This is a genomic window from Klebsiella sp. GN_Kp190 (assembly GCF_040061795.1).
GTDB classification, from domain to species: Bacteria; Pseudomonadota; Gammaproteobacteria; order Enterobacterales; family Enterobacteriaceae; genus Klebsiella; species Klebsiella michiganensis.
Window position 1 is genome coordinate 1 of the sequence record NZ_JBEAFN010000018.1, and the last position, 48,576, is coordinate 48,576.

Annotated in this window: 43 protein-coding genes, 1 tRNA gene and 1 other RNA gene; 19 read left to right on the top strand and 26 right to left on the bottom strand. The window is 56.6% G+C overall.

What is annotated here, in order from left to right; genetic code table 11:
- Positions 1-215: 215 nt before the first annotated feature.
- From araD to yiaK, 8 genes are all read right to left on the bottom strand, one after another.
- A complete protein-coding gene (gene araD, locus ABLU67_RS13105; RefSeq protein ID WP_014839773.1) occupies positions 216-914 on the bottom strand; it encodes an L-ribulose-5-phosphate 4-epimerase in 699 nt (232 codons plus the stop codon).
- Positions 908-1,768, bottom strand: coding sequence for an L-ribulose-5-phosphate 3-epimerase (locus tag ABLU67_RS13110; protein WP_009653713.1), 861 nt, complete (start codon positions 1,766-1,768; stop codon positions 908-910). The genes araD and ABLU67_RS13110 overlap by 7 nt, the downstream gene beginning before the upstream one ends.
- On the bottom strand, positions 1,761-2,423 hold the full coding sequence (ulaD, locus tag ABLU67_RS13115) for a 3-keto-L-gulonate-6-phosphate decarboxylase UlaD (RefSeq protein WP_049082792.1): 663 nt from the start codon (positions 2,421-2,423) through the stop codon (positions 1,761-1,763). The genes ABLU67_RS13110 and ulaD overlap by 8 nt, the downstream gene beginning before the upstream one ends.
- Positions 2,420-3,925, bottom strand: coding sequence for an FGGY-family carbohydrate kinase (locus ABLU67_RS13120; RefSeq protein WP_348852325.1), 1,506 nt, complete (start codon positions 3,923-3,925; stop codon positions 2,420-2,422). Before ABLU67_RS13120 ends, ulaD begins: the two co-directional genes overlap by 4 nt.
- A 77-nt stretch (positions 3,926-4,002) precedes the next feature.
- Complete coding sequence (locus ABLU67_RS13125) at positions 4,003-5,322, bottom strand: MFS transporter (RefSeq protein WP_032692963.1); 1,320 nt, start codon at positions 5,320-5,322, stop codon at positions 4,003-4,005.
- 52 nt (positions 5,323-5,374) lie between these two features.
- Entirely contained in the window at positions 5,375-6,304 is a 930-nt protein-coding gene (locus tag ABLU67_RS13130; RefSeq protein WP_032718799.1) for a DUF4862 family protein, read from the bottom strand.
- 13 nt (positions 6,305-6,317) lie between these two features.
- The gene (locus tag ABLU67_RS13135; protein ID WP_032718798.1) at positions 6,318-6,782 is read right to left on the bottom strand and encodes a YhcH/YjgK/YiaL family protein; all 465 of its coding nucleotides are present in this window, start codon (positions 6,780-6,782) and stop codon (positions 6,318-6,320) included.
- 11 nt (positions 6,783-6,793) lie between these two features.
- On the bottom strand, positions 6,794-7,792 hold the full coding sequence (yiaK, locus tag ABLU67_RS13140) for a 3-dehydro-L-gulonate 2-dehydrogenase (protein WP_014839766.1): 999 nt from the start codon (positions 7,790-7,792) through the stop codon (positions 6,794-6,796).
- A gap of 218 nt (positions 7,793-8,010) precedes the next feature.
- On the opposite strand from yiaK, the gene yiaJ reads away from it, so the two are divergent.
- Entirely contained in the window at positions 8,011-8,829 is an 819-nt protein-coding gene (gene yiaJ, locus ABLU67_RS13145) for an IclR family transcriptional regulator YiaJ (RefSeq protein ID WP_014839765.1), read from the top strand.
- 118 nt (positions 8,830-8,947) lie between these two features.
- Complete coding sequence (locus ABLU67_RS13150) at positions 8,948-9,436, top strand: 4Fe-4S dicluster domain-containing protein (RefSeq protein ID WP_348852326.1); 489 nt, start codon at positions 8,948-8,950, stop codon at positions 9,434-9,436.
- Between the two features lie 150 nt (positions 9,437-9,586).
- Here ABLU67_RS13150 and avtA read toward each other — a convergent pair whose 3' ends face one another.
- Together avtA and ABLU67_RS13160 are read right to left on the bottom strand one after the other, a co-directional pair.
- Complete coding sequence (avtA, locus tag ABLU67_RS13155) at positions 9,587-10,843, bottom strand: valine--pyruvate transaminase (protein ID WP_025106780.1); 1,257 nt, start codon at positions 10,841-10,843, stop codon at positions 9,587-9,589.
- Positions 10,844-11,017: 174 nt separating this feature from the next.
- Positions 11,018-13,048 (bottom strand): alpha-amylase, encoded by a 2,031-nt coding sequence (locus ABLU67_RS13160; RefSeq protein ID WP_064374925.1) that lies wholly within the window; start codon positions 13,046-13,048, stop codon positions 11,018-11,020.
- A 315-nt stretch (positions 13,049-13,363) separates the two neighbouring features.
- On the opposite strand from ABLU67_RS13160, the gene ABLU67_RS13165 reads away from it, so the two are divergent.
- On the top strand, positions 13,364-14,191 hold the full coding sequence (locus ABLU67_RS13165; protein ID WP_071530269.1) for a protein bax: 828 nt from the start codon (positions 13,364-13,366) through the stop codon (positions 14,189-14,191).
- 60 nt (positions 14,192-14,251) lie between these two features.
- Here ABLU67_RS13165 and xylR read toward each other — a convergent pair whose 3' ends face one another.
- The 4 genes from xylR to xylF all read right to left on the bottom strand — a co-directional run bounded on the left by xylR (position 14,252) and on the right by xylF (position 19,310).
- Positions 14,252-15,430: a D-xylose utilization transcriptional activator XylR gene (gene xylR / locus ABLU67_RS13170; RefSeq protein ID WP_004126484.1), complete on the bottom strand. Its 1,179-nt coding sequence runs from the start codon at positions 15,428-15,430 to the stop codon at positions 14,252-14,254.
- A 122-nt stretch (positions 15,431-15,552) separates the two neighbouring features.
- Positions 15,553-16,734 (bottom strand): xylose ABC transporter permease XylH, encoded by a 1,182-nt coding sequence (gene xylH / locus ABLU67_RS13175; RefSeq protein WP_032751665.1) that lies wholly within the window; start codon positions 16,732-16,734, stop codon positions 15,553-15,555.
- Positions 16,712-18,253: a xylose ABC transporter ATP-binding protein gene (locus ABLU67_RS13180; RefSeq protein WP_122116956.1), complete on the bottom strand. Its 1,542-nt coding sequence runs from the start codon at positions 18,251-18,253 to the stop codon at positions 16,712-16,714. Before ABLU67_RS13180 ends, xylH begins: the two co-directional genes overlap by 23 nt.
- A gap of 64 nt (positions 18,254-18,317) precedes the next feature.
- Complete coding sequence (gene xylF / locus ABLU67_RS13185; protein ID WP_014227205.1) at positions 18,318-19,310, bottom strand: D-xylose ABC transporter substrate-binding protein; 993 nt, start codon at positions 19,308-19,310, stop codon at positions 18,318-18,320.
- A gap of 374 nt (positions 19,311-19,684) precedes the next feature.
- Here xylF and xylA point away from each other — a divergent pair, with 374 nt between their 5' ends.
- From xylA to yiaA, 4 genes are all read left to right on the top strand, one after another.
- On the top strand, positions 19,685-21,007 hold the full coding sequence (gene xylA, locus ABLU67_RS13190) for a xylose isomerase (RefSeq protein ID WP_025106783.1): 1,323 nt from the start codon (positions 19,685-19,687) through the stop codon (positions 21,005-21,007).
- A 96-nt stretch (positions 21,008-21,103) separates the two neighbouring features.
- Positions 21,104-22,558, top strand: coding sequence for a xylulokinase (gene xylB / locus ABLU67_RS13195; protein ID WP_257198305.1), 1,455 nt, complete (start codon positions 21,104-21,106; stop codon positions 22,556-22,558).
- A 168-nt stretch (positions 22,559-22,726) separates the two neighbouring features.
- Positions 22,727-23,101: an inner membrane protein YiaB gene (gene yiaB, locus ABLU67_RS13200; protein ID WP_025106785.1), complete on the top strand. Its 375-nt coding sequence runs from the start codon at positions 22,727-22,729 to the stop codon at positions 23,099-23,101.
- 34 nt (positions 23,102-23,135) lie between these two features.
- Positions 23,136-23,576, top strand: coding sequence for an inner membrane protein YiaA (yiaA, locus tag ABLU67_RS13205; RefSeq protein WP_348852327.1), 441 nt, complete (start codon positions 23,136-23,138; stop codon positions 23,574-23,576).
- Between the two features lie 36 nt (positions 23,577-23,612).
- Here the strand turns inward: yiaA and ABLU67_RS13210 are convergent, their stop codons facing one another.
- Positions 23,613-24,608: an acyltransferase gene (locus tag ABLU67_RS13210; protein ID WP_025106787.1), complete on the bottom strand. Its 996-nt coding sequence runs from the start codon at positions 24,606-24,608 to the stop codon at positions 23,613-23,615.
- Between the two features lie 180 nt (positions 24,609-24,788).
- Here ABLU67_RS13210 and ABLU67_RS13215 point away from each other — a divergent pair, with 180 nt between their 5' ends.
- The 5 genes from ABLU67_RS13215 (at position 24,789) to ABLU67_RS13235 (ending at position 30,614) form a co-directional block, all read left to right on the top strand.
- A complete protein-coding gene (locus ABLU67_RS13215) occupies positions 24,789-25,094 on the top strand; it encodes a YsaB family lipoprotein (RefSeq protein WP_014227200.1) in 306 nt (101 codons plus the stop codon).
- 127 nt (positions 25,095-25,221) lie between these two features.
- Positions 25,222-26,133: a glycine--tRNA ligase subunit alpha gene (glyQ, locus tag ABLU67_RS13220; RefSeq protein WP_004126458.1), complete on the top strand. Its 912-nt coding sequence runs from the start codon at positions 25,222-25,224 to the stop codon at positions 26,131-26,133.
- 9 nt (positions 26,134-26,142) lie between these two features.
- Positions 26,143-28,212, top strand: coding sequence for a glycine--tRNA ligase subunit beta (glyS, locus tag ABLU67_RS13225; protein WP_348852328.1), 2,070 nt, complete (start codon positions 26,143-26,145; stop codon positions 28,210-28,212).
- Positions 28,213-28,539: 327 nt separating this feature from the next.
- Positions 28,540-28,692, top strand: coding sequence for a type I toxin-antitoxin system toxin HokA (hokA, locus tag ABLU67_RS13230; protein ID WP_004106778.1), 153 nt, complete (start codon positions 28,540-28,542; stop codon positions 28,690-28,692).
- Positions 28,693-28,994: 302 nt separating this feature from the next.
- On the top strand, positions 28,995-30,614 hold the full coding sequence (locus ABLU67_RS13235; RefSeq protein WP_221687697.1) for an ATP-binding cassette domain-containing protein: 1,620 nt from the start codon (positions 28,995-28,997) through the stop codon (positions 30,612-30,614).
- 99 nt (positions 30,615-30,713) lie between these two features.
- Here ABLU67_RS13235 and cspA read toward each other — a convergent pair whose 3' ends face one another.
- From cspA to ABLU67_RS13250, 3 genes are all read right to left on the bottom strand, one after another.
- The gene (cspA, locus tag ABLU67_RS13240) at positions 30,714-30,926 is read right to left on the bottom strand and encodes an RNA chaperone/antiterminator CspA (protein WP_004126446.1); all 213 of its coding nucleotides are present in this window, start codon (positions 30,924-30,926) and stop codon (positions 30,714-30,716) included.
- Positions 30,927-31,186: 260 nt separating this feature from the next.
- Complete coding sequence (locus tag ABLU67_RS13245; protein WP_004106774.1) at positions 31,187-31,480, bottom strand: HTH-type transcriptional regulator; 294 nt, start codon at positions 31,478-31,480, stop codon at positions 31,187-31,189.
- 236 nt (positions 31,481-31,716) lie between these two features.
- On the bottom strand, positions 31,717-33,075 hold the full coding sequence (locus tag ABLU67_RS13250) for an MFS transporter (protein WP_004855352.1): 1,359 nt from the start codon (positions 33,073-33,075) through the stop codon (positions 31,717-31,719).
- A gap of 441 nt (positions 33,076-33,516) precedes the next feature.
- On the opposite strand from ABLU67_RS13250, the gene ABLU67_RS13255 reads away from it, so the two are divergent.
- Positions 33,517-34,227, top strand: a complete 711-nt coding sequence (locus ABLU67_RS13255) for a DUF3053 domain-containing protein (RefSeq protein ID WP_004126443.1) — start codon at positions 33,517-33,519, stop codon at positions 34,225-34,227.
- A gap of 57 nt (positions 34,228-34,284) precedes the next feature.
- Here the strand turns inward: ABLU67_RS13255 and ghrB are convergent, their stop codons facing one another.
- The 6 genes from ghrB to ABLU67_RS13285 all read right to left on the bottom strand — a co-directional run bounded on the left by ghrB (position 34,285) and on the right by ABLU67_RS13285 (position 40,235).
- Positions 34,285-35,256, bottom strand: a complete 972-nt coding sequence (gene ghrB, locus ABLU67_RS13260) for a glyoxylate/hydroxypyruvate reductase GhrB (protein WP_025106791.1) — start codon at positions 35,254-35,256, stop codon at positions 34,285-34,287.
- A gap of 24 nt (positions 35,257-35,280) precedes the next feature.
- Positions 35,281-36,561: an MFS transporter gene (locus tag ABLU67_RS13265; protein WP_004855346.1), complete on the bottom strand. Its 1,281-nt coding sequence runs from the start codon at positions 36,559-36,561 to the stop codon at positions 35,281-35,283.
- 101 nt (positions 36,562-36,662) lie between these two features.
- Positions 36,663-37,601 carry a sugar kinase gene (locus ABLU67_RS13270; protein ID WP_004855344.1) on the bottom strand — a complete coding sequence of 313 codons (939 nt, stop codon included), beginning with the start codon at positions 37,599-37,601 and terminating at the stop codon, positions 36,663-36,665.
- A gap of 3 nt (positions 37,602-37,604) precedes the next feature.
- Positions 37,605-38,354: a sugar phosphate isomerase/epimerase gene (locus ABLU67_RS13275; protein ID WP_348852329.1), complete on the bottom strand. Its 750-nt coding sequence runs from the start codon at positions 38,352-38,354 to the stop codon at positions 37,605-37,607.
- A 108-nt stretch (positions 38,355-38,462) separates the two neighbouring features.
- Complete coding sequence (locus tag ABLU67_RS13280) at positions 38,463-39,479, bottom strand: LacI family DNA-binding transcriptional regulator (RefSeq protein ID WP_004855337.1); 1,017 nt, start codon at positions 39,477-39,479, stop codon at positions 38,463-38,465.
- Positions 39,480-39,572: 93 nt separating this feature from the next.
- Positions 39,573-40,235: an OmpA family lipoprotein gene (locus ABLU67_RS13285; protein WP_004855336.1), complete on the bottom strand. Its 663-nt coding sequence runs from the start codon at positions 40,233-40,235 to the stop codon at positions 39,573-39,575.
- A gap of 167 nt (positions 40,236-40,402) precedes the next feature.
- Between ABLU67_RS13285 and ABLU67_RS13290 the strand changes: the two genes are divergently transcribed.
- The gene (locus ABLU67_RS13290) at positions 40,403-42,733 is read left to right on the top strand and encodes a molybdopterin guanine dinucleotide-containing S/N-oxide reductase (RefSeq protein ID WP_348852330.1); all 2,331 of its coding nucleotides are present in this window, start codon (positions 40,403-40,405) and stop codon (positions 42,731-42,733) included.
- Here ABLU67_RS13290 and ABLU67_RS13295 read toward each other — a convergent pair.
- Together ABLU67_RS13295 and tag are read right to left on the bottom strand one after the other, a co-directional pair.
- Positions 42,696-43,142 carry an N-acetyltransferase gene (locus ABLU67_RS13295; RefSeq protein WP_057173465.1) on the bottom strand — a complete coding sequence of 149 codons (447 nt, stop codon included), beginning with the start codon at positions 43,140-43,142 and terminating at the stop codon, positions 42,696-42,698. The two genes, ABLU67_RS13290 and ABLU67_RS13295, sit on opposite strands and share 38 nt — an antisense overlap.
- Entirely contained in the window at positions 43,132-43,701 is a 570-nt protein-coding gene (gene tag / locus ABLU67_RS13300; protein ID WP_025106795.1) for a DNA-3-methyladenine glycosylase I, read from the bottom strand. The genes ABLU67_RS13295 and tag overlap by 11 nt, the downstream gene beginning before the upstream one ends.
- A gap of 160 nt (positions 43,702-43,861) precedes the next feature.
- On the opposite strand from tag, the gene ABLU67_RS13305 reads away from it, so the two are divergent.
- From ABLU67_RS13305 to ABLU67_RS13325, 5 genes are all read left to right on the top strand, one after another.
- Positions 43,862-44,506 (top strand): lipase, encoded by a 645-nt coding sequence (locus ABLU67_RS13305; RefSeq protein WP_014227192.1) that lies wholly within the window; start codon positions 43,862-43,864, stop codon positions 44,504-44,506.
- A 342-nt stretch (positions 44,507-44,848) separates the two neighbouring features.
- Positions 44,849-46,051 (top strand): MFS transporter, encoded by a 1,203-nt coding sequence (locus tag ABLU67_RS13310; protein WP_014227191.1) that lies wholly within the window; start codon positions 44,849-44,851, stop codon positions 46,049-46,051.
- Positions 46,052-46,292: 241 nt separating this feature from the next.
- Positions 46,293-47,981 carry a kdo(2)-lipid A phosphoethanolamine 7''-transferase gene (gene eptB, locus ABLU67_RS13315; protein WP_032751647.1) on the top strand — a complete coding sequence of 563 codons (1,689 nt, stop codon included), beginning with the start codon at positions 46,293-46,295 and terminating at the stop codon, positions 47,979-47,981.
- Between the two features lie 89 nt (positions 47,982-48,070).
- Positions 48,071-48,147: transfer RNA gene (locus tag ABLU67_RS13320), tRNA-Pro, on the top strand.
- A gap of 34 nt (positions 48,148-48,181) precedes the next feature.
- Positions 48,182-48,313, top strand: a non-coding RNA gene (locus ABLU67_RS13325) — RtT sRNA.
- The last annotated feature ends 263 nt before the right edge of the window (positions 48,314-48,576 follow it).

Sequence of the window (48,576 nt, forward strand, 5' to 3'; positions counted from 1 at the left end):
CATCCTGCACGCTTCCCCCGGGGGCGGCGCAAAGCGCCTGCCCGGGCTACGGGACCGCAGACCGCCGGGGATGCGCAGCATCGCCCCCGGGAAAATTCTGCAACATCCTGCACGCTTCCCCCGAGGGCGGCGCAAAGCGCCTGCCCGGGCTACGGGACCGCAGACCGCCGGTAGCCCGGATAAGGCGTTAGCCGCCATCCGGGAGTCCCGCGGTGTTAGTTTTGCCCGTAATAGGCATTCGCGCCGTGTTTACGCAGGTAGTGTTTATCGAGCAGTTCAGACTGCATATCCGGCAGCTGTGGCGCCAGCTGGCGCGAGAACAGGCCCATATAGGCGCACTCTTCAAGTACCACGGCGTTATGTACGGCGTCGGCCGCATCTTTACCCCAGGCAAACGGGCCGTGCGAATGGACTAATACCGCCGGGATTTGCGCCGGATCCAGACCGCGCTGTTCAAAGGTTTTGATAATCACTTCGCCGGTCTGATACTCATACTCCCCGTTAATCTCCTCAACGGTCATCGGCCGGGTGCAGGGGATGGCGCCATAAAAATAGTCGGCGTGGGTGGTGCCCCAGGCGGGGAGATCGAGACCGGCCTGCGACCAGATCGTCGCATGGCGGGAGTGGGTATGCACGATCCCGCCGATCTGCGGATAGCGACGATAAAGGGCCAGATGCGTTGGCGTATCCGAAGAGGGTTTTTTAGCGCCTTCAACGATCTTACCGCTGGCGATCTCTACGACCACCATATCGTCGGCGGTCATCACCTCATATTCGACGCCGGAGGGCTTAATGACCATCAGACGGCGCGTTTCATCCACCGCGCTGACGTTGCCCCAGGTAAAGGTGACCAGCCGGTGCGCCGGGAGCGCCAGGTTTGCCGCCAGCACCTCGGCTTTCAGTTGCTCTAACATGTGAAACCTCCTTCCTGCATCCGTGATTCAATCCAGCGCCGGGCCTGGATAATCTCCAGCACCGGTTCGCTGGCCTTCTCCGTCCACATCTCAATCAGAAACGAACCGCGGTAGTTCAGCTCATGCAGCGTCTTAAAGATGCCGACAAAATCAACGCATCCTTCACCGAACGGCACGTCGCGGAACTGGCCCGGGCTATCGTCGGTGACGGGCAGCGTGTCCTTCAGGTGGATGGCGGCGATACGATCGATACCCAGTTTCAGCTCGGCGGTGACGTCGTTCCCCCAGGCGCTGAGGTTGCCGACGTCCGGATAGACGGTAAACCACGGTGACGAAAGCCTCTCGTCCCACTTTTTCCATTTGCTGATGGAGTTCATAAAGGCGGTGTCCATGATCTCCACCGCCAGCATCACCTGCGCGGCGGCGGCCTGTTCTACCGCCCAGGCCAGCCCTTCGGCAAAACGCTGCCGGGTGCCTTCATCGTGCTCTTCGTAATAGACGTCGTAACCCGCCAGCTGAATAGTACGAATCCCCAGATCGCGCGCCAGGCGGATGGCTTTAGTCATAATCTCCCGCGCCCGCTCGCGTACCGCCTCGTCGCGGCTGCCAAAGGGGAAACGGCGATGGGCGGACAGGCACATTGAGGGAATAGCGACGCCGGTTTCCAGCATCGCGCTCACCAGCGATGCCCGCTGGGCCGATGTCCACTCCAGGCGCGAAAGGCGTTCGTCGGTCTCGTCCACCGACATTTCGACAAAATCAAAACCGCAGCTTTTGGCCAGCACCAGCCGTTCAGGCCAGCTGAGATCCTTCGCCAGCGCTTTTTCATAAATACCTAACGGGTGGTTACGCATGCTGTTCTCCCCAGATAGCGTCGATTTGCGCGTGGAATTCGGCGGCAACCCGTGCCGGATGGGCAGCGCCTGCCAGCGCGCGCCCGGCAATAAACGCTTTGACGTTGATATCCTTGAACAGCGGCAGATCGGCCGGGGTAATCCCGCCGGTGATCGATAGCTCAAGGCCAATGTCGGAGAGCGCTTTCATGCGCGCCAGATCCGCCTCCCCCCACTGCTGCCCGCTGGCCTGGGCATCGCGTCCGCGATGGTAAATCGCCTGATGGACGCCGGTACGGTACCAGGCGCGGGCGTCATCCAGCGTCCAGTTGCCGAACAGCTCCATCTGAATTTCACCGCCGCAGGCCTGGGCCACGGCGTGGCCTTTCTCGACCGTGGCGAGCGGCGCGGCGCAGATGATGGTCATCCAGTTGGCGCCAGCGCCAAAGGCCTGCTGCGCCAGGGTTTCACCGGCGTCGGCGACTTTCCAGTCGGCGACGATGATCTTCTGCGGACACTGGGTGCGCAGGGCTGTAACTGCGTTAAGCCCCTCGGTCAAACAGAGGATGGTCCCCGCCTCCACGATATCAACGTGATCCTGTAGCAGGGCGACATCGCGCTGCGCAGCCTGAAGGCTGGTGTGGTCCAGCGCCAGCTGCAGTAATGGTCGGCTCATAATGCGTGCTCCTTAATACGGGCGTGATAGCCCTGTAGTGCCTCAATCAAATCCTGGTAGTGGCGGTATTTGCGCTGATAGCGTGCGTGGGCGGTCATATCGGGCAGCAGCGTGCGTACCGGGTGCTGCCGGGCGCGCCGGGCTTCGCTAAAGCTGCGGTATACGTCGGTGCCGACGCGCGCCGCGAGGGCAGCGCCAAAGCAGCCGGTCTCTTCCACCTGCGGCAGTTCAACGCGTAAGCCGCTGACGTCCGCCAGCATTTGCATCCAGACGTCGGAGTGCGCCGGGCCGCCGGTGACGCGCAGGGCCTGAACGCTTGTAAAGCGTTCGCGCATACGGTTGAGATGGGTCATATGGCTGAATACCACGCCTTCATAAACCGCCTGCAGCAGGTGCGCGCGGGTATGCAGCGCCTGCATGCCGTAAAAGCCGCAGGTCATCTCCAGCCCGGCGTTGCTGCCGTAGAGAAACGGCAGAAAAAACAGCTCGCTCCCGGCTTTCGGCAAACTGGCTACGGCCTGATTGATCTCATCAAACGAGAGATCGCCCCACTGGGCGGTAAACCACTCGAGGTTGCCGGATGAGGTCGGGCTGGCTTCGTGAACGATATACTGGCCGTCATTGACGTAGCGGCCATAGACGTAAGGGTGGGCCTCATGTTCGCGCAGACCGTGAGCGATACCGCTGGTGACGGCCCAGGTCCCCATCACCGCATTGAGGGTCGACTCATCCTCAATCCCGGCGCAAAGGGCGGTGGAGACCACGTCAAACAGGCCGCCAACGACGGGAGTACCCGCCGCCAGACCGGTTAAAGCGGCTGCCTGAGCGGTGATCTCCCCGCATATTTCGGCTGACCCTACAACGGGGGGCAGCGCGCTATCCACTTCGCCGATCCCCAGCCATTGGGTCAGACACGGGTCGTACTGGCCCGTGGACATGTTGTAGAGGTTGGACTCGGAGATGTTGCTCTCCTCGCAGCCTTTCACGCCGGTTAAGCACCAGCGCAGATAGTCATGCCCCATCATCACGCAGCCAATTTGCGCGTAGCGCTGGGGGTCATTCTCTTTGACCCAGCGCAGCAGAGAAGCCGGATGCCCGGTCCATAGCGTCTGGCGGGTAACGGGATAGAGCCGTTCGGGAATACGGTCCCGCTGCCAGCGCTGAACGATATTCAGCGCCCGACGATCGGACGAGAGGATGGCGTTACCCAGCGGCCGATTCTGCTTATCGAGGAGGAAGAGGCCCTTACCCTGAGCGGAGATGCCCACGCCTTTAATCTGTTCGCCGGATACCCCTGCCTGTTGTAATAGTCCGGCAATGGTTGCCGCGCAGTGTTGCCAGAGCTGATGCATGTCGCGTTCGGCGTAACCCGGCAGGGGCGACATCGTCTGTAGCGCTTGCCGCACAATGCCATGTTCATGACCTTCGGCATCATATAAACCGGCTTTCAGATACGTGCCGCCACAATCAATACCCAGCCAGAAGGCCTGTTTCTTGCTCATCTTTCGCATCTCATTCTTGCCGGGAGGACCCGGCATATTTCGCAGGCCCGGCAGGCGCAGCGCCGCCGGGCTCGATTTTACGCAGTGCGTTTATGTGGGTTTATCGTCTTTACCGGCGCAGCACCGGCATCGCATTTCGCCGGCAGCAGCAGCGCCATCAGCGCGGCCAGCGCCAGGGAGATCGCCAGGCAATAAACGCCGGCGTCTTTGCTGTACAGCGTGATCAGAACCCCGACCGCATAAGGGCCACAAAATCCGCCGAGGTTGCCAAGCGCGTTGATAACCCCGCGCGCGCCGCCCGCCATTTCAGCGCTGAACAGACGTGCCGGGATGGTCCAGAACACGCCAGCCGCCGATTGCAGGAAGAATCCGCAGCCGACCAGCGCGGCATAGGAGAGCCATATTTGATTTTTCAGCGCCACCGACAGGAACATGCACAGAGCGAAGCCAATCAGCGGCAGGCAGACGAACAGCTTGCGTTTACCGGTTCGGTCTGAAAGAGAAGAGAACAGGAACATCCCGGCAATGGCGCCGACGTACGGCAGAATGGCGAGCATCCCGACCTGCCCCATGCTGCTGTGGGTTAATTCTTTCAGAATGGTGGGCAGCCACAGGGTGTAGCCGTAAATGCCGGTCTGGTAGAAGAAGTTCAGGGCGATAAGCTGCCACATGGTTTTGTCGGAGAGAACGGCGCTCAGAGAGGCGTTTTTCACCTCGGTGCCGGCAATGGCCCTTTGCTCTGCGGCCAGCGTCTCGACCAGATAGTTCTGCTCTGCTTTAGAGATCCAGCGCGCTTCCTGCGGCCGGTCATAGATGGTGTAGGCCCACAGAACCAAAACAACCAGCGAGAGCAAACCTTCGATAATAAACAGCCAGCGCCAGTCAAGAACCGTGATAATCCAGCCTGAGAGCGGGGCGGTGATAATCCCGGCAATCGGCACGAACATAATGACAATCGCGTTGGCGCGACCGCGTTCCGCATCAGGGAACCAGTTACTGATCATGGTGAGAACGACCGGCAGCATGCCGCCTTCCGCCACGCCTAGTAAGAAGCGCAGGGCCAGAAGCTGGTACTGATTGGTAATTAACCCCGTCAGCACGGAGATAACCGCCCAGGCGACCAGCGACCAGCCGATAAATTTCTTACCGCTGCCGTGAACGGCAATTTTCCCGCCGGGAACCTGTAAAAATAGATAACCGATAAAGAAAATACCGCCCGCCAGCCCCGCCATGGTGGCGGAAATACCTAAGTCGGCATCCATGCCGCCGGGCATGGCAAAGGCAATATTGACCCGGTCCATATAAGAAATAATACAGGTGATCAGTATTGGGGGAATAATTCTTAACCAGCGCTGGCGCGGTATATCTTTGGGTGTAGAGTTAGAGGTTATATTCATCTTTATAGTCTCGTAATATTAAAAAATATTCTGGCGATGAAGGTGGTTATTATTATTGTGCTTGTTTTAGCGCTGAGATGCCGTCGCGTAATATCGCGATGCGATGGTCAACGTTTGCGCTGGCAGTGATTTCCAGTAATTTGATACCTGAGAATTGCAGGGGATCGGCTCCTGCGCAGGCAAATAATTCACGAGCGTGGTCGGTGGTCATCAGGCTCTGCGGGCAGAAAGGCGCGAACGGCGCGTGTAAATCCTGCCATTCGCCGTACTCGCCGGTTTGCGTCGTGCCGGAAAACATCAGCGCGCCGAGCTTCCCTGCCCGTTTTGCCTGCTGCGTATGTGTGAGCGGTAGAACGGTATTCCGCCCTTCAATGGCAGAGCGCGCCCAGTTGATACAGATGCTGATGTCGTAGTCGGCAATGGCTTCCAGCACGTTTTCTAACGGCAAAAATCCTTTGCGCGGCGCGGTGCCGGTCATCGCGTCGCAGTGCTCCAGCACCAGCTCGCAGGACCAGTCCCAGCGGGTAATCTCTTTTAATGAACGGGCAAAGGCGTCGGTCGCCTGAGCCACGTTGGCATTGCCCGCCAGCGGGGCGGCGTGAAGCTCAAGGGCAATGACCTTTCCGGCGGTCTTACCATTGATTTTAGCGATCTTCTGCTGCAGGTGACGATAGTACTCCACGCAGGCTTTGCGCTGCTCTTCGTTGCTGGATGCCAGCCCAAAGCCGCCGTTTTCACCGCGGCGGCGCATGGTTTCCATGATGGCGGTAACGACAATCTGCCAGTGTCCCGGGGTATGGCGCAATAACCACTCGTCGCCGAGCGGATGAAGATGTTCAAGGCAGGGTTGCTCCAGCCCGCGAATATCCGGGGTGTCGGAGAGCTGCCGCCAGAATTCCGTCTCTTCCTCTTCACTCTTTTGGTGAAATGAGGGTGCACAGGGGTACGCACCGATAATGTAACCGGTATTATTCGAATTCATTTTGTGCTCCTTATTATAAAACTGAAATAGCGACCTTAACGACTATTTTGCGGATCGGGGTGGCTACAGTTTTATTACATCCAGGACGATGCACATCTTGCGGGAAAAATATCGCATAGTTGCCTGGCGTCATTTCAAAGAACGATTCATGTTCGCTGTCGTGATAGAAAATAATATCGCGCTGTTCTAACAACGATTCGCTGATTTGATTATTGCCGGTATCAATGGCGATACCGATTTTTTCTTCACCCCACGCCAGAAACTGGATATCCAGATAGCGACGGTGAACCTCCGGACGATTGTCAGCGGCATCGCGGGTGGTTAAGTCAATAACCTGCGCGAAGATGTTCTTGCCGTCGATTTCCACGACGCCGGGTTCCAGCGCGTGAAAATCCGTCGTGCGCAGGAAATCAAGCGCCTGTTCAATGGCCGCGGGCAGACGACACGGATTCGGTTGAGCAATATGGCCAAAAATCATGGGTGAGCTCCTTACAGCGCCTGAATTTTGGCCCATACGCTGTCATCGACGGTAATACCGTTGCGGCGGTTTTCATCCAGCAGTCGGGTAAATTCATGGCCGGGCAGGCGGACCGCCACATTTTCATCGGCGCGTTCGGCGGTGGTGATGAAATCCATAATTCGCTGCAGTTTGGCGTCGCGGGTTGCGCCATCGATCAGCTTATCCACTTCTATGGCGATGAAGATCTGCGAAACGCCATATTCATCGCTGTTTTCCTGAGTCACTTCGGCAACGGAAGAGCCGTTGGAAAGCAGGGTGGCAATCATATCCAGCACAATCGACAGGCCGGAACCTTTCCAGTAGCCCATCGGCAAAATACGGCGGTTTTTCTCGATAACCCCCGGTTCTTTGGTCAAATGACCTTCATCGTCGAATCCGCCGTCCACGGGCAGCTCGCGGCCGGCAAGGCGGTTAACTTCCAGCATGCCGTAGGAGAACATCGACATCGACATATCCACCATGGTGATCGGCGTCGACGGAATGGCGACGATCAGCGGATTGGTGCCGATACGGCACTCCTTAGCGCCCCACGGCGGCATAACGGCGATAGAGTTGGTCCAGCAGATGCCGATGTAGCCTTTTTCCGCCGCCTGCCAGCCATAGCTGCCGCCGCGCATCCAGTGGTTGGCGTTACGTAACGCCACCAGGCCGATACCGTGATCGGAAGCCAGTTCGATGGCCCGGTCCATCATCTTTTTCGCCGTCAGGTTGCCGATGGAGCGCTGGGCATCCCACTGTTCGATAGCGCCTAGGCTGGTTACCCGCTGCGGTTTAGCCTCGGGGATGATGTCGCCGTTGTCCAGCTGCTGGATGAAGCGAGGAAAGCGGTTCACGCCGTGAGAATAGACGCCGGATTCGGTGGTGCGGGCAAACATTTCTGCGCAGGCATCGGCGGTTTCTGCGGCGATACCCCGCGCCAGCAGTACTCGATTGAATGCCTCTTTTAACTGCTCAAACGTTACTTTCATTCCTGTTTTCCTGGTCAGAGTTGATCGCTTTTTTATCTCTAAATTTCACTATGCGAAATCTGATTTCAAATATAGCGATCAATTTTTATCAGATCAACGGGCAGCGTTATTTTTAAAAATCATAAAAATCATAAAGTTGTGTTTTTTCGGTTCAGATCGTGAACTGAAACACACTTTGCGCTACCATCTGAACGCGACAAAAACGGGGAGCGGAAACGATGGGCACAAAAGAGAGCGATGTAACGCAAGACAAAGAGAGGCCTGCCGGAAGCCAGAGCCTTTTTCGTGGGTTGATGCTGATTGAGATCCTGAGTAATTACCCAAACGGATGCCCGCTGGCGCATCTGTCGGAACTGGCGGGCCTGAACAAAAGCACCGTTCATCGCTTATTGCAGGGGCTGCAATCCTGTGGCTACGTGACGCCAGCCCCGGCGGCGGGGAGCTATCGTCTGACGACAAAGTTTATCGCCGTTGGCCAAAAGGCTTTGTCGTCGCTCAATATCATCCACGTCGCGGCGCCGCATCTTGAGGCGCTCAACCTGGCCACCGGCGAGACGGTGAACTTCTCCAGCCGTGAAGATGACCACGCTATCCTGATTTATAAGCTGGAGCCGACCACCGGCATGCTGCGTACGCGCGCCTATATTGGCCAGCATATGCCGCTGTACTGCTCGGCAATGGGCAAGATTTATATGGCGTTTGGCCATCCTGACTACGTTGAGAGCTACTGGAATTCACACCAGGATATTATTCAGCCGCTGACCCGGAATACCATTACCGGCTTACCTGCGATGCATGATGAGCTAGCGCAGATCCGCGAGCGTAATATGGCGATGGACAGGGAAGAGAACGAGTTGGGCGTGTCCTGCCTGGCGGTCCCGGTTTTCGATATTCATGGACGCGTGCCTTATGCCATTTCTATCTCCTTATCAACATCGCGCCTCAAGCAGGTAGGGGAGAAGAATTTACTCAAGCCGCTGCGCGATACGGCAGAGGCGATTTCCCGCGAACTGGGCTTTTCCGTGCGGGAAGGGTAAGGCAGATGACCAAATTGTCCCGGGCATCTGAGAGAAAACGCCGCTGACTCCATTCAGGATCAAGGCGCGGAAGCGGTTTTTTCTGGCACTCTGCGTTTTTATCCCCAGTGGAGCAAGGATGAACCGGTTTATTATCGCGGATGCGCAAAAGTGCATCGGCTGCCGTACCTGTGAAGTCGCCTGCGTGGTATCCCATCAGCGGGACCAGGACTGTTCTGGCGTTTCCGCCATGCGCTTTGCGCCGCGGATCCGCGTGGTGAAAAATGGCGAACTCTCGACGGCGACGCTTTGCCGCCAGTGTGAAGATGCGCCCTGCGCCAACGTCTGCCCCGAGGGCGCTATCCGCCGGGAAAATTCGGTCTGGCGCGTTGATCAGCGCCGCTGCATCGGCTGCAAAAGCTGCATGGTGGCGTGCCCCTATGGCGCGATGACGGTGATGCGGGTGGAGGAGGGCGTACAGGCGCTGAAGTGCGATTTGTGCAGCCATCGGGAAGAAGGCCCGGCCTGCGTGGCGGCATGCCCGACGCAGGCGCTGCGCTGCATCGAACCGATGGAACTGGAGAGAATAGCCGCTGAACGTCGCCAGCGGATGGCGCTGGCGATGTAGCGATGATGCCTTCTTACGGCGTGTTCCCGGAGGCGGCGCTGGCGCGCCTTGTCCGGGCTGCCTGTCCGCAGAACGCTGGAAGCCTGTAGCCCGGCTGAGCGCAGCGCGAGCCGGGAATATATCTGGATTATTCAGGATTCTGGCGCTCGTTTACGCGCCCTGTTCACCCCATGCGCGTTCAACTTCTTCGGCGAGAATCTTCACGCCTGCTTCAATCTTCTCCGGGTCCGGTACATAGTTCATGCGCATGCACTGATGCGTGTGCGGCCACGGTTTATCCAGGCCAGGGAAGAAATAGTCGCCCGGCACCATCAGGACGCCGCGCTTTTTCAGGCGCTGGTACAGCAGCTCGGTAGAAATCGGCAGATCCTTAAACCATAGCCAGAGAAAAATCGCGCCTTCCGGTTTATGAATCAGGCAGCGATCTTCCGGCAAATAGCGGCGAATAATGGCGATAGTCTCCTGAACGCGCTGGTAGTAGAACGGCTTAATCACCGTTTCCGACAGGCGCAGAAGATCGTTGCGTTTAATCATCTCGCACATCATGGCCGGCCCCATTCCGCCGGGGGCGAGGCTGATAATGCCGTTCATATTGCTGATGGCGGTGATGATTTTTTCGTTAGCGATGATAATCCCGCAGCGGCTACCCGGCAGGCCCAGCTTGGAGAGGCTCATGCACAGCACGATATTCGGATTCCACAGCGGCCTGGCGTCGCTGAAAATAATCCCGGGGAACGGAACGCCGTAGGCGTTATCAATCACCAACGGGATGCCGTGCTGGTTGGCCAGCGCATCCAGCTTGATCAGCTCATCGTCGGTGATCACGTTGCCCGTTGGGTTGGTGGGGCGGGAAACGCAGATCATTCCCGTCTCGTCCGTGACCTGCAAATGTTCGAAATCCACGTGGTATTTAAACTGGCCTTCCGGCAGTAGTTCAATGTTCGGGCGGGTGGCGACAAACAGATCTTCTTCGAGGCCGGCATCGGCGTAGCCGATGTACTCGGGCGTCAACGGAAACAGCACTTTACGGGTGGTTCCATCCGCGCGACGGCCTGCGAAGAGGTTAAACAAGTAGAAAAACGCGCTCTGACTGCCGTTTGTCAGTGCAATATTCTGTGGTTCGATCTCCCAACCCAGTTCATCACGCAGCATCTGCGCCAGCAGGGCCAGCAGCTCGCTTTTACCCTGCGGACCGTCATAATTACAAAGCGCATCAAGGGCTTTGCCGCTGTTCAGCATGTCGGCCAGCAGGCTATGGAAGTAATCATTCATTTCCGGAATCTGCGCGGGATTGCCGCCGCCCAGCATGATGGCGCCCGGGGTACGCAGGCCGTCATTGAGGTCTTCCATCAAGCGGGTGATGCCCGAATGACGGGTAAATTTGTCGCCAAAAAGTGAAAATGTCATCGCGATTAGTCTGTCGGTATTCCAGGAAAGTGGGTAACCATAACGCCAGCGCAGACAGGGTGCAAATCGAGGTATCAGTGAGATATTTTGTTTTTATGCTGCTAAATGAATATATTTTGGATTTTTGTTCTGAAGAGGCTCCCCCGAGTGTCAGGGGAGCCTTGGGTCAGAAGGCTACTGCTGGCCTGCCCATACCACCATCACTTTGTCATCGCCGGTCTCGCGAATAAAGCCGTAGCCTTTCGCCATCGATAGGGTGGTTTGTTTACCCATGCCAATCGCCGGATGACGGGCGCGGAACTGGCCCAGTTTCTCCCAGTGGGTCACGCTGCGCGCGGCTTTGCCGCTGACGTCCTGCCAGTTCATATCTGAGCGCGTCCCCTGAAGCGGATCGGAGCCGGTCGGGCCGAACGGTCGCGAGGATTCATCGCCGTAGAAGATCTGCACTGCGCCAGGCGCGAGCAGCAGCAATTCCGCCGCCGTGCTGCCGCCTTCGCGGAACAGGCTGGTATCGTGCGAGGAGAGATAGCTTAACACATTGAAATCCTGAAGCTTCTCTGCCATATGTTGCCAGGTCAGGTCGATATTCGCCAGGCAGCTTGTCGCTTTCGCCGCCTGATCCTGATAATCAAAATTCAGCATTGCGTCAAAACCGTGGCGATAGTAGTCGCTCTGCATCACGCCGTGGCCCCAGGCCTCGCCGGTCATCCAGAACGGCGCGTTATCCAGCGCTTTATCCGGATTGGCTTTTTTCCATTCCGCCAGCGCTTCAGTGGCCTGGGTTTTTAACTGCAGCCAGGCGGCCTGCTCGACGTGCTTGGCGGTATCGACGCGGAAGCCGTCGATGCCGTAGTCGCGCACCCATTGGCTCAGCCAGTGGGTCAGATAATCGCGCGGCGTATAGCCGGGGATCGCTTTGGCCGCGGTATCCGGCTTATGGCGATAGAAGTTTGGCAGGCCGGATGGCGCCGTGGATTCGGTTTTCAGATCCGGCAGGAAGGCCAGCGACATCGTCAGGTCATCAAATCCGGGGTTGTCGTAATCGCCAATATCGGTGCGGATCCACTTTTTACCCCACCATTTTTCCCAACCGGCTTTGTCGCTGAAGTTAATGTAGTCGTTAAAGCTGTGCCAGCTTTGTCCCGCGCGGGGCTTCCAGTCGGTCCAGCGCTCTCCGAGGGTCTTTTTCAGCTCATCGCCCTGGATGTACAGCGAGCCAAACTGAAACTCCTGCATATCGGCCAGGGTCGCGTAGCCGGTATGGTTCATCACCACGTCGAACAGAATGCGGATCCCGCGCTTGTGGGCCTCATCGACGAGGCGGCGCAGATCGTCTTCCGTTCCCATATTGGCATCCAGCTTCGTCCAGTCCTGGGTGTAATAGCCGTGATAGGCGTAGTGCGGGAAATCGCCTTTCGTACCGCCGCCGACCCAGCCGTGGATTTGTTCCAGCGGCGAACTGATCCAGAGCGCGTTAACGCCGAGCTGCTGGATGTAATCCAGTTTGCTGGTCAGGCCCTGCAGGTCGCCGCCGTGGAAGGTGCCAATTTCCTGCATGCCGTCTTTGTGGCGGCCATAGCTATTGTCGTTGGCCGGGTTGCCGTTGACAAAGCGATCGGTCAGCACGAAATAGACGGTGGCGTTATGCCAGTTGAACGGCGCGGCGGCTTCCGTTTCCGCGCGTTCAAGCAGCAGCAGACCATTGCTGTTAAACGCCGGCTGGAGGGTAACTTTACCGCCGCTGACGGTCGCGATATTACCGCTGTAGAAATCGCGAACTTTACTGCCTTCGGCGAAGGACTTGCTGACGTCAATGGTGAGCGGCTTGCCATCCCATTTCGGACACTGCTTCATCTGCGGCGCGGCGGCGGCGGTCTGTTTCTCCTCCAGAGAGACCATCATGGTTGGCGTACCTGAACGGGTATCGACTTCCAGGGTATAGCGGCCATCGCGGAATACGCGCCACTGCGGCGCCGGATCGCGGCAAGGTTCCATAGACAGCATCTGGTTGAGCTTGATCGCGCCGGCAGGCTGCCAGCACTGTTGGTCAAAATTAATCCGCAGAGGGCGCGTACCCTTTGCTACCTCGTTTTGACTGATAAATCTGCCGGTGCCTTCTTCGGTAAAGGCGGGGAAATCTGCGGTAGTCCAGGCGGCGAAGGCCATCCCAGGCAACAGCAGCGACGCAAGCGCAGCGAGTTTCATTCCGGAGTCCTGTGTACGGTTTTTTGTTCAGTTTGCGCGTCTGGCTGTCTAATGAACTCATCCCACCGGCGCTTTTCCAGGGAGGATGAAAAAGGGTGAGTGATCGCGTTCAAAAAACAAGCAAAAAATGCGAGGGCTGTCGCATTTTTGTACTGTTGTCATGGGGCAGAAACCGATTTCAGATGACAGCTTTTCGGAATTGGACTATTTCTGTGGGTGCGTCATCTGGGTATTTTTGATACTATTCGCGATTCAACTATCGATTTTTTGTGAAAAACAAGGCGTTGGAATGATTGCATCCGACCAGGAGACCTAATGATATCGACTCCCATTCGACGATATGGGGCCGCGATACTCATGTTACTTACCTGCATATTTTCAGGTAGTGTGCTGGCAACAACACACACAGCAACAACGAGTCATAAAGCCCCAATAGTTAAGAAGAAAAGCACCGTTAAAGTAAGCAAGGTAAGCAGTAAACAAGAGTATTCTCGCAATAGTGTAAAGAGCAGTTCACTTCCTGATTTGCGAAAATACCCTTCCGGGACACCAAGGAAAAAAGCGTTTCTCCGGACGGTAATGCCTTACATTACGAAACAGAATCAGGTGATTACCGCCGATCGTAACTGGCTTGTTTCCAAGCAGTACGATGCGCGCTGGTCGCCGAGCGAGCGTACGCGGCTGAAAGAGATCGCCTCTCGCTATAAAGTGAAGTGGTCCGGCAATACTCGCCATATTCCATGGAACTCGCTGCTTGAGCGCGTCGACATTATCCCGAATAGCATGGTCGCTACCATGGCAGCGGCGGAAAGCGGCTGGGGAACGTCAAAGCTGGCGCGGGTGAACAACAATTTATTTGGTATGAAGTGTGGCGGTGGAAACTGCCGCGGTGCGGTGAAGGGCTACTCCCAGTTTGATTCGGTGGAAGAGTCCGTTCAGGCCTATGTCCGAAATCTGAATACGCATCCGGCCTACTCGTCGTTCCGTAAATCGCGTGCGCAGCTGCGTAAAGCCGATCAGGAAGTGACCGCCAGCACGATGATTCATAAGCTGAAGGGCTATTCGACCAAAGGGTCGAGCTATAACAACTATCTCTTCGCGATGTATCAGGATAACCAGCGGTTGATAGCCGCGCACATGTAATTGCTCTTACATGTCATCATTGATGCCCGGTGCGTAAGCCCGGGCATTTTTCTTTGCGCGCTACATCATGACTTCGCTGTGCCGGTCGCGATACTCCTTCGGCGTCACGTCGTACTCTTTCTTAAACACCGAATAGAAATACTGCAGCGACGGATAGCCGCACATCTGGGAGATTTCGTTAATCGATAGGGTGGTTGATACCAGCAGACTGCGCGCTTTTTCCAGCTTCTCGCTGTGGATCACCGTATGAATGGTTTCGCCGACTTCCTCTTTGAAGCGCTTTTCCAGATTCGAGCGGGAAATCCCCACGGCGTCCAGCACCTGCTCAACTTTAATCCCTTTACAGGCGTGGTTACGGATATAGTGCATCGCCTGAATGACCGAAGGGTCGGTGAGCGAGCGGTAGTCGGTGGAGCGGCGTTCTACCACGCGCATCGGCGGGATAAGCTGACGCTGAAGCGGCAGCTCTTCATTCTCCAGCAGGCGATGCAGCAGCTTTGCCGCCTGGTAGCCCATCTGACGGGTGCCCTGCGCAACGGAGGAGAGCGCCACGCGCGACAGGTAGCGGGTAAGCTCTTCGTTATCTATGCCGATAACGCACAGCTTTTCCGGGACGGGGATATGCAGCCGCTCGCAGGCCTGTAATACGTGGCGCGCGCGGGCGTCGGTAACGGCGATGATGCCGGTTTGCGGCGGTAGGGTTTGCAGCCAGTCGGCGAGGCGGTTTTGCGCATGCTGCCAGTTTTCCGGCGCCGTCTCGAGCCCCTGATAGACCACGCCGCGATATTTCTCTCTGGCGACCAGCTGGCAAAACGCGTGCTCGCGCTCGGCGGCCCAGCCTTTACAGCTGGAAGCGGGCAGGCCGTAAAAGGCAAAGCGGTTAATGCCCTTTTCCTTCAGATGCAGGAAGGCGCTCTCGACCAGCGCGGCGTTGTCGGTGGCGATATAGTGAACCGGCGGATAGCACTCCGGGCGGTGGAAGGAGCCGCCGACGCCGACAATCGGAACATTCACGTCGATCAGCAGGTTTTCAATTTCCGGATCGTCGTAATCGGCAATAACGCCGTCGCCTAACCACTCTTTGATGTTTTCAATTCGTGCCCGAAAATCTTCCTCAATGAAGATATCCCATTCCAGTTGCGATGCTTGTAAATATTCGCCGACGCCCTCAACGACCTGGCGATCGTAGGCTTTGTTGGCATTGAATAACAGCGTAATACGGTGACGCTTTTCAAACATAGTGTTGTTCCCGGTCTCTCTTGCAGGCCATACAATACCGGCCAATGCCCGGATTTTTTCAAGCTACTTGTGCCTAAGTTTGGCGGTAGCGCAAATAATTCGGGCATTTTTTTTCACAGCCCTCAGCTTCGGCGTTTCGTGGCGGAATCCATCCATACCGCGAGCAATAAAATGACCCCTTTAACGATGTACTGCCAGAAGGTGGCGACGTCCATCATGCTCATGCCGTTGTCCAGCGCGGACATGATAAAAGCGCCCATGACCGCGCCCGCGACGCTGCCGACGCCGCCGGCGAGGCTGGTACCGCCGATTACGCAGGCGGCGATGGCGTCCAGTTCGGCGATGTTGCCGGCGGAAGGGGAACCGGCGCCAAGACGCGAGCTGAGAATCAACCCGGCAATCGCCACCATCAGGCCATTAATGGCGAACACCGCCAGCTTGGTGCGTTCCACGCTAATGCCGGATAGACGCGCGGCCTCCAGGTTGCCGCCGATGGCGTAGATGCGGCGCCCAAACGCGGTACGGGTGGCCATAAACATGCCCGCCAGCAGCAGCGCGGCGAGAATCAGTACCGGCGTCGGGACGCCGCGATAGTCGTTTAACAGCCAGATGGCGCCCAGTACAATAACGGCGGTAATCGTCTGGCGGCCAACGGCTGAAGCGGAGGCGGGCGTGGAGAGGCCGAGAGCCTGACGTCGCATACGGCCGCGCCACTGCCAGATGATAAAGGCCGCCATGCCCGCCACGCCGATACCAAAGCCAATGCCATCAGGCAGATAGCTCTGGCCGATTTGCGACATCGCCGGGCTGGTGGGAGAGACGGTGGTCCCGTTGGTAATGCCTATCAAAATACCGCGAAATGCCAGCATGCCGGCGAGCGTCACGATAAACGAGGGGACTTTACGATAGGCAACCCACCAACCGTTCCAGGCCCCCAGCAGCAGGCCAAGCGCCAGGGTGACCACAATGGTCAGCGGTAGCGGCCAGCCCAGCCAGACATCAAATATTGCCGCTGCGCCGCCGAGCAGCCCCATCATTGAGCCGACGGAGAGATCGATCTCGGCGGAAATAATCACAAACACCATGCCGACCGCGAGAATGCCGGTAATGGCGGTCTGGCGCAGCAGGTTGGAGATATTACGCGCGCTCAGATAAGCGCCTTCGGTGGTCCAGGTGAAAAACAGCATAATGGCCACGATAGCGGCGATCATCACGAATACCTGGAGGTTCATCCCCTTCAGCCCCGATAGCGCGCCAGCGGCAGGTGGGGTGAGTTTCATTTCAGACGACGTGTTCTTCGACATGGCGTTCGCTCCTCAGTGCGGCTTCCATCACCTGTTCCTGGGTCAGACCCTGGTTGATCAAATTAGCCTTCAATTTACCTTCATGCATCACCAGCACCCGGTCGCTTAGCCCCAGCACTTCGGGCAGTTCGGATGAAATGACAATGACGGCGATCCCCTGCTGCACCAGCTGATTAATCAGCTTGTAGATTTCGTACTTGGCGCCGATGTCGATGCCGCGGGTGGGCTCATCGAGTATCAGAATGCGCGGGTTCAGCAGCAGGCAGCGGGCGAGGATCGCCTTTTGCTGATTGCCGCCGCTCAGGCGACCGATCGCCAGCTCCGGCGATGAGGTTTTGATCTTCAAACGCTGGATGGATTGCTGAATACAGTGCTGCTCTCCGGCATCGTCAAGGCTGCTCAGCAGACCGGTAAACTGGTTTAACGCGGCGAGGGTGATGTTTTTACCCACCGCCATGACCGGCACAATACCGTCTTTCTTTCTGTCTTCCGGTACCATGGCGATGCCCTGCGCAATAGCCTGCTGACAGCTGTGAATCGTCACCTGCTGGCCATCAATAAAGATTTTTCCCTGCCAGCGGCCCGGCCAGACGCCGAACAGGCACTGGACCGCTTCGGTACGGCCCGCGCCGACCAGCCCGGCAATCCCCAGTATTTCACCGCGCCGCAGCGAAAAGGAGACGTCATTGACCCGCTTAATATGGCGATTCACCGGGTGCCAGGCCGTCAGGTTTTCCACCCGCAGGATTTCCTCGCCGCAGCTGTGGGCTTCGCTTGGATAGAGGGCGGTAAGCTCGCGGCCGACCATCATGGTGATAATGTCATCTTCGTTCATGCCGTCAGCGTTACGGGTACCGATATGCTGCCCATCGCGGATCACGCAGATGGTGTCGGAGATGGCTTTGACTTCATTGAGCTTGTGGGAAATGTAAATACAGGCAATACCGTGATTTTGCAGATCGCGAATAATATTCAGCAGAATTGCCGTCTCCTGCTCCGTTAACGAGGCGGTGGGTTCGTCGAGAATTAACAACCGTACCTGTTTATTCAGCGCTTTTGCTATTTCGACCAGCTGCTGCTGGCCAAGGCCCAAATCGCCGACGCGGGTATCGGGTGATATGGCTAAATTGACCTGGGCCAGCAGCTTTTCGCAGCGTAAGGTCATGGTTTCGTAATCCAGCAGACCGTGGCGGGAGATCTCCGCGCCGAGAAAAATATTCTCCAGAACGGTCAGATGTTTTACCAGCGCCAGCTCCTGATGAATGATGGCAATCCCTTTGCGCTCGGTATCGCGTATATGGCCCGGCCGCAACGTTTCCCCGGAAAAAATAATCTCTCCCTCATAGCTACCGTGCGGATATATTCCGCAAAGGACCTTCATGAGCGTGGATTTACCGGAGCCGTTTTCGCCGCACAGCGAGACCACTTCTCCGGCGTTAAGCCGCAGACTGACATTATCAATCGCCTTCACCGTACCGAAGGTTTTAGTAATGTTTTTCATTTCGAGTAACCAGGACATAGAGACTCCACATAAGCGATATCCGGCTGGATGGGGCAACGCCCCCGGGAGAGGGCGTCAGAGATTACAGCTCGCTTTTTTTGTGGAAACCGTCTTTGATCACCGTCTGGTCAATGTTGTCTTTATTGACCTCAATGGGCGTCAGCAGCCGGGACGGTACATCTTTGAGGCCGTTGTTGAGCGTGGCGTCGGCCTTCGGCTGCTTATCGTTGCCCAGTTCGACGGCGATCTCTGCTGCGGTGGTGGCAAGGTCAGCGATCGGTTTGTAAACGGTCATCGTCTGAGTGCCAGCGATAATGCGCTTCACGCCGGCGAGGTCGGCATCCTGGCCGGAAATCGCCACTTTGCCTGCGAGCCCCTGGGCGCTTAACGCCTGAATGGCGCCGCCGGCGGTGGCATCGTTAGAGGCGACGACCGCATCAATTTTGTTATTGTTGGCGGTCAGGGCGTTTTCCATAATCTTCAACGCATTTTCTGGCAGCCATCCGTCGACCCACTGATCGCCGACGACCTTAATTTTTCCTTCATCAATATAGGGCTTAAGAACTTTCATTTGGCCGGCGCGGAAAAGCTTGGCGTTATTGTCTACCGGCGAGCCGCCCATTAAGAAATAGTTGCCCTGAGGCACTTTATTGACCAGGCTTTGCGCCTGCATTTCGCCAACTTTCTCATTATTAAACGAAATATAGAAATCAATGTCGGCGTTATTGATGAGACGATCGTAGGCGAGAACTTTAATTCCCTCCTGTTTAGCCTCTTTTATCACATTACTCAGCACCTGACCGTTATAGGGAATAATAACCAGAACGTCGACGCCGCGATTAATCATATTTTCGATTTGCGACATTTGCGTTTCTTCGTTGCCATTGGCTGACTGGACGAATACTTTTGCACCTAATGATTCAGCTTTATTGACAAAAATATCGCGATCTTTTTGCCAGCGCTCAAGGCGCAGGTCGTCAATCGCCATGCCAATTTTGACTTCTTTCGCAATGCCCGACAGGCTGGTGAGGAGGAGTGAAGCACAGAGCGTTAGGCAAAGGTTCTTTATCTTCATAATAATAACACCTTTTTTGTAAAGTGCAGGATAAGACGAACGATAAAAATAAACGGCCTGATACGTAGCAGATTTTTAACGCGGAAAGGAGCGCTGGCAATTATCTATGCTTATTTTGCCGTTATGAAATTTTGTTTATTTGTTAATTTATGACCGCGATCGTACTTTAATAATTAGTTCTCATCGTATTTCATTGATCTCTCGTGGCGTAAGCAGCGAAGTGAGGGCGTTGTTCTATTGTTTTTGCGACCTGGCGCACGTTTGTGGATTCTCTCAATCACAGTGTGAAATAACGTAATTGAGGAAACTAAAAAGAGAATTCTATATTGGCTTATGACTTATTACTCGCCGCATCCCTGAATATGGAGTTCATTATGCAGACCTATTTTGATCAGCTCGATCGCGTTCGTTATGAAGGCCCGAAATCCGCTAACCCACTGGCTTTCCGTCATTACAATCCGGATGAGCTGGTCCTGGGCAAACGGATGGAAGAGCACCTGCGCTTTGCGGCCTGCTACTGGCACACCTTCTGCTGGAACGGCGCTGATATGTTCGGCGTGGGCTCCTTTAACCGCCCGTGGCAGCAGCCGGGCGAAGCGCTGGAAATGGCGAAACGCAAAGCCGATGTCGCGTTTGAGTTTTTCCACAAACTGAACGTACCGTACTACTGCTTCCACGACGTTGACGTTTCTCCGGAAGGGGCGTCGTTGAAAGAGTATGCCAATAACTTCGCGCAGATGGTGGATGTGCTGGCGGAAAAACAGCAGCAGAGCGGCGTCAAGCTGCTGTGGGGTACGGCAAACTGCTTTACGAACCCGCGTTACGGTGCCGGTGCGGCAACCAACCCGGATCCGGAAGTGTTCAGCTGGGCGGCCACTCAGGTGGTGACCGCGATGGATGCGACCCACAAACTGGGCGGGGAAAACTACGTCCTGTGGGGCGGCCGCGAAGGCTATGAAACTCTGCTCAATACCGACCTGCGCCAGGAGCGCGAGCAGATTGGCCGCTTTATGCAGCTGGTCGTGGAGCATAAACATAAAATCGGCTTCCAGGGCACGCTGCTGATTGAACCTAAACCGCAGGAGCCAACCAAGCATCAGTACGATTACGACGCGTCTACCGTCTATGGCTTCCTGAAACAGTTCGGCCTGGAAAAAGAGATCAAACTGAACATCGAAGCGAACCACGCGACGCTGGCCGGCCACACTTTCCACCACGAAATTGCGACCGCCATTGCTCTGGGTCTGTTTGGCTCCGTCGATGCTAACCGCGGCGACCCGCAGCTGGGCTGGGATACCGACCAGTTCCCGAACAGCGTTGAAGAGAATGCGCTGGTGATGTACGAAATCCTGAAAGCGGGAGGCTTCACCACCGGCGGCCTGAACTTTGATGCTAAAGTGCGTCGTCAGAGCACCGACAAATACGACCTGTTCTACGGCCACATTGGCGCGATGGACACCATGGCGCTGGCGTTAAAAGTCGCTGCTCGTATGATTGAAGACGGCGAGCTGGATAAACGCGTCGCCAGGCGCTATGCCGGCTGGAACGGTGAGCTGGGTCAGCAGATCCTGAAAGGCCAGATGAACCTTGCGGACATTGCCCAGTATGCCACTCAGCATAACCTGGCGCCGGAGCACCAGAGCGGCCATCAGGAACTGCTGGAAAACGTGGTTAACCGTTACCTCTTTGATCGCTAATGAGGGCGATGATGCCCGGCGGGCCCGGGCATTGGCGATAACCGATGCTTTTTTCGCGCCACGCTTAGCCGTGGCGCGTCAGTAAGGAGAGGCTGTATGTATATCGGGATTGATCTGGGCACCTCGGGCGTCAAGGCTATTCTGCTCAACGAGCAGGGCGAGGTCGTGGCTTCGCATACCGAAAAGCTCAACGTGTCGCGTCCGCACCCTTTATGGTCTGAACAAGATCCTGAGCACTGGTGGCTGGCGACGGACCGCGCGATGAAAGCGCTGGGCGCGCAGCACTCGCTGCGCGAAGTCAAAGCGTTAGGTATTGCGGGCCAGATGCACGGCGCGACGCTGCTGGATAAGCAACAGCGCGTCCTGCGCCCGGCAATTTTATGGAATGATGGCCGCTGCGGTGAAGAGTGCGCGCTGCTGGAAGCGAACGTCAGTCGTTCGCAGCAGATAACCGGCAACCTGATGATGCCGGGATTTACCGCGCCGAAGCTGCTGTGGGTACAACGTCACGAGCCTGAGATCTTCAAACAGGTCGATAAGGTCCTGCTGCCAAAAGATTATTTACGTTTGCGCATGACCGGTGAGTTTGCCAGCGATATGTCCGATGCCGCCGGAACGATGTGGATGGACGTGGCGCGCCGCGACTGGAGCGATGAGATGCTCGCCGCCTGCGGTCTGAGCCGCGATAACATGCCGGCGCTGTTCGAAGGATGTGAAGTGACGGGTTCGCTGCGCCCGGCCGTCGCGCAGTCGTGGAATATGCCGGAAGCGCTGGTGGTAGCCGGCGGCGGCGACAACGCGGCGGGGGCGGTGGGTGTTGGCATGGCGGATGCGGGCCAGGCGATGCTGTCGCTGGGGACCTCCGGCGTCTACTTTGCCGTCAGCGACGGCTTTCTTAGCAAGCCGGAAAGCGCCGTACACAGTTTCTGCCACGCGCTGCCCGGGCGCTGGCATCTGATGTCGGTCATGCTGAGCGCAGCTTCCTGCCTCGATTGGGCGGCGACATTAACCGGCCTCGGCACGGTTCCGGCGCTGATTGCGGCGGCGGAAGCGGCGAACGACGATGCCGATCCGGTCTGGTTCCTGCCCTACCTCTCCGGTGAACGTACGCCGCACAATAATCCGCAGGCCAAAGGCGTCTTTTTCGGCCTGACTCATCAACATGGTCCGGCGGAACTGGCGCGGGCGGTGCTGGAGGGCGTCGGTTATGCGCTGGCGGACGGTATGGATGTGGTTCACGCCTGCGGCGTGAAGCCCGAGAGCGTCACGCTTATCGGCGGCGGCGCGCGCAGCGCCTACTGGCGGCAAATGCTGGCGGATATTAGCGGCCAGCAGCTGGATTTCCGCACCGGCGGTGACGTCGGCCCGGCGCTTGGCGCGGCGCGGCTGGCCCAGCTGGCGTTGCATCAAAATATCGCGTTTTCCGATCTACTTCCTCAGCTCCCGCTGGAACAGGCTCATCGTCCTGATGCCGAGCGCTTTGCTCGTTACGCCCCTCGCCGGGAAACCTTCCGCCAGATTTATCAGCAGCTTTTACCGCTGATGTCCTGATTCTTTCGCCCCTGTCGATGGGGCGAATTCATCTCTTGAATGTTTTTAGATTCATGTAGTTATCGAGTGTATTTATATATTCCGAATTTGTCGTTTCAGGGACGAAAAGTACGGATAAACGCATCCTGCCAGTCCACAATGGGGCCTGTCTTATGCCAGGGAGGCACCATGAAAAACAATCTTATTGCAAGGCTGTTGATGTCTATTGGCGCACTGGTTTATCTGGTGGGAATCTGGCGAACCTGCCCATTATTTAGCGGTAAAGGCTATTTTCTGGGCGTTCTGGTCATGGGGATGTTTGCTGTGCTCACGCATCAGCGAACGGCGCAGGAAGCACAGCGAGACGGCGATTTTATCTCGCTGTGCCGGCTGGTGGTGCTGCTGTCGGCGGGATTGCTGCTGGTCGGCGCCTGGTTTGTCCCGGCTCCGTGGCGTGAAAAAAGTATTTACGTGATGGCGTGGTTTGTCTGTATGTACGGTGCGTCGGCAACGCCTTATCCCGCTAAAGTCACGGATAAAGCTCGCAATAACTCAGTGGAATAAGCTGTCAGCGGACAGCGAAGAGAGGTAGTTACAAATGGAAACGAAAGCGACGACATATTCACCCGCATTTCATCTGATCTCATTGATTGCGCTGGTTGGCGGCATCCTGACGTATCTGATTGGCCTGTGGAACGCGCAGATGGAGCTCAATGAAAAGGGCTACTATTTTGCCGTACTGGTTCTGGGGCTTTTTTCCGCCGCCTCTTATCAAAAGACGGTGCGTGATAAATACGAAAAGATCCCAACCACTACGATGTATTACTTGTCCTGCCTGATCGCCTTTGCGATTGCTGTGGGTCTGCTGGCGGTGGGATTGTGGAACGCAACGCTGATGCTCAGTGAGAAAGGCTTTTATGGCCTGGCGTTCTTTTTAAGCCTTTTCGGCGCCGTGGCGGTGCAGAAGAATATACGTGATGTCTGGGATCGTTCTTCTCTAAGCGAGGTCGGCGCAGTCACGGAAGAGCCCGCTGAGTAAACGACGGCGCCGGCGTTGAACCGCAGGCGCCGTTTTTCAGCTCACCAGCCGGCGGCTGTCAATGCGCTGTACCAACATTGATAGCGCCAGGCTACCCAGCAGCGCAGCGCTGAATATCCAGGCAATATCCAACATTGGCCAGCGGGTCAGCTCCAGTCCGCTGGCGCGCAGCGCGTGAATAATCAGCGCATGAAATCCGTAAATGCCTAACGAATGGCGCGCAATAAGCGCAATAAACGGCAGCTGACGCGTATTGAGCGTATTTTTTACCAGCGTCAGCAGGGCGAGCGCGCAGACAAAAACCGCGGGGCCGCAGTATAAATACCAGGTATCACCAAAATCGCCGCGCCAGCGCAGTTCGTGCAGCGTGCCGCGTGATATTACCCATACTCCCGTGATGAATAGCCCAGCGCAGAGCGCAGTCAGCCATTTTTTATCGGTATCCAGCGTGCCGATTGCCCGCCCTAATACGCCGTACATCACGTAGTAGAACGTATCGCCGTTGATATAGAGATTGAGCGGCAGCCATTCAACGCCTGCGGCTTTCACCGGGACCATATTGGGGTTTGCCAGAATACCCAGCACCAGCATCAGCGCCAGCAGCATCCTGCCGCTCACCTGCTTAACCTGCACCAGCGGAGAAAGCAGGTAAATGACCACGATAGCGAAGAAGAACCACAGATGGTAGAACACCGGTTTCTGCAGCAAATTTCTCAGCGACAGTTCAACGTTGATGTGGGTAAACAAGGTGATATAGAGCAGCGACAGCGCACTATAAAAGAGAATGCATAGTGCGATACGCCGAAAATGGCGGGGCTGGGCGCTGCGCTCGCCGAAAAACAGATAGCCTGAAATCATGAAAAACAGGGGGACGCTGACGCGAGATGCCGAGTTGAGGATATTGGCGAGATCCCACTCCAGCAGGCTGATGGTGTGCGGATGCGTGATATACCAGGTGGTACTATGAATCATGACCACCATCATGCAGGCAATGCCGCGCAAATGGGTAATCCAGTGAATTTTTTCCTGCATCAGTGCCTCTGTTTCTCCTTCTCAGAAAGGGTCTGACCGCCCTTATACGCTGGTATCGCAGTGGAATAATCCGAGTTTTTCGGCATAGACTTGTCGAGGTGTGGCCCAATTCGCACAATGTGCCGATTATTTAACGTAACCTGCACGATAACAATTTACTAACAAGGCGGTCGAGAAAAAATGGTGATGAAATATGTGTTTTCTGGACTACTGCTGTGCCTGCTGGCGGGCTGTAGCGCGACGCCGTCTCCGCCAGTGCAGAAGGCGCAGAAAGCACGGATAACGCCGCAGGCTACCCTCAATATGGCGCAGCTTTGCAAGGATAATGCCGCCGTTCGTTATAGTACAGGCGTGCGCCAGGTTGACATCAGCCATTTCGAGCAGTTTCAGGGGAGCTACGAGCTTTCGGGCAAGACTGCGCGGAATGAACGTTTTATCTGTTCTTTTGACCCGGACGGACAGTTTTTGCATCTTTCCATGCGCTAAACGCGCCCACGGTGGCGCTTATTTCCGCAATTTTCCCTAAACAATCCCGTTTCATACTGTATATCTCGCAGCCAGCGGGTATACTGGCTCCTTCCTTTAAATCCACACGTATCCAGCACGAAATCATATGCAAAAGTTTGATACCAGGACCTTCCAGGGCCTGATCCTGACCTTACAGGATTACTGGGCTCGCCAGGGCTGCACCATTGTTCAACCACTGGACATGGAAGTTGGCGCAGGCACCTCTCACCCGATGACCTGCTTACGCGCATTGGGTCCCGAGCCGATGGCGACCGCCTACGTGCAGCCTTCCCGCCGTCCGACCGATGGTCGCTACGGTGAAAACCCGAACCGTTTACAGCACTACTATCAGTTCCAGGTGGTGATAAAACCCTCTCCGGATAATATCCAGGAGCTGTACCTTGGGTCTCTGAAAGAGCTGGGTATGGATCCGACCATCCACGACATTCGCTTCGTCGAAGACAACTGGGAAAACCCGACGCTGGGCGCCTGGGGTCTGGGTTGGGAAGTGTGGCTGAACGGTATGGAAGTCACGCAGTTCACCTACTTCCAGCAGGTTGGCGGTCTGGAGTGTAAGCCGGTCACCGGCGAGATCACCTACGGTCTGGAACGTCTGGCGATGTATATCCAGGGTGTCGACAGCGTTTACGATCTGGTCTGGAGCGATGGCCCGCTGGGTAAAACAACCTACGGCGACGTGTTCCATCAGAACGAAGTGGAGCAATCCACCTATAACTTCGAATATGCCGACGTGGACTTCCTGTTCTCCTGCTTCGAGCAGTATGAGAAAGAAGCCCAGCAGCTGCTGGCGCTGGAAAACCCGCTGCCGCTGCCTGCCTACGAGCGCATTCTGAAAGCCGCCCATAGCTTTAACCTGCTGGACGCGCGTAAAGCCATCTCCGTCACCGAGCGTCAGCGCTATATCCTGCGCATTCGCACCCTGACCAAAGCAGTGGCTGAAGCTTACTATGCTTCCCGTGAAGCCCTGGGCTTCCCGATGTGCAACAAGAATAAATAAGAGGCGGCCATGTCTGAGAAAACTTTCCTGGTGGAAATCGGCACTGAAGAGCTGCCACCAAAAGCACTGCGCAGCCTGGCTGAATCCTTTGCTGCGAACGTGACCGCAGAGCTGGATAACGCTGGCCTCGCGCACGGTAAAGTTGAATGGTTTGCCGCACCGCGCCGTCTGGCGCTGAAAGTGGCGAATCTGGCGGCTGCGCAGGCAGACCGTGAAGTTGAAAAACGCGGCCCGGCGATTGCCCAGGCGTTTGACGCCAGCGGCCACCCGAGCAAAGCGGCCGAAGGCTGGGCGCGCGGCTGCGGTATCACCGTCGATCAGGCTGAACGTCTGACGACCGATAAAGGCGAATGGCTGCTGTATCGTGCCCACGTGAAAGGCGAGAGCACCGAAGCGCTGCTGCCGAACATGATCGCGACCTCGCTGGCGAAGCTGCCGATCCCGAAACTGATGCGCTGGGGCGCGTCCGACGTCCACTTCGTGCGTCCGGTTCATACCGTGACCCTGCTGCTGGGCGACAAAGTGATCCCGGCCACCATTCTGGGCGTGCAGTCCGATCGCGTTATTCGCGGCCACCGCTTTATGGGTGAGGCGGAGTTCACTATCGACAATGCCGATCAGTATCCGCAGATCCTGCTGGAGCGCGGTAAAGTCATCGCCGATTACGAACAGCGTAAAGCCAAAATTAAAGCCGATGCGGAAGAAGCGGCGCGTAAAATTGGCGGCAACGCCGATCTGAGCGAAAGCCTGCTGGAAGAGGTGACTTCACTGGTTGAATGGCCGGTGGTCCTCACCGCGAAGTTCGAAGAAAAATTCCTTGCGGTGCCTGCCGAAGCGCTGGTTTACACCATGAAAGGGGACCAGAAGTACTTCCCGGTTTACGACAACGCGGGCAAGCTGCTGCCGAATTTTATCTTCGTCGCCAACATCGAATCGAAAGATCCGACCCAGATTATTTCCGGTAACGAAAAAGTGGTGCGTCCGCGTCTGGCGGACGCTGAGTTCTTCTTCAATACCGACCGTAAAAAACGTCTGGAAGATAACCTTCCGCGTCTGCAAACCGTGCTGTTCCAGCAGCAGCTGGGTACGCTGCGCGATAAGACCGATCGTATTCAGGCGCTGGCCGGCTGGATCGCTGAGCAGATTGGCGCGGACGTCAATCACGCTACCCGCGCGGGCCTGCTCTCCAAGTGCGATCTGATGACCAACATGGTCTTCGAGTTCACCGACACGCAGGGCGTGATGGGGATGCACTACGCGCGCCATGATGGCGAAGCGGAAGACGTTGCCGTTGCCCTGAACGAGCAGTATCAGCCGCGCTTTGCCGGCGATGACCTGCCGTCTAACCCGGTGGCCTGCGCCGTGGCGATTGCCGATAAGATGGACACCCTGGCGGGTATCTTCGGTATCGGCCAGCACCCGAAAGGCGATAAAGACCCGTTTGCGCTGCGTCGTGCCGCACTGGGCGTGCTGCGTATCATCGTTGAGAAGAACCTGAATCTGGATCTGCAAACGCTGACTGAAGAAGCGGTGCGTCTGTACGGCGACAAGCTGACGAATGGCAACGTGGTCGACGATGTTATCGACTTCATGCTGGGACGCTTCCGCGCCTGGTATCAGGATGAAGGCTATACCGTCGACACGATTCAGGCGGTACTGGCGCGTCGTCCAACCCGTCCGGCAGACTTCGATGCGCGTATGAAGGCGGTTTCCCACTTCCGTACCCTCGAAGAGTCCTCCGCCCTGGCGGCGGCGAACAAGCGTGTATCCAACATTCTGGCGAAATCAGACGTGACGCTGAACGATATCGTTCACGCCTCCGTACTGAAAGAAGCGGCTGAAATCAAGCTGGCAGGCAATTTAGTCGTGCTGCGCGATAAGCTGCAGCCGTACTTCGCCGAAGGGCGTTACCAGGATGCGCTGATTGAGCTGGCGTCCCTGCGCGAGCCGGTGGATGAGTTCTTCGAGAACGTGATGGTGAACGCAGAAGACCGGGATGTGCGCGTAAACCGACTGACGCTGCTGTCCAAGCTGCGCGATCTGTTCCTGCAGGTAGCGGATATTTCCCTGCTGCAGTAAGTGAATGGGTAATAATAAAAAACCTGCCTGCGGGCAGGTTTTTTTATACTAAAAATATAAGTAAGCGAACCATTAATAATTCGCTGATTGATATTTTCGTTATTTTCATTGATTGCCGGGAATTATTTTAGGAATATGCCAACGTAGTCTGGTCAGATATTTACGGTAGAATGCTGACGGGTGCTTGAGACTGTTTGTCTCAGGCGTTCAGCGGGAGATAAACAGAGAAAAGCCCCACCTGATGATAAATCAAAGTGAGGCTCCCCTATGCATGAACACCATAAGAGTAGCCTCTTACCTGTTGAAAATCAACACGGGAGGCGAGGAATGCCGCAAAAGTATCTGTTGTTTAGCTTAATAGTGATTTGCTTCACTATTTTATTATTTACCTGGATGGTGCGTGATTCGCTGTGTGAATTACAGCTCAGGCAGGGGAATATTGAGCTGGTGGCGTTCTTAGCCTGTGGGATTAAAACGTAAGAGACGGTGGCGGAGAGCGATCTCCGCCATTCTTACGGCGTTAAGCATTCTTATAGCACCCTGTTTTTTTCATGAAATCATTATTTCGCCTCCTGAAACCAGGAGGCTTTTTTTCCGGATTCACGGCCTGTCGAAAAAACAGGCTTGAAATGTATACCGGGGTATGTCTATCCTATGGCCCGACGAATCCCTCGTCTCACCGGAGAGCACGCGCCAAATGAACAAACACGACTGATGAATTTCACGCCTTGCTTCGCGCTATTTGCGAGCAGGGGAGGTATTGATTTCATTCAGGAGTGCTTATGGCTCATTGTGCCCGGTCCCCCTCTTTTCTTTTGCATCAGGTCACCTGTCAGTTAGCGACGGGAGATACGCTTTTTGGTCCGCTGAATTTATCGCTGGAAGGCACCCTCTGCGGGCTTGTCGGGCGCAATGGCGTCGGTAAAACCCGATTATTGCGTTTGCTGGCGGGCCTGGACTCGCCGTCGAGCGGCCATATCGAACGTGTGGCTTCGGTGAGTTACGTTGCTCAGCAGCATGTCATGTTTCCTGATACGACGCTGGCGGAATGGCTTGGCGTCGAATTCGTTTTTTCTGCTCTGGCTCGTCTTGAACGGGGCGAAGGGCGAGCCGACGATCTTGAACGTCTTGATGGCTTTTGGGATCTCCCGGAGCGCCTGAATGCAGGATTCCAGGCCGCTGGCTTAGGAGAATTTTCCCCCGGACGGCTCGCCTCTTCGCTGAGCGGCGGGGAAAGGGTGAAGGCGCAGCTGTGCGGAGCGTTCCTGTCCGACGCGGATTTCCTCCTGCTTGACGAACCCACCAACCATCTCGACCGACAAGGCCGCGCGTGGCTATATCAGCAGCTTGAGCAATGGTGCGGAGGGGCGTTGATCGCCAGCCACGATCGGGAGCTACTGACCCAAATGCCGCGCATCCTCGAGCTGGCATCCGCGGCTTTGCGCAGCTACGGCGGCAATTATGTGGATTATCAGCAGCAGCGTGAGCTGGAGCAGCAGGCGGCTCGCGCCGCGCTGGAGCATGCGGTTACTGAAAGGCGACGAACCCGGGCGCGGATGCAAAAAGAGCACGATGCCTGCCGGCGCCGCTCGGCGCAGACATTGCGCACTATCGACACGCTCAATATCGCTTCATTTGAGCGTGTTGCCTGGAAAGGGGCGGCAAAAGAGCGTCCCGGCACCCTTAAGCGCCAGCATCGTGAACAAAGCAGCATCCTCAACGATGCGATAGAGCAGGCGCGTGAGCGGGTAGAGGAAGACAACCCGGTGATGTTTACTCTGCCCGGTAGCCAGGTCGCTGCGGGAAAGCAGGTGCTGGAGCTGGACGCGTTGCGGCTGACCCATTCACCGATGGCAGCGCTGGACTGGCGTATAGATGGGCCGATGCGCGTGGCGCTGCGCGGCCCTAACGGCTGCGGTAAAACAACGTTGCTTAAAACGCTGCTGGGCCTGCAGCCGCCGCTCTCAGGAAGCTGCCGCTTATCGGTTAACGCGGCGTATCTGGATCAGCATCTGAGCCAGCTGGACCTGTCATTGTCCATCATGGCGCACCTGAATCTCGGTGATACGCCCTTAGAAGAAGGTGTGCTGCGCAGCCAGCTGGCGCAGCTACAGCTGGGGGCGGACAAAGTCCATCTACCGCTATCGGTTCTGAGCGGAGGCGAAAGATTAAAAGCGGCGCTGGCCTGCGTGCTCTGGCGACGGGAGGCTACGCAGCTGCTGCTGTTGGATGAGCCCACTAACCATCTGGACCTGGCGTCCACTCTGGCGATTGAAAAAGCGCTGGCACAGTTTCCCGGCGCGATGCTGGTGGTGTCGCATGATGAAGCTTTTTTACGGGCGCTGAAGCTGACCCATTGCCTGGCATGGCGGGAAGAGGGCTGGAGCGTTGAGAGGCTATAAATGCAAAAAACCGCCATCGATGGATGGCGGTGACTTAAGGCGCAAATAAAAAAATCCCCGCCGTTTGGCAGGGACTTAATAATTTTGAGCTTTTTAAGCTTACAGGCTGGTTACGTTGCCAGCTGCCGGGCCTTTAGCGCCGCTTTCGATGGTGAAGGAAACTTTCTGACCTTCGTCCAGAGATTTGTAGCCTTCGTTCTGGATAGCAGAGAAGTGTACGAACACGTCTTTAGAACCATCGTCAGGAGTGATGAAGCCAAAGCCTTTGTCAGCGTTGAACCATTTTACGATACCAGTCATTTTACCGGACATAGTGAATTACCTTTAAAAAAATAAATGAGCCTTGCGGCGTTACGGTCTGGACTACAGATTTAAAGCGATAAAGGGAAAGTTCACTACCGGGGTATCAACGGATAACCTTTGAAGGACTGCTCTATTCGAATGCTCTGTGGTCTTTACTTCAAACCTGCGAGCATTAACGCATGTTCACGTTGTGATAGCAAACTTTTTTTTCGTTGGCATGAAAACGGTCCTTTGGCAGGACCGCTAGCCGAAACCCATAAACGCTAAAATTATGAATCAATAAGCTGTCTTGAAAGCTGCGGATTCGCCTGGATCAGGCGCATCAGCTTAAGCTCTGTGGGAGAAGGCCTTACGCGTCTCGATTCCCACTCTTGTACCATTGCTACGCTGACGCCCATGGCGTTGGCAAAATCATCTATTTTCAGCCCGGTACCTTTGCGTAGCTGGTCAAATTCAATGCATGCGGCGGGCTTACGCGTCAGCGAGGCCGCCTGAGCCTGATCTTTAAAAATAATTTGTTCAAGGTTGCTCAGCAGTTCAAATGCAGGATCTTTATATTCCATTGAGAACTCCTCTCTTTCATACGGCGGAGGGTGAATTATGTAGAGCCTCTTAAGAATAGTCGGAAAAAAAGGCCAGGAATGCTTACCCTGGTAATTATTTATCACCCGAGGTTCTTTCGCGCCGCGTCGGGCGATATAACATGCTGAAAAGTAATAGAGAGAGCCGATAAGCAAATTATTGTAAACAGATAAGAAGAAAAGCGGAAAAGGCCAGCGCGCGCCCGCTGGCCGGTGAGTTACGCCTTTTGGAGCTTCTCCACTTCACCCTGGGCCGCCGGAGGTTGCCGTTGGCCAAGCTTATATTTGACCAGCAGCGCGGTGGCCGACAGGAAGGCCGGGATTGCCAGCAAGGAGAAAATCGTTTCGAAAGAGAGCTGGGCCTGCATCAGGAACGCGCCGCTAAAGGCGCCGAGAATGCCGCCAAAGCGGCCAATCCCTAACATCCAGGCCACGCCGGTCGCGCGTCCCTGGGTGGGATAGAAACCGGCGGCCAGCGCAGGCATTGATGATTGCGCGCCGTTCATAATGCTGCCGGCGATAAATACCATTATCCCCATCAGCAGCAGGTTATGGGTCGAGAAACCAACCAGACAAACGAACACGCCGGTCAGCAGCCAGCCCACGGCCACCACTTTGTTTGGGTTGAGCTTATCCATCAGCGCGCCGAGGATAAGCACACCAATCCCGCCACCCAGCGGGAACAGCGCGGTGATAATAGAGGCCTGGCTCATCGTCGCACCGGTTTCGCGGATGAGCAGCGGCAGCCAGCTGGTCAGCAAATAGAAGATCAGCAGGCCCATAAAGTAGGTCAGGCACAGCATGACGGTGCCGACGGCGTAGCGCGGTGAGAAAATCACGCCGATGGACGATTTCTCCTTTACCTGGCCCGCTTCGCGTAGTTCAAATTCCGCCTGCTCGGGAACAGGCGCGATGCGGCGCAGGATCGCGGCGATACGCTGGGCAGGCTGGCGTTTGACCACCATATAGCGCGCGGATTCCGGCAGAAGAAAGATCAGCACTACCGCCAGCAGCAGCGGCATCACGCCGCCAAGCACCAGCACGCTTTGCCAGCCATAATGGGGGATCATCCAGGCGGAGAGGAAGCCGCCCAGCGAGGAACCCATCGGAAAGCCGACGAACATCAGGTTAACCATCAGAGCCCTACGCCGCTCTGGGGCGTATTCGCTCATCAGCGTCGCGGCGTTCGGCATGGCGGCGCCCAGGCCAAGGCCGGTAAGAAAACGCAGCAACGTCAGCTGGTTAAGGCTGGTAGCAAAGGCGGTCAGCAGGCTGAAGCCACCGAAAACCACGATGGACATAATCAGAACTTTTTTCCGCCCAACGCGGTCGGCGAGCGGTCCGGCGGTCAGCGCACCGACCGCGAGCCCGACTAAGGCGGCGCTCATAACCGGGCCTAACGCCGATTTTTCGACGCCCCATTCCTGCACCAGGTCAGAGGCGATAAAGCCGATTATCGCGGTATCGAATCCGTCCATCGCGACGGTGATAAAACATAAGGCCAGAATCATCCACTGGTATTTCGTGAAGGGATGTTCATTGATAAAAGCCTGAATATCGATGGTTGTTTTCTTCATGCGGCATTCCTGGCAGGCAGAGCGGGGGACAGAGATAGATTATTGTTATCTCCCTCGCGGTCGTTGATGTTGTTTGTGCGATTATCGAACAAAAAGCCGTTAATCGCTCATTTAATAAAATCATCGAACGGCGGTTCAGGCAATGCAGGCGAAAAGGGAAGCGTGCGATTATCGTCCACTTTGCGACCCGTGCAGAAGAGAGAATAAATTAATAATAACAAAATCAATTTGTTAAGCGTTTCAGCCGAATGCCGGATGATAGCGGTAATTGTGATGAACTTAACAGCCGACGCGACTGGTCGCTAAAACGCTAAAAAACCGGCTTGCAGGGAGGAAGATTGTCAGGAAAAGGTATCCTGCAAGGCCGACCTGGACTATCCTTGTCAGCGTCTGGCACGTGTGTGTCTGTTTGCGCTTTTTTTGGCTGAAAGGAGTAAAAAAATGGCGACAGGAAAGTCCTGCTCTCGCTGGTTTGCGGCTATTGCGGCCCTGTTAATGGTGGTTAGCCTGAGTGGGTGTTTTGATAAAGAAGGCGATCAGCGCAAAGCGTTTATCGACTTCCTGCAAAATACGGCAATGCGTAGCGGCGAACGTCTGCCGACGCTGACCGCCGATCAGAAAAAACAGTTCGGGCCTTTCGTTTCCGATTACGCGGTGATTTACGGCTATTCACAGCAGGTAAGCCAGGCGATGGATGCGGGTTTACGTCCGGTGGTTGATAGCGTGAACGCGATCCGCGTACCGCAGGATTATGTTACCCAACGCGAGCCGCTGCGTCAGGCAAACGGCGCTTTGGGCGTACTGAGCCAGCAGCTGGAGAACGCAAAAATACAGGCGGATGCCGCCCACGGCGCGCTGAAACAGGGCGACGATCTCAAGCCGGTCTTCGACCAGGTCTATAACAAAGTCGTGACGGCGCCGGCGAATGCGCTACAGCCGTTAATTCCGGCAGCGCAGGTATTTACCCAACAGCTGGTGCAGGTGGGTGATTTTATCGCTCAGCAAGAAACCCAGGTCAGCTTTGTGGCGAACGGTATTCAGTTCCCGACTTCGCAGCAGGCCAGTCAGTACAATACGCTGATTGGGCCGCTGGCCGCTCAGCACCAGGCCTTTAATCAGGCGTGGACCGCGGCAGTTAACGCGACGCGTTAACGGCTCTGACAGCCCGGGCAAGGCTTCACCTTAGCCCGGGTTTTCTTTTTTCACTTCTCACTTCACCTGCGGATTCACGCAGTTCTTCTCAACGTTGCCGTTCAGGGCATCAATCAGATTATCCACCGCGCAGGCCGCCATGTTATAGCGGGTTTCATGCGTGGCTGAGCCAATATGCGGCACGGCGACCACGTTTGGCATATTTAGCAGCGGGGAGTCTTTCGCCAGCGGCTCTTGTTCGAAAACGTCGAGGCCGGCGGCATGAATTTCACCTTCCTGCAGTGCGGCAATCAGCGCTTTCTCATCCACCACCGGGCCGCGCCCGGCGTTAATAAAGATGGCGGAGGACTTCATTTTGGCAAACTGCGCTTTGCCGAACAGATGATGAGTCTCGTCGGTCAGCGGCAGGATCAGACAGACAAAATCCGCTTCCTCCAGCAGGGTATCGAGATCGCAGTAGCGGGCGTTAAAGCGCTCCTCTGCCTGAGGGTGCTGGCGGCGGGCGTTGTAGAGGATCGGCATACCAAAGCCCGCGTGGGCGCGCTGGGCAAGCGCCATTCCGATACGCCCCATCCCGACGATACCGAGGGTTTTATGGTGCACATCGTTGCCAAACCAGTCCGGACCGATGCTTTTGGTCCACTCGCCGGCCTTCACGCGGTTAGCCACCTCAACCACCCGACGCGCGGTGCTTAATACCAGCGCCATCACGGTATCGGCGACGGTCTCGGTCAGTACCGTCGGGGTGTGCATCAGCAGCACTTTGCGCGCATTCAGCGCATCGACGTCGAAGTTGTCATAGCCGACGGAGATGGTCGAGGTCGCACGAAGCTTGGGCATTTTCTCCAGTAACGCGGTATCGACTTTTTCGCTGGAACCCAGCAGACCTACCGCTTCAGCGAACGCGTCGGCGTGCTGTGAAACGGTCTCCGGACGCAGGTTTTTCACCTGGGTGACGGTAAAGTGTTGTTCCAGACGCTGTTGCAGGTCGTCGGGAAGCGTTTTGTAGAGAATGACTGACGGCTTCATGCGGTTCTCCGTTGCGTTAAGGTTTCAGGCGTGACGTGCGCCGAGCGGAAGTTTTTGATTATTAGCAGGCTTAACAATCAAAGTAAGCCATACCGAGACGAAAAGCGCCACTCCCATGAAAATGTACGAGGCTGCGGGGCTGCCGGTGGTGCCGTTCAGGTAACCGACAAACCATGAGCCGAAGAACGAACCCAGCGCGCCCATGCTGTTAATCAGGGCCATGGCGCCTCCGGCGACGTTGCGCGGCAGCATCTCAGGAATGATGGCGAAGAACGGTCCGTAGGGGGCGTACATCGCCGCGCCGGCAATCACCAGCAGGGTATAAGAGACCCAGAAATGGTTGGCGCCAACGGCCCAGGAACCAATAAAGGCGAAGGCGGCAATCAGCAGCAGCGGCCAGACAAACAGCTTGCGGTTCTGCATTTTATCGGAGGCCCAGGAGACCACGATCATCGCGATGGTCGCCGCCAGATAGGGAACGGATGAGAGCCAGCCGACCTCGACCATGCCCATATTCTCGCCGCCGCTGCGGATAATTGACGGCAGCCACAGAACGAAACCGTAAACCCCGATGCTCCAGGCGAAATACTGCATGCACAGCAGGACAACGTTGCGCGAGCGGAAGGCTTCGCCGTAGTTGCGCACCGGTTTGATTCCCTGCTGTTCACGCTCCAGTTGCTCCTGCAACGCGGCTTTTTCGCTTTCCGCCAGCCAGTTGACCTGCGAAGGTTTGTCTTTTACCAGCACCCACCAGCAGAAGGCCCAAATCACCGCCGGAACGCCTTCGATAATAAACATTTCCCGCCAGCCGAAGGCCTGAATCAGGTAACCGGACACCACCGACATCCACAGCACCGTCACCGGGTTGCCGAGGATCAGGAAGGTATTGGCGCGAGAGCGTTCAGATTTAGTAAACCAGTTGCTGATGTAAATCAGCATCGCCGGCATGACCGCGGCCTCGACGACGCCGAGAATAAAGCGAATCGCCGCCAGCGCGGGAATATTGTGCACCATCCCGGTCAGCGAGGCGCAGGCGCCCCACAGGATCAGGCAGATAAAAATGAGTTTGCGTACGCTGCGGCGTTCGGCGTAAATCGCGCCGGGGATCTGAAAGAAGAAGTAGCCGAGGAAGAACAGCGCCCCCAGCAGGGAGGAGATACCTTTGGTGATCCCCAGATCTTCAGTAATACCGGCCGCCGAAGCGAAGCTGAAGTTAGCGCGGTCAAGATATGCCAGGCTATACGTGATAAACACGATAGGCATGATGTACCACCAGCGTTTTGTTGCATTCGTCGAACTATTCATAGGTTTGCCTCTGTGAGTGAGGTGACGCTCATCATAGAAAAGATCCGTTACGCCGCGCTGCATGTAGGGTACAGAACGGCCTGACGTTGTGCTGAATCTGCTTACTCGCCCAGCGCCTCACGCGTGGGTAAGCCTTCGCTATCGCCCTGGACCTGAATGGCCAGTGAGCCGATTTTGTTTCCGCGTTTCACCGCCTGCGGCAGCGGTTTTCCTTCCAGCAGGGCGCTAATCACCCCGACGGCAAAGCCATCGCCGGCGCCAACGGTATCGACGACGTTATCCACTTTTATCGCCGCAACGGCCCCCTGTTCGCCATCGGCGGTTTTATACCAGGCGCCGTCGGAGCCGGTTTTTATGATGACCGCGCGAACGCCGTGGCTGAGATAAAAGTCCGCAATGGCTTCCGGCGTTTGCTGGCCGGTCAGAATCATGCCTTCTTTCAACCCCGGCAGAACCCAGTCGGCCTGAAACGCAAGGCGGTTAAGCTTCTCGACCATCTCGGCTTCGCTTTTCCACAGCGTGGGCCGCAGGTTGGGGTCGAACGAAATCGTTTTTCCCTGCGCTTTCATGGTGCGCGCCGCGCGGTCCAGCAGGGCGTATGAGCTTTCCGACAGCGCGGCGGCCACGCCGCTTAAGTGCAGGTGACGGGCGCTGGCGAAGTATGATTCGTTAAAATCATCCGGCGACAGATGGCTGGCAGCAGAGCCTTTGCGAAAATATTCCACGATGGGATCGGTTCCATTTTCGACTTTAGATTTCAGCTGAAAGCCGGTAGCGTAGCGGCCATCGGTGCTCACGCCGCGGGCGTCGATCCCCTCTTTCGCCAGCGCGGTGAGGACGAAGCGGCCAAAGCTGTCCGCGCCGACGCGGCTTACCCAGCCGACGCTTAAGCCGAGGCGGGCCAGCCCGGTCGCGACGTTCAGTTCCGCGCCCGCCACGCGCTTCATAAAATGTTCTACTTCAGCCAGTTCGCCGGTTTCGGTGGCGACAAACATCGCCATGGCTTCGCCTATCGTGATGACATCTAACGCTTTTTGCATAACTTAATCCTCGCGTAACAGGTTGACGTAGCGGCGGGTCACGGCCGTCAGGTCATGGCCAGTCAGCGGAAATTCGATCCCGCGCGGGGCGTCTGCGGGCAGATTGTCGAGCAGCGCCAGCCAGCGCCCGGACGCTTCATCCGGCGGTACGGCGCGAAACTGCGAATGGTGCGGCTCAGCCGCCTTTACATGAATATAGCTGACGGCAGGCGCCAGGTGGCGCGCGGCCTCTTCCGGCGAGTCGCCAACCCACAGCCAGTTGCCCATATCAAAGGTGAGGGTGATCGGCAGCTGGTTAACCCGACAGGCGGCCTTGAAGCGCTGCATCGGCGCCAGCTGGCCGCAGTCGGTTTGATCGTTTTCCACCACCAGCGCCATGCCGCTCTCGCGCAGGATATCGCGCAGGGTGTCCAGATCGTTTTGGTGGGTAAAGCGGCCCAGTGAGAGCTTCAGCCACAGCGCGTTAAGGGTTTGCGCTTCCTGCAAAAAGTCGGCGAGGGGCGGGTTGAGCGAGCCGTCAGCGGTAAACAGGGCTTCCGGCGCGGAATAGCAAACCAGCAGGCCGCGGCGCTCAATATCGGCGGCCAGTTCCGGCAGGTGGTTCAGCTCATCCGCGCTGAACAGTTCCCGGCGGATCTCTACGCCGTCGGCGCCGGAGCCGGCGATAAATGGCAGGACGGCGGACTGCCCGCCCAGCGCTTTAACACGGTCATTCCCGTACGCGGCGGTAACGACAATAATCTTTCTGGCCATCCCAATACTCCCGACGATAATCTGATGCGTTGTTTATTACGCTAGATGGTATCGGTTCCAAAGCAAAGGCCAGGATGTCTAATTTATGATCGCCATCACGAAGGATCGTTAGCGGGAGGTGGAGCCTCTGACGATCAGCTCGCCGGAAAACACCCGTTCGCAGACCGGGTCGTTGCTGCCTTCAATCCGACGCACCACCTGCTCGACGGCGGCGAAGCCAATCTGCCAGGTCGGCTGTTTGAGCGTGGTGATCCCCACGCCCGCCAGCTCGGCCCACTCCAGTTCATCGAAGCCCAGCAGGCCGATATCGCTGCCCCAAATCAGGCCAACGCGTTTAAGGGAGCGTGCCACTTGCAGGGTCAGCGCGCCGTTGGCGGAAATCACCGCCTTGCGCATGCCGCGATGGTGGGAGTGGAAGTGACGCAGGACGTTATCCAGCATCGCGCCATCGTTCAACGGTACTTCGGCGTTTTCCGCGACAATACCGGTATGGCGCAGGAGGGTCTGGCGAAACGCGCTCAGGCGCTCGCGGCGGGTATTGACCGAGCCGAGGGGTTCGCTAAGGAACAGCAGGGCTTCGAAGCCCTTTTCCACCAGGTGTTCGGTGGCGGTGGTGGCGGCCTGGGTATTATCGAGGCCGACGACATCGCAGGCGAATTCCGGAATTTTGCGGTCGATAAGCACCATCGGCAGCGCCGACTGCTGCAGGCGGTTGAGGCCGTCCTCGCGCATCCCGACCGCGTTGACCACGATCCCCTCCACCTGATAGCTGCGCAGCAGGTCGAGATAGTGCAGCTCCTGGTCCAGCTCATTGTTGGTATTACATACCAGCAGGGTAAATCCTTTTTCGCGACAGGCGGCTTCAATGCCGCTGAGCACGTTGACGGAGTAGGGGTTGGTGATATCGGCGATGATCAGGCCGATCAGCCGGGTGCGGCCATGCTTCAGGCCGCGGGCCATCAGGCTGGGACGATAGTCGAGCTCGGCAATGGCTTTTTCAATGCGCCCCAGCAGATCGTCGGAAAGCAGATGCTTCTCGCCGTTCAGATAGCGTGAAATGCTGGTTTTGCCGGTCTTTGCGGCTTTCGCCACATCGCTAATGGTTGCTCGCGCCGCTTTCGCCATGGTGGCTTCCTTTGCTGAAATCTGCACACACCTTAGCGCGAAAATTCGCTATATCAAGCATTTTGCCCGGCGAGTCGCCGGGCAAAGAGGGCATTACTGCAGCGGACTGAGGGTAATTTCAACGCGGCGGTTCTGCGCTTTGCCTTCCGCCGTGCTGTTGCTGGCGATCGGGTTCGCCGGGCCCATACCGGTTGTGCGGATGCGATTAGCCGCCACGCCCTGGGTAATAAGCGCGCTGGCGACGCTCTCCGCGCGCTGCTGAGAGAGGCGCATGTTCAGATCCTGGCTGCCGGTGCTGTCGGTATAACCCACTACGTTAACGGCGGTTTTCTCATACTCTTTCAGCACCATCGCCACGCCGGTGAGGGTATTGGCGCCCGCGGGTTTCAGGTTGGCGCTGCTGCTGTCGAAGGTCACATTGTTCGGCATGTTCAGCACGATATTGTCGCCGTTTCGCGTCACGCTTACGCCGGTTCCCTGCATTTTCTCGCGCAGCTTCGCTTCCTGCACGTCCATATAGTAACCGATGCCGCCGCCCAGCGCCGCGCCGGCCGCTGCGCCGATCAGCGCGCCTTTGCCGCGGTCATGTTTGGAAGAGGAGAGCGCCCCAACGCCTGCGCCGACTAACGAACCAATGCCCGCGCCGATCCCGGATTTACCCGCTTCGCGCTCCCCGGTATAGGGATTGGTGGTACAGCCAGAAATGGCCAGTGCGCCGCTAACGACAGCCGCAATCATGAGTACGCGTTTTTTCATCTTATTTCCTTAATCCTTTTTATTCTTTGCCACAGCGACCGTGACGGTTGATTATGACGCCCGAAACCGGAGAAAATTCCGCAGAGAGCATCTCAATTTGTAAATAACATTGAACGGCTGAATAACGTGCCGTCACCACACCTGCTATCGCTGACCAGGAGCCCGCATTGCCAACCTCATCTGCTACCAAAACTATCCTGACCGCAGCCCATTGGGGGCCAATGCTGGTCGAAACCGATGGCGAGAACGTCATCTCTTCGCGCGGGGCGCTTGATACCCCTTTCCCCAACTCGCTGCAAACCGCAGTGCGCGATCAGGTGCATAGCAAAACCCGCGTACGTTATCCGATGGTGCGTAAGGGATTTCTCGCCTCGCCAGAAAGCCCACAAGGCGTGCGCGGGCAGGATGAGTTTGTGCGGGTGAGCTGGGAGCAGGCGCTGGATCTGATTCACGCCCAGCACCGGCGCATTCGCGAAAGCTACGGCCCGGCGTCGATTTTTGCGGGCTCCTACGGCTGGCGCTCAAATGGCGTGTTGCACAAAGCGGCGACGCTGCTCCAGCGCTATATGAGCCTGGCGGGCGGCTATACCGGGCATCTGGGCGATTATTCTACCGGCGCGGCCCAGGCGATCATGCCGTACGTGGTTGGCGGTAATGAGGTTTATCAGCAGCAGACCAGCTGGCCAATGGTGTTGGAACATAGCGATGTCGTGGTGCTGTGGAGCGCTAACCCATTAAATACGCTAAAAATTGCCTGGAACGCTTCCGATGAGCAGGGCATCCCGTGGTTCGATCGTCTGCGTCAGAGTGGGAAGCGGGTGATCTGCATCGATCCCATGCGATCGGAAACGGCGGAATTCTTTGGCGACGCGGCGGAGTGGATCGCCCCGCATATGGGCACCGACGTGGCGCTGATGCTCGGTATCGCCCATACGCTGGTGGAAAACGGCTGGCAGGATGACGCGTTTTTGGCCCGCTGCACCAGCGGCTATGACGTTTTCGCCCGCTATCTGACCGGGGAGAGCGACGGAACGGCAAAAACGGCGGAATGGGCGGCGGCGATCTGCGGCATTAGCGCGGAGAAAATTCGCGAACTGGCACAACTTTTCCACGAAAACATCACCATGTTGATGTCCGGCTGGGGAATGCAGCGCCAGCAGTTTGGCGAACAAAAACACTGGATGCTGGTGACCCTCGCCGCCATGCTCGGCCAGATAGGCACCCAGGGCGGGGGCTTTGGCCTTTCCTATCACTTTGCCAACGGCGGCAACCCTACGCGCCGCGCGGCGGTGCTGGCCTCAATGCAGGGCAGCGTGGCGGGCGGGACCGATGCAGTGGAAAAAATCCCGGTCGCGCGTATCGTTGAAGCGCTGGAAAACCCCGGGGCGTCTTATCAACATAACGGTATGGAACGCCGCTTCCCGGATATCCGCTTTATCTGGTGGGCGGGCGGCGCCAACTTTACCCACCATCAGGATACCAACCGGCTGATCCGCGCCTGGCAAAAACCGGAGCTTATCGTCATTTCCGAATGCTTCTGGACCGCCGCGGCGCGCCATGCCGATATCGTGCTGCCCGCGACGACCTCATTTGAACGCAACGATATGACCATGACCGGCGACTACAGCAACCAGCATCTGGTGCCGATGAAGCGGGTGGTCGCGCCGCGCGATGAAGCGCGCGATGATTTCGAGGTCTTCGCCGACCTCAGCGAGCGCTGGGAAGCGGGCGGGCGGGAGCGCTTCACCGAGGGTAAAAACGATCTGCAGTGGCTGGAGACGTTTTACCAGATTGCCGCCCAGCGCGGGGCGGCGCAGCAGGTTACGCTGCCGCCGTTCGCCCAGTTCTGGCAGGATAATCAGCTGATTGAAATGCCGGAGAACCCCGAAAACGCGCGCTTCGCCCGCTTTGCCGCCTTCAGGGCCGATCCGCAGGCGAATCCGCTGAAAACCGCCAGCGGTAAAATTGAGATTCACTCGCCGACCATCGCCGGGTTTGCTTATCCGGATTGCCCGCCGCACCCGATGTGGCTGGAGCCGGACGAATGGCACGGCAATGCGCAGGAAGGCCAGCTCCAGGTGCTGTCAGCGCATCCGGCTCACCGCCTCCACAGCCAGCTCAACCATACGTCGCTGCGCGAACAGTACGCGGTGGCGGGTCGTGAACCGTTAACCCTTCATCCGCGCGATGCGCAGGCGCGCAATATCGCCGATGGCGATCTGGTGCGGGTATGGAATTCACGCGGCCAGGTGCTGGCCGGCGCGGTAGTGACCGACGGCATTCGTCCCGGGGTTATCTGCTTGCACGAAGGAGCATGGCCCGATCTCGACTCTCAGGCGGGAATTTGCAAAAACGGTGCGGTGAACGTGCTGACCAAAGATATTCCGACATCGCGGCTGGGTAACGGCTGCGCCGGAAATACGGCGCTGGCCTGGCTGGAAAAGTATACCGGGCCCGAGCTTACGCTGACGGCATTTGATCCGCCGACCAATGCATAATCCAGGTCGGATGCTGGGTTTCATCCTGCCATGCGCAGTCTTCAATGCGGAAGCCCTGCGCATGGTAGAAATTCACCGCCTGAACGTTTTTCTGGTATACCTCAAGGGTTAGCCAACCGTAGTGTTTTTTGACTTCGCCGATCAGCGCGCTGCCGATACCCTGCCTGGCGGCATCCGGCGCGACGAACAGCGCGCCGATGAAGCGTGACTCCATCACGCTGATAAAACCCTTCAGCACGCCGTCCTGCTCCCATACCCAGGTTTGCGCGGAGGGCAGGTAAACGTCGCGCACTACCGCCAGGCTGTCATGCCAGTAGCTTTCGGCGATAAACGGATGCGCGTGGATCGTACTCTCAAGCCACAGCTCGAGCAGCGGGCCGGTTTCGTTAGCGTCCCAGTTACGAATCATCCTGGCCTCCTGAGCGACAGAAACAGTCGATGACGTGGTCGTTGACCAGACCGCAGGCCTGCATAAAGGAGTAGCAGATAGTGGAGCCGACAAACTTAAAGCCCCGTTTTTTCAGCGCTTTCGACAATGCGTCAGAAGCCGGGGTGGTTGTCGGGATCTCCGCCAGCGTGGCGGCGGCCGTCACCTGGGGGTGATTATCGACGAATGACCAGACGAAATCTGCGAAAGGTTCGCCATTTTTTTCCATCGCCAGGAAGGCGCGGGCGTTGCCGATGATGGCCTGAATTTTACCGCGATGGCGAATAATACCGGCGTCGAGAACCAGACGTTCAATGTCTTCTTCGTCCATTGCCGCGACGCGAACCGGATCAAACTGGTGAAAAGCGCGGCGGTAGTTTTCACGCTTTTTCAGCACGGTGATCCACGACAGTCCGGCCTGCTGGCCTTCGAGACAAATCATCTCAAACAGCTTGCGGGGATTCTTTTCAGCAACGCCCCACTCCTTATCGTGGTACTCAATGTATAAAGGATCCTGACTGACCCATCCGCAACGTTGCATCTGTCTCTCCCTTTTGTGATAAAAACTCAGTCGTTCAACTTGACGGCTGAAAGATAAAGATAATAGTTAATACAGGGTTATTATTCCCCAAGCAGGGATAGGACACCCATAAAAAAAACACAGCAACCTTGCCGTTTCGGCTCTTTTTGGAGTCGCATTAATGATAATAAAGAAATGCAATGGCCTCCGGGTATTCCTGGTCCCGGCGTGCGTATCCGTCTGGGCGTCGTGTGTTGCCGGGGCGAATGCCTGGCAACAGGAATATATCGCTATCGATACAAAAAGTAATACTGCGGAACGCTATACATGGGACAGCGATCACCAACCGCGCTATGAAGATATTCTCGCGGAGCGGATAAATGCGTCCGACGATCCTTCCGGACTGGCGTTTAATCAGGCGGTCTCTCCGGTGGATAGCGCACGCGGTATGAGCGTTGGCTGGAATTTCTCTCTGACCGAGGGGATGACGTCCGGCCCGGTCGCCAGTTTACATTCCGATCTGACGTCGCCGCCGCTTACCCGCAATGCGGCCGGAACCGGCTATGTGAATACGCTGGGCTGGCGGGTTGATTATCAGAAGCTATGGGGCGTACATCCGTGGGCTCAGGTGAGCTATAACCAGGAGTTGACGACGGATTTCGGCGGGGCGAACCGCGCGCAGGACGGTGCCTGGCGGGACGTGACGCTGGGCGCAGATATGTCGCTCAACTCTCATCTTGCCGCCTGGGCGGCGCTGTCCCAGGCGGACAATTTACCCACCGGGGCAAACTATCTCTATTTAATGGGCGTGAGCGCCAATTTTTAATTTATTGCGGATACGCTGGCGGCGCTTGTGATCCGGCCCATCCCTGAGCCTCACCCGGATGGGGCTGCGGCATGCCGCCATTTGCCACTCGAGTTATTCAGGCTAAATATGTAGCATAGTTGATACGTTTAATTTACTTTATCATTACAGTAATGACGCATCTTCCAGCGGTAGCGGGCACTAACTTTTCGATAAATCGTTAAGGCGTGAATGTTTTGCAATGTCATTCATTCCGCCTTTAATGCATTTCATTCCGCGGTAGCGGCAGCTCATGCCTTTTTTCCCCAGACTTACAGGGGACTTCGTTATGGTGGCGGCAGTTAATTATTCAGGACAACTGCTATGAACGCTGCAAACCGTCAATACACCCGCTGGCTTACGCTGCTCGGCACTATCATTACGCAATTTGCGCTGGGATCGGTTTATACATGGAGTTTGTTCAATAGTTCGCTTTCCGCCAAGCTGGACGAACCGGTAAGCCAGGTGGCGTTTTCATTCGGCCTGTTAAGCCTCGGCCTGGCGCTCTCTTCATCCGTGGCAGGTAAATTACAGGAACGTTTCGGCGTTAAACGCGTCACCATGGCTTCCGGCGTCCTGCTGGGCCTCGGATTCTTCCTTACCGCGCATTCAAACAGCCTGATGATGCTGTGGCTGAGCGCGGGTCTGCTGGTTGGGCTGGCCGACGGTGCTGGCTATTTGCTGACGCTGTCGAACTGCGTCAAATGGTTCCCGGAACGTAAGGGACTGATTTCGGCTTTTTCCATCGGTGCTTACGGGCTTGGCAGCCTGGGTTTTAAATTTATTGACTCCCATCTGCTGGCGACGGTCGGCCTGGAAAAAACCTTTATTATCTGGGGCGCTATCGTGCTGGTGATGATCGTTTTTGGCGCGACGCTGATGACAGACGCGCCGAACCACACCGCTACCGCCAACAACGGCGTCGTCGAAAACGACTTCACCCTCGCCGAATCGATGCGTAAACCTCAGTACTGGATGCTGGCGGTGATGTTCCTGACCGCCTGCATGAGCGGCCTGTACGTGATTGGCGTGGCGAAAGATATCGCCCAGGGGATGGTGCACCTCGATGTTGCGACGGCCGCCAACGCGGTGACGGTGATCTCTATCGCTAACCTGAGCGGGCGCCTGGTTCTGGGCATTCTGTCCGATAAAATGTCCCGCATCCGGGTGATTACCATCGGACAGGTTGTCTCGCTTATCGGTATGGCGGCGCTGCTGTTCGCTCCGCTGAACGCCATGACGTTCTTCGCCGCTATCGCCTGCGTGGCCTTTAACTTCGGCGGTACGATTACCGTCTTCCCGTCGCTGGTCAGCGAGTTCTTTGGCCTCAATAACCTGGCGAAAAACTACGGCGTGATTTATCTCGGCTTTGGTATCGGCAGCATCTGCGGTTCGCTGATTGCTTCCCTGTTCGGCGGTTTCTACGTGACCTTCTGCGTCATTTTTGCGCTGCTGATTCTCTCTCTGGCGCTTTCGACAACGATTCGCCAGCCGAAAAGTGAAATTTACCACCAGGCTCACGCCTGAAACCGGGTGTTATCCCGGCCCCGATGATTAATTCCCTAAGCTAATAGTGCCAATCCAACCAAATGTTTTGTAAATGTTTGGTTGGATCACATTCCCTCCTGATACTTTTTCCTTCCGCTGTGGTCTACTTATCGCGCTTTGTAGAGGTTTCTTATAACCAAGCTAAACGCACTTTATTAACCTGCTTACTTATATCGCTTAAGTCGGGCGGTTTTATCTCTTCGTTTTCCAGGTTTTTTGCATGAAATACATTAAAACGATGACGCAGCTGAAGCTCAGTATCTGGCTGGCGCTGTACATCGGCTGGTTTATGAACGCCGCCGTATTCTTCCGCCGCTTCGAGGGGTACGCTCAGGAGTTTACCATCTGGAAAGGACTCTCAGGTGCAGTTGAGCTGATAGGGACCTTTCTGGTCACCTTCTTTCTGCTGCGTATTTTGTCGCTGTTTGGCCGCCGGGTCTGGCGTATTCTCGCGACCATCGTCGTACTCTTCTCCGCCGCCGCCAGCTATTACATGACCTTCCTGAACGTGGTGATCGGCTACGGGATTATTGCCTCGGTGATGACCACTGACATCGACTTGTCCAGAGAGGTTATCGGCTGGCACCTGATTCTCTGGCTGGTGCTGATGAGCGCGCTGCCGCTGGTGCTTATCTGGAGCAACCGCTGTCGCTTCACCCTGCTGCGTCAAATTCGTACGCCCGGCCAGCGGATGAAGAATATTACTATCGTGCTGCTGGCTGGCTTGATGGTCTGGGGGCCTATTCGCTTGCTGGAGGTTCGTCAGAAGAACTTTGAGCGCAGTTCCGAAGTCGATCTGCCAAGCTATGGCGGGGTGGTGGCTAACTCCTATCTGCCGTCTAACTGGCTATCAGCGCTGGGGCTTTACGCGTGGGCGCAGGTGGACGAGTCTTCCGATAATAAATCCCTGATCAATCCGGCGAAAAAATTCACCTACGTTGAGCCGCAAGGGCTGGATGATACTTACGTGGTGTTTATCATCGGCGAAACCACCCGCTGGGACCATATGGGCATCCTGGGCTATAGCCGCAATACCACGCCTAAGCTGGCGCAGGAGAAAAACCTGGTCGCTTTCCGCGGATACTCCTGCGATACCGCTACTAAGCTGTCGCTGCGCTGTATGTTCGTTCGTCAGGGCGGGGCGGATGATAACCCGCAGCGGACGCTGAAAGAACAGAACGTCTTTGCCGTCCTGCACCAGCTCGGCTTTACCGGCAACCTGTACGCCATGCAGAGCGAGATGTGGTTCTACAGCAACACGATGGCGAACAATATCGCCTATCGCGAGCAGATTGGCGCTGAGCCGAGTAACCGCGGCAAGAGCGTTGACGACATGCTGCTGGTGGATGAGATGAAGCGCGGTCTGGCGAAGAATCCCAATGGTAAGCACCTGATTATTCTGCATACCAAAGGATCGCACTTTAACTATACCCAGCGCTATCCGCGCAGCTTTGCGCAGTGGAAGCCGGAGTGCGTCGGCGTCGATAATAAATGCTCGAAGGCTGAGCTGATTAACTCGTACGATAACAGCGTGACCTACGTCGATCACTTTATCGTCAGCGTGCTGGATCAGCTGCGGGACAAGAAGGCGATTGTTTTCTATGCGGCCGACCATGGCGAGTCTATCAACGAGCGCGAACACCTGCACGGTACGCCGCGCAAGATGGCGCCGCCGGAGCAGTTCCGCGTGCCGATGCTGGTGTGGATGTCGGATAAGTATCTGGCGTCGCCCGACCACGCAGCTTCTTTTGCGCACCTGAAGCAGCAGGCGGCCATGAAGGTACCGCGTCGTCACGTAGAGCTGTATGACACTATTATGGGCTGCCTTGGCTATACTTCGCCGGACGGCGGGATTAACCAATATAACAACTGGTGCCACGTTCCTGACGCTGCGGCGAAGAAGGAGTAGCAGAGTGGCGAGTTTCTCGCCGCTTGAGCGACTTTTTCATAATAAGGCATTGACGGGTGTGTATCGCAGCAGTAAGATGCGCCCGCATTCGGTGATTGGCGCAGCCTGGTAGCGCACTTCGTTCGGGACGAAGGGGTCGGAGGTTCGAATCCTCTATCACCGACCAAATTCGAAAAGCCTGCTCAATGAGCAGGCTTTTTTGCATCTGAGGTTTGTGAGGATGAGAACCTCCGGGGGTAGAGGTTCGACTCGAGCGGAGCGAGAGAACGTTGCGTCAGCAACGGCCCGCAGGGCGAGCCACGTAGTGGCGAGTTATCCTCTATCACCGACCAAATTCGAAAAGCCTGCTCAACGAGCAGGCTTTTTTGTTTCTGTCGTCCTTACTGATATGCAGCATCGTTTCCGGGAAATCCAGCCGTACTGCACACCGCTCCCGGGGGCGGCGCAAAGCGCCTTGCCCGGGCTACGGGTTCAGCGTTGTCTACGGGCCGGTAGCCCGGACAGATGCGCAGCATCGCCTCCGGGAAATCCAGCCGCACCGCACACCGCTCCCGGGGGCGGCGCAAAGCGCCTTGCCCGGGCTACGGGTTCAGCG

What these genes read in the sequence shown, in the direction of transcription:
- ABLU67_RS13275 (WP_348852329.1), bottom strand. Translation starts at nt 38,354, where the DNA reads ATGGCCAGAAAGATTATTGTCGTTACCGCCGCGTACGGGAATGACCGT.
- glyQ (WP_004126458.1), top strand. Translation starts at nt 25,222, where the DNA reads ATGCAAAAGTTTGATACCAGGACCTTCCAGGGCCTGATCCTGACCTTA.
- avtA (WP_025106780.1), bottom strand. Translation starts at nt 10,843, where the DNA reads ATGACATTTTCACTTTTTGGCGACAAATTTACCCGTCATTCGGGCATC.
- ABLU67_RS13120 (WP_348852325.1), bottom strand. Translation starts at nt 3,925, where the DNA reads ATGAGCAAGAAACAGGCCTTCTGGCTGGGTATTGATTGTGGCGGCACG.
- ABLU67_RS13270 (WP_004855344.1), bottom strand. Translation starts at nt 37,601, where the DNA reads ATGCAAAAAGCGTTAGATGTCATCACGATAGGCGAAGCCATGGCGATG.
- ABLU67_RS13310 (WP_014227191.1), top strand. Translation starts at nt 44,849, where the DNA reads ATGAACGCTGCAAACCGTCAATACACCCGCTGGCTTACGCTGCTCGGC.
- xylB (WP_257198305.1), top strand. Translation starts at nt 21,104, where the DNA reads ATGTATATCGGGATTGATCTGGGCACCTCGGGCGTCAAGGCTATTCTG.
- ABLU67_RS13285 (WP_004855336.1), bottom strand. Translation starts at nt 40,235, where the DNA reads ATGAAAAAACGCGTACTCATGATTGCGGCTGTCGTTAGCGGCGCACTG.
- ABLU67_RS13265 (WP_004855346.1), bottom strand. Translation starts at nt 36,561, where the DNA reads ATGAATAGTTCGACGAATGCAACAAAACGCTGGTGGTACATCATGCCT.
- ABLU67_RS13255 (WP_004126443.1), top strand. Translation starts at nt 33,517, where the DNA reads ATGGCGACAGGAAAGTCCTGCTCTCGCTGGTTTGCGGCTATTGCGGCC.
- yiaJ (WP_014839765.1), top strand. Translation starts at nt 8,011, where the DNA reads ATGGGCACAAAAGAGAGCGATGTAACGCAAGACAAAGAGAGGCCTGCC.
- glyS (WP_348852328.1), top strand. Translation starts at nt 26,143, where the DNA reads ATGTCTGAGAAAACTTTCCTGGTGGAAATCGGCACTGAAGAGCTGCCA.
- ABLU67_RS13125 (WP_032692963.1), bottom strand. Translation starts at nt 5,322, where the DNA reads ATGAATATAACCTCTAACTCTACACCCAAAGATATACCGCGCCAGCGC.
- hokA (WP_004106778.1), top strand. Translation starts at nt 28,540, where the DNA reads ATGCCGCAAAAGTATCTGTTGTTTAGCTTAATAGTGATTTGCTTCACT.
- ulaD (WP_049082792.1), bottom strand. Translation starts at nt 2,423, where the DNA reads ATGAGCCGACCATTACTGCAGCTGGCGCTGGACCACACCAGCCTTCAG.
- ABLU67_RS13305 (WP_014227192.1), top strand. Translation starts at nt 43,862, where the DNA reads ATGATAATAAAGAAATGCAATGGCCTCCGGGTATTCCTGGTCCCGGCG.
- xylH (WP_032751665.1), bottom strand. Translation starts at nt 16,734, where the DNA reads ATGTCGAAGAACACGTCGTCTGAAATGAAACTCACCCCACCTGCCGCT.
- ABLU67_RS13295 (WP_057173465.1), bottom strand. Translation starts at nt 43,142, where the DNA reads ATGATTCGTAACTGGGACGCTAACGAAACCGGCCCGCTGCTCGAGCTG.
- ABLU67_RS13245 (WP_004106774.1), bottom strand. Translation starts at nt 31,480, where the DNA reads ATGGAATATAAAGATCCTGCATTTGAACTGCTGAGCAACCTTGAACAA.
- yiaA (WP_348852327.1), top strand. Translation starts at nt 23,136, where the DNA reads ATGGAAACGAAAGCGACGACATATTCACCCGCATTTCATCTGATCTCA.
- ABLU67_RS13130 (WP_032718799.1), bottom strand. Translation starts at nt 6,304, where the DNA reads ATGAATTCGAATAATACCGGTTACATTATCGGTGCGTACCCCTGTGCA.
- ABLU67_RS13210 (WP_025106787.1), bottom strand. Translation starts at nt 24,608, where the DNA reads ATGCAGGAAAAAATTCACTGGATTACCCATTTGCGCGGCATTGCCTGC.
- yiaB (WP_025106785.1), top strand. Translation starts at nt 22,727, where the DNA reads ATGAAAAACAATCTTATTGCAAGGCTGTTGATGTCTATTGGCGCACTG.
- ABLU67_RS13135 (WP_032718798.1), bottom strand. Translation starts at nt 6,782, where the DNA reads ATGATTTTTGGCCATATTGCTCAACCGAATCCGTGTCGTCTGCCCGCG.
- ABLU67_RS13160 (WP_064374925.1), bottom strand. Translation starts at nt 13,048, where the DNA reads ATGAAACTCGCTGCGCTTGCGTCGCTGCTGTTGCCTGGGATGGCCTTC.
- ABLU67_RS13250 (WP_004855352.1), bottom strand. Translation starts at nt 33,075, where the DNA reads ATGAAGAAAACAACCATCGATATTCAGGCTTTTATCAATGAACATCCC.
- ABLU67_RS13180 (WP_122116956.1), bottom strand. Translation starts at nt 18,253, where the DNA reads ATGTCCTGGTTACTCGAAATGAAAAACATTACTAAAACCTTCGGTACG.
- ABLU67_RS13280 (WP_004855337.1), bottom strand. Translation starts at nt 39,479, where the DNA reads ATGGCGAAAGCGGCGCGAGCAACCATTAGCGATGTGGCGAAAGCCGCA.
- ABLU67_RS13110 (WP_009653713.1), bottom strand. Translation starts at nt 1,768, where the DNA reads ATGCGTAACCACCCGTTAGGTATTTATGAAAAAGCGCTGGCGAAGGAT.
- ghrB (WP_025106791.1), bottom strand. Translation starts at nt 35,256, where the DNA reads ATGAAGCCGTCAGTCATTCTCTACAAAACGCTTCCCGACGACCTGCAA.
- araD (WP_014839773.1), bottom strand. Translation starts at nt 914, where the DNA reads ATGTTAGAGCAACTGAAAGCCGAGGTGCTGGCGGCAAACCTGGCGCTC.
- ABLU67_RS13150 (WP_348852326.1), top strand. Translation starts at nt 8,948, where the DNA reads ATGAACCGGTTTATTATCGCGGATGCGCAAAAGTGCATCGGCTGCCGT.
- yiaK (WP_014839766.1), bottom strand. Translation starts at nt 7,792, where the DNA reads ATGAAAGTAACGTTTGAGCAGTTAAAAGAGGCATTCAATCGAGTACTG.
- xylF (WP_014227205.1), bottom strand. Translation starts at nt 19,310, where the DNA reads ATGAAGATAAAGAACCTTTGCCTAACGCTCTGTGCTTCACTCCTCCTC.
- cspA (WP_004126446.1), bottom strand. Translation starts at nt 30,926, where the DNA reads ATGTCCGGTAAAATGACTGGTATCGTAAAATGGTTCAACGCTGACAAA.
- ABLU67_RS13165 (WP_071530269.1), top strand. Translation starts at nt 13,364, where the DNA reads ATGATATCGACTCCCATTCGACGATATGGGGCCGCGATACTCATGTTA.
- tag (WP_025106795.1), bottom strand. Translation starts at nt 43,701, where the DNA reads ATGCAACGTTGCGGATGGGTCAGTCAGGATCCTTTATACATTGAGTAC.
- ABLU67_RS13215 (WP_014227200.1), top strand. Translation starts at nt 24,789, where the DNA reads ATGGTGATGAAATATGTGTTTTCTGGACTACTGCTGTGCCTGCTGGCG.
- ABLU67_RS13235 (WP_221687697.1), top strand. Translation starts at nt 28,995, where the DNA reads ATGGCTCATTGTGCCCGGTCCCCCTCTTTTCTTTTGCATCAGGTCACC.
- xylR (WP_004126484.1), bottom strand. Translation starts at nt 15,430, where the DNA reads ATGTTTGAAAAGCGTCACCGTATTACGCTGTTATTCAATGCCAACAAA.
- eptB (WP_032751647.1), top strand. Translation starts at nt 46,293, where the DNA reads ATGAAATACATTAAAACGATGACGCAGCTGAAGCTCAGTATCTGGCTG.
- xylA (WP_025106783.1), top strand. Translation starts at nt 19,685, where the DNA reads ATGCAGACCTATTTTGATCAGCTCGATCGCGTTCGTTATGAAGGCCCG.